Genomic DNA, 56,665 nt, shown 5'->3' with positions numbered 1-56,665 from the left:
CGTCTCGACCTCCTCGATCAGGTCGCCCTTGAGGACCGTCGAGTGCTCCCAGTCCGCCCGCTCCAGCGTTCGCGACGCGACGTACTTGGGCATCGAGTTGATCCGGTCGGCGTAGGCCCCGTCGCGTCCGGGCCACACGCCCGCATACGCCTCATAGGTCTTCCTGCCCATGAGCAGGGCGTCGGCGGCGGTCAGCTGTTCGAGCGTGAGCCGGTTCGTGTCCTCGTCGATCAGATCGAAGTGCCAGTGCTCCATGTGGTTGACGACCCCGTCGAGGCTGATGAAGGTGGAGTTGACGATCTTCCCGGTCATGGGTCGCTCTTTCCTGTCGCATTTCGAGAGGGGTGGCCGCCGCGGACCGACGGCCCGCGGCATGTCGCCGCTACCAGCGTCGATCGCCGGACGCCTCGGCGCATTGCACCGAGGGGGAACATTCGGCGGACGCGCGGGTGCGCGTCTCGCCGGGCGAAACGGACGTCGACGCCGCGACCCGCCGTTCCCGAAGCTACCGGCCGCGGTGCCCACCGCCCTCTCATCCGCCTCTCACGGCGCGGCCGGTGGGCGCGCCGTAAGGCCGCGCGGCCGTCCACCCACCGCGAGAGCGAGACGTGAGCGCTGGTCCGGGCCCCGTGGATAGCGTTGACCGACCGTCCGCGCCGAACACCCGGCGGCAGGGCGCTCAGAAGATCGGGCCGTTCGCGTGCCGCACCGTTCTCCGTGCGAGCGGCGCGAACCGAGGGAAGGGAGCGCGATGACAGCGACGATCCGAATCGGACTCCTGGGTCCCTTCCAGGTCACCGTCGACGGCATGCCGAGGGCCGTCGAGGGGCAGCGCCGACGCGCGGTCCTCGCCGCCCTCGCCCTCGCGGTCGGGAAGCCGGTCCGCAGCACCACGCTCGCCACGCACGTCTGGGGCGAGGACTTCTCGTCCGCGCGGCACCGCCTGCACACCGCCGTCAACCGCCTGCGCCAGGTGATCGGCACCGAGACGGTCCGCGCCTCGGCCGGTGAGTACACCTTGGCCCTGCCGCCCGAGGCCGTCGACGTCCACCGGTTCCGCGCCCTGGTCGCGGAGTCGAACCGCGTCGACGGGGCCGCCGAACTGGCATTGCTCGACCGGGCGCTCGACCTCTGGCGCGGCGAGCCCTTGGCCGACATCGAAGCCGAGTCGCTGGTGCTCGCGCACGTGCCGTCGCTGATGGAGGAGCGCCTGCGCGTGATCGAGCGGCGCGTCGACCTGATCCTGGAGGCGGGCGGCCACGCCGAACTCGTCGCCGAACTGCACGACCTCACGACCCGGCATCCGCTCCGCGAGTTCCTGTGGTCGCGACTGATGCTCGCGTTGCACCGATCCGGGCGCCAAGCCGAAGCCCTCGGCGCGTACCAGCGCATCCGGACGCTGCTCGCCGACCGGCTCGGCGTGGACCCCGGCGCCGAACTGCAACGGGTCCACCGAGCGGTCCTGCGTCCCGCGGAGGGGCCCGAGCCCGTCCCGGTCCGCACCGACGTCCTGGTCAGCGTCCCGGCTCCACGACAACTGCCCACCGACATCGCCCGGTTCACCGGCCGCGCCGAACGGCTGGCGGACCTCGACCGGCTCCTCGAGACCGGTGGCGAAGCAGGCCGCCCGCCCGTCCCCATCGCGGTCGTCAGCGGCCCCGCCGGCGTCGGCAAGACCTCACTGGCCGTCCACTGGGCGCACCGCGTCGCCGAGCGGTTCCCCGACGGCCAGCTCTATCTGCACCTGCGGGGCCACCGCCCGAGCGAGCCGTTGGCGACGGACGCCGCGCTCATGGCGCTGCTGCTGTCACTCGGTACGCCGCCGCAGCAGATCCCGTCCGACACCGAGGGGCGGTCGGCGGCGCTTCGCACGGCGTTGGCCGGTCGGCGCGTTCTCCTGGTGCTCGACGACGCCCGCGACGCCGACCAGGTGCGGTCGCTCCTGCCCGGCGCCGACGGCCTGGTCCTGGTCACCAGCCGCAACCGGCTCCGCAGCCTGCGGCTGCGCGAAGGCGCGTGCCTGATGGAACTCGGCCCCTTCGCGCCGACCGAATCGGCCGCGCTCCTGCGGCGGACCCTCGGCGCCGAGGCGGTCGCGGGACGCTCCGGCACGATCGCCGAACTCGCCGACCTGTGCGGCCACCTGCCGCTGGCCGTCGCACTGGCCGCCGAGCGGGTCCGCAACACCGGCATCCCCCTGCCGGCGCTGGTCGAACAGGCCCGCGACGAGACCGCGCGCCTCGACGCGCTCGGGGAGGGGGTCGGCGGCGCCGATGACGTCCGGAGCGTCTTCTCATGGTCGTACCGGGCGCTGCCCGATCAGGCGGCCGCGATGTTCCGGGCGCTCGGCACCGCGCCCGGACCCGGAGTCGACGTGGAGGCCGCGGCCGTTCTCGGCAGGACGTCACCGCCGGTCGCCCTCCGACTCTTGGAGACGCTCGTCGACCACAGCCTGCTGCGCCGTTCCCGGCCGGGCCGGTACGAGCTGCACGGCCTGCTGCGCGTGTACGCCGCCGAGCTCGCCGCGGAGACGGACGAGCGCGAGCGCTCATCGTCCATGGCTCGGCGGCCGGGCCGGCACAACGGGACCGGTCCGGACGCCCGGTCGGATGCGCAGCCGACGCTGGTCCGCGCGGCCGGTCTGTGGAGGCGGGAGGCTCAAGGCGCCGCCGATCATTGACCGCCGCGAAGTCCGATCCTCGGAGGACATGGCAAAGGCGTCCGGCGGGGGTACGCCGGACGCCCTCTGAACACGCCGCATCGCTCACGACGACGTCATCGTCTAGCGGCGGGTGAGCCCGCAGCGGACGACGTGTTCATCCCAACGACCTGGCCGGCCCTGCCGGCCCGACTCGTCAGCTCCAGTCCCTGCTGGTGACGCGGGTGCCGTCCGGGTCGGTCTGCAGGTCGCGGTCACCGGTCACGCGGGTCCCGTCGGTGTCGTCGCCCGTGACGCGGGTGCCGTCCGGGTTCTCGCCCGTCACCCGAGTCCCGTCGGGATCGGTCACGGTCACGCGGGTCCCGTCCGAGTCGTCGCCGGCCTGGGCCGGGGCCGCGAAGGCGGCCACGGCGATTCCCGCCGCCAGCGAACCGGCGGCCATGATGCGGATGAATGCTGCGGAGGTGCGCCGAATCGGCGAACTGGTCGTCTTCACTGTCATGCGGCCACCGTATTCACGGCCGCTTACACGCCGCTCGCCTTCGGCTCACCGCTCGCTTACACGGGATGTTCCACCAAGGGGTGACGCCGAACTGGCGCAGCGGGTCCAATATCGGACCATGCCCCCAACGACCGGAACCGCCCCCTCGTTCGCCATCCTCGGGCCGCTGCTCGTGCACCGCGACAAGGCCCCGGTGGCGATCGGCGCCGAACGCGAACGCCTGCTGCTGGCGACGCTCCTGCTGCGCGCCGGCCAAGTGGTCGACGCCGACGAGCTCATCGACCGGCTCTGGCGCGACCGCCTGCCCGAGCGCCCCCGAGCCGCACTGCACACCTGCGTCTGGCGGCTGCGCCGCAAACTCGGCGAGAACGACAGCGGCCTGGAGACCGTCCCCAGTGGATACCGGCTCGCGACCACCGCCCGCGACCTCGACGGGTTCCGGAGCCTCGTCGCGCGCGCCGATCGCGCCCCCACGCCGGAGTGCTCGGTCGAGCTGCTGCGGCAGGCCCTCGACCTGTGCCGCGGACCCGTCCTCCCGGAACTCGCCGGCGGACCCCTGGACGATCTCATCGAGGGGGTCGCCGAGGAGGTGCTCGCGGTGCGTCGGCGCCGCATCGAGGCCGACCTCGCGGCCGGGCTGGGCGGCGAGCTGGTCCCCGAACTGCGAGCGCTCGTCGCGGCCCACCCGCTCCGGGAGGAGCCGTGGGCGCACCTGATGCTCGCGTTGCACCGAGACGGACGCCAGGCGGAAGCGCTCGGCGCCTATCGCCGCGTGTCCCGGCTGCTCGCCGACGAGCACGGCCTCGACCCGGGCGAGCGGCTCCGCGAACTGCACGAGGCGATCCTCGTGAGCGATCCGCGGCTCGGCGGGCCGAGCCGCCGGATCGCCGATCCGCTCGCCGGCTGGCGCGTCCGCAGGCAGCTGCCGCTCGACCTTCCCGACTTCGTCGGCCGCACCGGCCTGCTGGACGAGCTGGCCGCGCTGCTGGAGTCCGGCGGCGAGGCGCGGGTGCCGATCGTCGCCGTCTCCGGCCCGCCCGGGATCGGGAAGACGGCGCTGGCCGTCAAGCTCGGCCACCGCCTGGGCGAGGTCCTCCCCGACGGCCAGTGGTTCGCCTCGCTCGGCGGGGCGACCGATCCCCGGGGCGCGCACGAGGTGGCCGCCGACCTGCTCCAGGCCTCGGGCATGCCCGGAGCCGAGATCCCCGCCGAGCCTTGCGCGCGTTCGGCGGCGCTGCGCGACCGCCTCGCCGGACGCCGGGTGCTGCTCGTCCTCGACGACGCCGCCGACGTCGACCAGGTGCGGCCGCTGCTGCCCGGCGCACCCGGATCCGCGGTGGTCGTGACCGGTCGCGGCGATCTCACCGGCCTCGCGGTCAGCCACGGCGCGCGCATGGTCACGCTGGGAGCGCTGGGCATCGACGAGGCCGAGACGCTGCTCGCGACGCTCGCCGGCTCCGACGCGGCCGACCGCTCCGATGTGGCGGCGGCGGCCCGCCGCTGCGGCGGCGTCCCCCTCGCCCTTCGCATGGCGGGCGCCGCGCTCGCGGCCGACGCGCCGCCCGACGACCCCGTCGACGGCGTGCGGGCGGCGTTCGACGAGACGTACCGGGCGCTGCCCGCCTGCGCCCGGACCGTGTTCCGGTTGACGGCGGCGGCCGGAACCGAGACGATCAGCGTCCCGGCGATCGCCGCGCTGGCGGACGTCACCGAAGAGCGGGCCCGCGAAGCGGTCGAGGCGCTGGAGCGGGCCGGGCTGTTCCAGCGGCCCCGGCCCGGGCACTACCGGCTCCACGACCTGCTGCGCGAATACGGCCGGGACCGTTCCCGCGAAGAGGACGACCCCGAGTTCCTCGCCTCGGCCGCCGCGCGGATGCTGGACTGGTACGCGGCGACGGCCCATCGGGCGGCCGGGGAGCTGCCCGCGAGCAATCTCGCCGCCCCGCCGATCGAACCGGGCGTGTCCGAGCCCCTCCGATTCGACGGCCGCGACGCCGCGCTCGCGTGGTTCGACGCCGAGGCCGACGAGCTGGTGGCGCTGTCGCGGATCGCCGAAACCCGCGGGCACCCGGCCGCCTGGTGGCTGGCCGACGCGATGCGCGCCTACTGCTACTTCGGCGGCGACTGGCGCCGCCTCGAACGGATCGCCGACTCCGGCGAGCGGGCGGCCCGCCGACGGGGCGACCTCCAGGTTCGCGCCCGCATGACGCGGCACCTCGGCACGGCCGCCGTCCTGCGCGGCGACCTGGGGGCCGCGACCCGCTTCGACGAGGCGGCGGTGGCGCTCGCCCGGGAATCGGGCGACCCCGTCGAAGAGGCACGAGCCCTCATCGGCCTGGCCGACGACTACACCGAGCACGGCCGCGCCGCCCAAGCCGTCGCGCTGCTCACCCGGGCGCTCGAGCGCAGCCGCAGCGGCGGCGACGAGGTGACCGCCGCCAACGCCCTGTTCAGCCTCGCCACCAGTCGGCGGCGGCTCGGCCACCTCGAAGCGGCGGAGGAGGACCTCACCCGGGCCCGGGACCTGGCGGCCGTCCACGGCGCCACGCACGGGGAGATGGTGTGCCTGCTCGAACTGGGAGCGCTGTGCCAGCAGCGCGGCGACCTCAAGGCGGCCCGCGTCCACCTGGAATCCGCGCGGCGGCTCGCGGCGGCCACCTTCTACCGCCTGCCCGAACTCGACGTCTACAGTGAACTGTCCCTGGTGCTGTCGATCGGCGGCGACGGCCGCGCCGCCCTGGACGCCGCGCGCCGCGGCCACGAACTGGCGCTCGACAACGGCACCGAGAGCGCCTCGATCCACGTCGCCTGGGGGACGGCACTGCTGCGCACCGGCGCGCCCGGCGAGGCCATCGACCACTACTACCAGGCGCTGCACCTGTCCACCGGCGATCTCGCCCGGCCCCACGCCCGCGCCAGGATCGGCCTCGCCGCCACCTACGTCTCGGTCGGCCGGGCCGAGGCCGCCGCGCAGCAGGCGGCACGGGCCGCCGCGCTCGCGTCGAGCGCCGTGCTCCCCCTCGAGCAGTCGCTGGCCACCACCTTCCAGGCGTGGGGCCGGTTCACCGGCGGTTCGCTCCGGCAGGCCGCCGAACTCGCCGAGACCGCCGCCGACATGTACGCGGCCTGCGGCTCCGCCGTCGGCGAGGCGCTGAACTCGCATCTGCTCGGACTCGTGGCCCGCGAATCGGGCCGGACGGAGGCCGCTCACCGGCACTGGCGCACGGCGCTCGCGCTGTACGAGCGGATGGCCATGCCCGAGGCCGCGGCCGTCCGCATCCTGCTCGGAGGCGCACCGGCCCCGCCGGGCGTCTCCGGCCGCTGACCCGACCGGCCCCGTTTTAAGGCCGCGCCTCCCGCGCCCCGCCCGGGCTACCCTGTGGTCCTACGCGTCATGATCACGGATCTGCACGCGGTGTCCCGAGGTGACCTGGAGCGGATGGTGCTGAACCTGTCGTCGCACGGCGTGGCCGCCACGAAGTTCGGCGTGCCGCCCGCCGGCGGCGCGAGCCTGCGCCGGCCCCGCCTCGTCGAACGACTCGATGCGGGCGTCCAGGGCTCGCTGATCCTGGTGTCGGCGCCCGCCGGTTCCGGCAAGACGACGATGCTGGCCGACTGGGCCCGGCGGCGGCGCGGACGGACCGCGTGGATCTCACTGGACCCCGAGGACGATCGCGAGGACCGCTTCTGGCGACTGGCGGCCGTGGCGGTGGGGCGCGCCGCGGAACCCGAGACGCCCGACTCGCTGCAGCCGCTGCTGCAGACGCCCGGTCCCCTCGCCAAAGGCGAGATCGTGGCCGCACTCGTGAACGCGCTGGAAGGCATGCCCGGGGGCCTGGTGCTGGTGCTCGACGACTTCCATCTGATCGAGTCCGAGACGGTGCACGAGACCATGGCCCTGCTGCTCACCAGGCTGCCGTCCCGGACGTGCGTGGTGCTCGCCGGACGCACCGAGCCGCCGCTGCCCCTGTCCCGGCTCCGCGTGAGCGGCCGGCTGACCGAACTCGGCGCCGCCGACCTGCGTTTCTCCGCCGAGGAGTCGGCGCCGCTGCTGCAGGAGGCGTGGGGCTTTCAGGCCTCGAAGGCGACCGCGGCCGCCCTCGCCGAGCGGACCGAGGGCTGGGCGGCCGGGTTGCAGCTGGCGGCGCTGGCCCTCCGCGACCATCCCGACCCGGACACCGCCGTCCACGATTTCACCGGGACGCACCGGCACGTGTTCGACTACTTCAGCGAGGAGGTCCTCGCGCGCCAGAGCGACCGGGTGACCGCGTTCCTGGTGCGCTGCTCGCTGCTGGAGGAGCTGACCGGACCGCTGTGCGACGCCGTCACAGGGGGGACCGGCGGGACCGAGCTGCTCAAGGAACTGGAGTGCGCGAACCTGTTCCTGCAGCCGATGGACGGCGAGCGGCGGTGGTACCGCCTGCATCAGCTGTTCCGCGACCTGCTCCGGGCGCGATTGGAGCAGGAGTCGCCGTCGATCGTGCCGGAGCTGCACCGCCGTGCCGGCGAATGGTACGAACGCCACGGGCTGGACGGCCAGGCCGTGTGGCACGCGGCGGCGATCCAGGACTGGGCATGGGTGGTGCGACTCGTCGACCCGCACTTGGAGGCGGCGATCGTCAAAGGGGGCGACTTCGCGGACGTGGACGAGTGGCTGAGCCGCCTCCCGGATGCGGTGGTGCGGGGCGACATACGCCTGTGCCTGGCGAAGGCGGCCATCGAATGGCATCGGTACCGGTTCGACGAAGTGGAACGGCTGCTCGGCTCGGCCGAAGCGGCCTCGGCCGCCGCACCGGGGCGGCGCTACCCGACGCACGGCGGCACGGTGGCCGACCCGATGGCCGCCATCGCGTTGCTGCGGGGCGAGATGGCCGGCGTCCGGCGCGATGGCGAGGCCGAGCGCCGTCACGCCTCCACGGCCCTGCGCCACCTGGGATCCGACGAGCACGGGCCGCGGTTCTGGGCGCGGTTGATGACCGTGATGGCCCACTGGCACGAGGGCCGTATGGACCTCGCCGAAAGCGGGATACTCGGCCTGCTCGCCGAGACCGAGATCAGTCCGGACGAACGACTGCTGATGCTGCGTCTGCTCGGAGTGACACAGCATTACCTGGGGCGGCTCGGCGACGCCGCCCGGACCGTTGCGGAGGCGCTGGAGTCGGCGGCGGGGAACAGGACCGCTTCTCGCGCCTTCGAGTGCATCCTCCAGTACAAGCTCGCGCGGGTGCTGTACGAGCGAGGCGAACTCGCCGAGGCGAAGGAGCGGACGGTGCGGGTGGTCGACCTGGCCCGGCAGCTCGTGGAATCGTGGTACCTGTGGATCGGCCTCGATCTGCTCGCCTGGCTCGAACTCGCCGAAGGGAAGGTCGATGCCGCCTTGCGCCACATGGACGAGGCCTGCGGGCAGGCGGCCGGGCTCGTGGACGTCTGGCCGGTCGAGGCCGGGCGCGCCCGCCTGGACCTGGCGGCGGGGCGGCCCGATCGCGCCCGGGCGTGGGCGCGGCGGCGCGGAATGTCCAGTGAGGACCCGGTTTGCTTCGCGAACGAACGAGACTACCTGGTGTACGCGCGCGTGCTGCTCGCCGAGGGCGAACCCGCACCGGCCCGGCGCCTCCTGGCACGGCTCGGCGAGGACGCCGAATTCGGGCACCGCGTCGTCACCGTGATCGAGGTCCGCGTCCTCGAGGCGATGGCGGCCAAGGCCGACGGCGACCAGGACGGCGCGCTTCGCGCGTTGTCCGCCGCGCTGGAACTCGCCGAGTGCGAAGGTCACGTCCGCGTCTTCGTCGACGAAGGCCGGCCGATGGCCGACCTGCTGCGCGGTGCGGTGCGAGTGCGGACCCGCGGCCACGCCGACGCGCTCTCCCCGCGACTGCGGGCCTACGCCGCCGAACTCCTCCGGGCCTTTCCCGAAACCCGAACCTCCGGCCGGCGAAGCGACACCTTGACCAACCGCGAACTCGAAGTCCTCACCCTGGTCGCCGAGGGCCGACGCAACCAGCAGATAGCCGAACACCTGACGGTCACCCTCGACACCGTCAAGAAGCACATGAGCCACATCTACACCAAACTCGGCGTCTCCAGCCGAACCGAAGCCCTCCGGCGCGCCCGAGACCTCAACCTGCTCCACTGACCGGCGCACCGCCGCGAACCGCGTCCCCTGAGCTGCGGAGGCGGGCCCTGCGGCGCGGGCCGTGCCCGGCGCGTACCGCGCGGCGTACCCGCCTTCGCCGTACCTGTGATTTGCGGGGCGTTGCTATCGTTATGGGACCCTTGGCATTCCCCCGAGGCGACGCATTCCCGAGGAGTCCGCATGAGTTCCCCCGCCGATCAGTCCGGCATCATCGGTGCGCTTGAGCAGGCCCTACAGGTCGCCAAGGACGGCCAACGGGCGCAAGAGGAGGCGGGGAACAGCACCGTCGAGGTGGAAGCGGCGAAGGGCATGGTGCGGGTCGAAGCGACACTGGCGGGCAAGGTGACCGTCACCATCGACAACCCCCGCGCGATGCGCCTGGGCAGCGCGGAACTCGCCGAGGAGATCACCATCGGCGTCAACGCCGCCCTCGACAAGGCTCGCGAGCAGGCCGGCCTTCCCGGTGCCGTCGACCTCGACGCGCTCAACGAGAAGGTCGAGGAGATCCAGCAGCAGTCGGTGCAGCAGCTCAGCTCGTTCATGTCCACGCTGGCGGACTCGCACGCGCGGATCGTGCGCGCCGCGGCCGAGAGCAAAGGCGTGAACTGATGGCGGGGATCCAGATCGACCCCGACGAACTCGACCGGGCGGGGCAGAGCATCGAAGGGACCGCCGAGCGGTTCTTCGCCGCCGTCGACCGGTTCGCCTCGAGCATCGAAGGCGTCGGCGAGGCGTGCGGCGGCGATGAGATCGGCGGCCTGATCGAGCAGGCGCACACCGAGGTCTTCGAGTGGGCCAAGGAATGCTTCGCGGAGGCGGCCCAGTCGATGGCCGACGCGGGGTTCGACGTCCGCGACTTCGCCGCCCAGCACCTGGCCGCCGACGACGAGATCGCGCAGATCTTCACCCGGCTCAGCAGCGACCTGGGAGGCGGCTCCTGATGGCGATCATGCTCCCCTCCGAACTCGCCGGCCTGCTGGGCGTCCTCGGTTTCGACTGGCCGCAGTCGAACGAGGACAACCTCATGGACTTCGGCCAGGTGTGGATGGACTTCGGCTCAGAGCTGTCGGAGATCGCCGGGGAGGCGGGCGGCAACGCCGCGCAGGCCTGGACCGACCAGATCGGCAAGGACATCGACGCCTTCAAGACCTGGTGGGAAAGCGAGGACGGGCCCGCGAGCATCCTCGACAGCGGGTCCATCGGCGCGATGATCGGCGGCGTCGGCCTCATCATCTGCTCGATCATCGTGCTGGTCCTGAAGATCATGGTGATCGTGCAGCTGGTCATCCTGGCCGTGCAGATCGCCATCGCCATCGCCCAGGCCGCGGTGACCTTCGGCGCCTCGCTGCTGCAGGTCCCCATCTTCCAGCAGCTCGCCCGCACCGTCGTCGGGAACCTCATCCAAGAGGCGATCTTCAAATTGATGGAAGCGTAGACAGGGCGAACGATGGCGAAGAAATCGGGTGGCAACAAGCTGATCCGCGCCGCGCTCGACTTCATCAAGAAGGCCGAGAACCCGCGGAACAAGTCACTCCCCGGCAACCCGAGCCGCATGGACGGGTGGGGGGCCCGGCACGTGCTCCAAGGGCACGAGAACCGCGGCAAGAACTTCGGATCCGGATACCATGCCAGGCCCGGCGGCAGCGACATGCCGGGACGCCGCATCAAGCCCAATTCCCGAAAGGACATCGGCAACGGCGTCTATGAGGCCGAGCCGGAGTTCTACGATTCGTCGCGAGTGCCGCCGTGGAAGGGAAAGAAAGGCGGCAGCTCCACATTCTTCCCCGATGACTGGTCGCCGGAGAAGATCGACAATTCCATCGGAAAGGCGTTCGGCGGCAGCTCACCGCACCCGACTGATCCGAACAAATGGGTCGGACGGGCCAATGGTATCGTCATCGAGGGATTCTATGACACGTCGAAGCCGGGAGGCTACTCCCACGGCTGGCCGTCCAAGAAGCAATAGGAGAATGGTGAACCCGGATGCCGCTGCTCACTTTCAGGGATGACGACTTCTTCGGTCCCGTCGCAGTGGACGCGCCTTCCAGGTACCGGCAATTGGCCGCCTGGCTCGCTTCGGGCATCGGACACGACTTCAAAGGCTGCCTCGACGCGCTCGAACTCGTCGACGACGCGCTGAAAGGCCAGGCGCAGACCGAGGAATGGGGCGGCGAAGGCTGGTCGGTGCATTTCGGCACCGACGCGCTGCACCTCGAGCACCAGTACGGCGACGACCCTGAGGCGGTATACGACCTCGGTCAGGCGCGCGAAGCCATCGAGGACTTCTGGCGCTTCCTCACGGGTCTCCCCGAACGGAAGGTCAGACGCCGGTTCCGGCCCGACCTGCCCGAATGGCAGGCCGACCTCCTCCAGTGGGAGGAGTCCTGGAACCGCCGCCACCCCTACCGGGGCCGACTCGGCATCCCCGAGCACGGACCGGCTTGAGGCCGGGCCGGAGAAGGAAGGACCTGGGCGGCGAAGGCGCGGACTGACGATCGCCGCCCTCTAAGTCGATGTCGGCTTCGTGACTCGATTCGCAATCGAACGGGACTCCGCCGACCGCCGTCGGCAGGACCGTCCTCGAATGCCGGGCCGCCGCCGCATCCTCAGCCCGGTTGAAGCGGTGCGTGAACACCGCGCCGCTGACACGATGCGTTGGCGTGACCGTCGCAAGAGCCGGCGGTCGCTGCTGTTTCCACGCGTGATCCGACAGGTCGGCGCGGCACCCCGGCGGCATCGTCATCCGGTCCGGTACGCCCGGAGGAACGCCCGCACTCCCTCGACGATGAGCGGTCGAACACGGGAGTCCTTCGCGGCGTTGGCCGAACCGAGCCTGCTGAGCGTGACACCGAAGGTCAGCGCGATGAAGTGGTCGGCCGCGAGCCGTGGGTCGGGGACCTCGAGCAGCCCGGCCTCGGCGAGCGCGGCGAACCGTTCGCCCATGGCCTCCTCGGGCGCGTTCGTCAGCGCGCGGTCGTCCGGGTGGGGCAGGTGGCCGGAGGCGGTCCGGACGAACCGTTGCAGCGCGGTGTACTCCACGGAGTCGAGCATGTCGGTCGTGATCCGCAGCGAGAACGCGACCAGGGCGGGCTCCAGTTCGGCGGGGTCGGCGAGGCTGTCGAGCGTGTCCTCGAGGGTGTGCCGGATCGTGGCCAGCAGTGACTGGCCCACGGCGTCGAAGACCGCGTGCAGCAGGGTCTGCTTGTCGCCGAAGTAGTCGTAGACCGTCCGCTTGGACACCCCGGCATGCGCGGCTATCGCGTCGACGCTCGTTCGGTCGAAGCCCTCTGTGAGGAACAACTCGCGAGCCGACGAGAGGATGGCGGACCTCTTCTGTGCGGACCCCGCACGCAGCGTCTTCTCTGTCGGCATAGGCAGATCCTAACGGATCTCGGGCATGGCCCCCGATCGGTGGACCACGGAGCAACACTACACCGTGTAGTGTGAAATCAAATGGGGACCGGCGCGAAACGGTCGTCGGATCCTCACCGGCGATGCGCAGACGGCGCCCGGAAGCGGCGGACGCAGCGCGGCGCTCCACCACGGGCGAAGTCCGCGCTCCCCGCTCGGGACCAACGACGAAAAGGACGTCTATGACAGTCACCCTGGAGGCCCCTGTCCGCACCGGGAAACCGGCGATCGGTGCCCTCGGCATCCTGGCCCTCTCCCTCGGCACCCTGCAGGCGGTGGTCGAACCTTCACTCCCGCTGCTGCAACGCGATCTCGGCATCGGCCCCGCCGAAGGCTCCCTCATCTTCATCACCCTCCTCATCACCGGCGCGGTCGTCGCGCCCATCGCCGGGAAGCTCGGCGACCGCTACGGCGGCAAGCGAGTCCTGGTCGTCTTGATGACGGTGGTCTCGGTCGGCGGCCTGTGCTCCAGCGTGGCGCCGAACCTGCCGGTGCTGCTGCTCGGCCAGGTCCTGCAGGGCGCGATGGTGGGCGCGCTGCCGCTCTCGTTCATCCTGGTGCGCAAGCACCTCCCGCCGGGCCAGACGCAGGTGGCCGTCGGGATCGTCAGCGGCCTGTTCACAGGCGGCAGCCTGGTCGGCATGCTGATCGCCGGGCCGATCGCGGAAGGGCTGTCGCGACATTGGATGTTCGCGATCCCGACGATCGCGATCATCGCGGCGACGTTGACCGTGGCCTGGATGATGCCGAACGACCCGCCGGCCGAGTCGGGCTCCAGGATCGACTGGCTCGGCGTGATCCTCCTGAGCGCCACACTGGTCGCGCTCGTGCTCGGGTTCATGGCGGTGACGAGCGGCGGCCTGCCACCGCTCGCGGTCGGCGCCGTCACCATAGGCGTGGCCGCCCTCGCGACCGGCTGGGTCGCGGTCGAACGCCGGGTCTCCTCGCCGATGGTCGATCTGCGCATGCTGGCGACCCCCGCCATGTGGAGCTCCTGTGTGGTCACGCTGCTCATGAGCCTCGGTTTCGGGATGACGGTGTACCTCGTCCCGCAGCTGTTCTCGGTCTCCGCCGAGGGCTACGGATTCGGGGCCAGCTCAAGCGACATCGGACTGTTCCTGCTCCCCGCGACCATCGCCGGGGTGGCGGCCGGAACGGTCGCCGGGATCGCTTCGCGGCGTTTCGGTCCACGTGCCGTGATCACCGCGGGCGCCGTCGTCACGGCGACCGCCCTGATCGCGCTCGCCGTGCTGCACGACGCGACCTGGCAACTGATCGTCGTGAGGGCGCTGACCGGGTTCGCCGTCAGCGTCAGCGCCACGGCGCTGCTCGCCAGCACTGCCACCGCTGTGGCGGCCAAGGACACCGGCATCGCCACGAGCCTGCTCGTCGTGACCCGGGTGGTCGGCGTCGCCTTGGGCGCTCAGGTCGCCGGGGTGATCCTCGAAACCGGAACCGACACGGCGACGGACCTGCCGACCGAATCGGCCTTCACCTCCGGCTTCGTCATCGCCGGCGCCATCGCCGCACTGTCACTGCTCGTCGTTCGCGTCATGAAGAAAGGAACCCAGGTATGAGCACTTCGAGAGGCACGGTCCTGATCTCCGGCGCCAGCATCGCCGGACCCGCGCTGGCGTACTGGCTGCACCGGCACGGATTCGCGGTCACCGTAGTGGAGAAGGCGAGCGCACCGCGCGGCGGCGGCTACCCGATCGACGTGCGGGGGACCGCGGTAGCGGTGGCGAGCCGAATGGGGATCCTGTCGCGGCTGCAGGAGGCGCACATCGACTCGCAGCGGCTCACCTTCCTCGACGCCGACGGCGGCGAAGTGGCCTCGGTCCGCCCCCACGCCCTTGCCGGAAGCGTCGAGGGACGGGACCTCGAAGTGGCTCGCGGGGACCTGACGGCGATCCTCTACGCGGTGGTCCGCGACGATGTGGAGTTCCTGTTCGACGACTCCATCGACAGTCTCGATCAATCCGAACACGGGGTCGACATCGCGTTCCGCAGCGGCGATCAGCGCACGTTCGACCTGGTCGTCGGCGCCGACGGCATGCACTCGCGCACCCGGGGGATCCTGTTCGGTCCCGAGACCCGGTTCCACCGCTACCTCGGCTACTGCTTCGCCGTGTGCACCATGCCCAACATCCTCGGGCTCTCCCGCGAGCTCATGCTGTGGAACACCCCCGGCAAGGCCGCGGCGCTCTACGCCACCGGGGAGAACGACGATGAACTGCACGCCTTCCTGAACGTTCACCGACCCGAACCGCCGCTCGACGGCCTCGGGAACCGCGACGCGCAGGCGGACTGGATCGCCGAGGCCTTCGCAGGCGCCGGATGGAAGGTCCCCGACATCATCGACGCCATGCGAGAGGCGGACGACCTGTTCTCCGACACGGTCGGCCAGATCCGCATGCCCACCTGGTCGGACGGCCGGGTCGCACTCGTCGGGGACGCCGCGTACGCCCCCTCGTTCCTGACCGGGCAAGGCTCGAGCCTCGCCCTGGTCGGCGCCTATATGCTCGCGCATTCCCTGGCCGCGAACCGGAACCACACCGAGGCCTTCGCCGCCTACGAACGCGACACCCGGGCGTTCGTGGCCGCGAACCAGGCCCTGGTCGACCACGGCAGTGCGGGACTCTTCCCCACGACCGCGCGAGCCCTTGAGGAACGCAACACCAGGCTCCGCAACCTCGTCACCATGCCGGCCCCGCCAACACGACCGGCATATGCGGCCCTGACGCTGCCCGAACCCCGGTAAGTCCCTAAAGGACCGCAGAGTCGCTGGACCCGGAAGGCACCGGGACGAGCGGCGATGGGCCCCGACCGACAGGTCGGGGCCCATCGCCATGTCCGAAAGCGGCGCCGGTCGGGAACTCGTACGCCCAGGTCAGGGGCCTTCATCCGTGTGCCCGGACGAGCCGCTGCGACCGCGCCTTCCGCCCTGCGTCCACCGCGCCTCCCCCAAAGGTCGTAAGCGGATTTCCGACTCACGCCAGTCGCCGCGGACCCCCTCGCAACGCGAGGATCGACGTGTTCGAACACCAGGGCCGCCCGCACCGATCCCGCGGAGAAACCGACTCCCGACCGACTCGACAGGAACGAACATGCTCGACACCGAAACCACACCCCGTCGCGGCCGCATAGCGGCCCGAACGAGCGCCGCACTCGCCGTCGCCGCCCTCCTCGCCGCCACCGCCGCATGCGGCTCCGAACCCGTCCTCCCCGAGCAACGGGCCGACGAGCCGACCGCACCACAACCGCTGACCTCAGAGAACGTCGACGCCTGGCTCGACGACGTCCTCGTCCCCGAGCTGGAGGAGGACGGCATCGTCGGCGCCACCGTCGCGGTCGTCGGCGGCGGTGAAGTCCTCACCACCCGCGGCTTCGGATACGCCGACATCGAACGGCAGCTCCCGGTCGACCCGGAGCAGACGCTGTTCCGGATCGGCTCGGTCTCCAAGGTGCTCACCGCCAATGCGGTGATGCAGTTGGTCGAACAGGGGCGAATCGACCTCGACACTGACGTGTCCGCATATCTGGACTTCGAGTTCGAGCGCGAGTTCGACGACGACGTCACCATGCGTCACCTGCTGTCCCACACCGCCGGGTTCGAGGAGCGCCTTCGAGGGCTCATGGGCTCCGGCGACGTCTCGGCCGACCTCCGCGAGGCGCTCGTCAACGACCCGCCCGAGCAGGTGTACCGGCCCGGCACCACGCCCTCGTACTCGAACTACGGCAACGCGCTGGCCGGATACATCGTCGAACGCGTCAGCGGCGAGTCCTTCGAGGACTACATCGACCACCACCTCTTCGAGCCCCTCGGCCTGAGCGCGTCGACGTTCCGCCAGCCGCTGCCCGACGGCCTCCGGGACCAGATGTCGAACGGCTACACGGCCGACTCCGGCCCCGCCGAGCCCTTCGAGGTCGTCAGCATGCCGCCGGCCGGTTCGGCGTCGATGTCCACGGCCGACATGGCGCGGTTCATGATCGAGCAGCTCGGCGCGCTCCCCGACGAGCAGTCGCTGCTGAGCGACGAGACCCGCGAGCAGATGTTCGCCCCCGCGCTGACCGAGGAGGCACTGGGCGGCTTCGCCGAGGCGCCGCGAATGGCCTTGGGCTACTTCCAGACCGACCGCAACGGGCACCGCATCGTCAGCCACGGCGGCGACACCGAACTGTTCCACACCGAGATGCAGCTCTACCCCGATGACGGGGCCGGCATCTACATATCGGTCAACAGCAACGGCAATGAGAACGCGGACCTCCAGGCGCTGCGCACGGACCTGGTGCACGCCTTCGCCGACCGCTACTTCCCCGCCGAGTCGACCGACCGAGCGGCGGCCGTCGACGCCGAGACCATGCGGGAGAACGCCGAGGCGGCGGCCGGAACGTATGTGGCGTCGCGAGGCTTCCACAGCACCTTCCTGTCCGTGCTCGACGCGATCCAGACCTTCGAGTTCAGCGTCCTGGACGACGGCCGCCTCTACCTCGAAGCGCACCCGTTCACCGGCGAACCGACCGTCTACGAGCAGCTCGGCGACCACCTGTGGCAGGACGTGGCGAGCCAGGGCCAGATCGCGGTGCGAGTCGAGGACGGCGACGTCACCGGCATCGTGCACGACAACGCCTTCACCATGCTGCCGCTCTCGGCCGACCGCGCGATGGCGACGCCGGTCCTCCTGGCCTCCGCCGCGGTGCTCCTCATCGGACTGATCGCCTGGCCCGCCGCCGCGATCTACCGCAAGGTGCGCGGACGGCCCGCCCCCGAGCGCGGCGGCCGCCCGTACCGGACGCTGATCCGCATCGCGGCCGCGTGCAGCCTCCTCGCGCTCGCCGGCTGGGCGGCGATCGTCTTGACGCTCATGCAGCTGCAGGAGGTGCCCGACCTCGCCATCCGCGGCACGCAGGCCCTCCAGCTGATCGGACTGCTCGGCATGATCCCCGCCGCCGTCAAGGTCGTCCGCGACCTCCGCCGCAAGGCCGGCTGGAGGCCCGTGGCCTGGGCCGTGCTCATGCTGCTGGCCCTCTCCGGCATCGCGAACTTCGCCATCGAGTACCAGATGCTCGCGCCGGACCTCTCGTACTGACCGGTGCGGCCGCCGCTGATCCGAACGACTGCGACAGGATGACGATCATGACTGGACGTCTCGAAGCGACGGCCGCACCCACGCTCGGCGAACGAGTCGACGACCTGCTGGCCCGCCTGGGAGCCAAGAAGACCTTGACCCGGGACGCCGTGCTGGCGCTGGCGGCGGCGCTGATCAACTTCGGCATGTTCTGGGGGCTCGCCTACCTGGTGATGAGCGAGCCCACCGTCGACCTCACCGTCGCCGAAGCCCGTGCCGTCACCGCGATCGGCTGCGTCCAAGCGCTGCTGCTGTGTCTGCGGCGCCTTCGGCCGGCCCTGTGCCTCGCGGCGGTCGTGGCCTGCCAGGTGCCCGTCATCGTCATCGCGCCGGACATCATGGCCCACGGCCTCGGTCCGCTGATCGCGGCCTACACCTTCGCGGTCCGGGGATCGATCCGGTCCACGGCCGCCGCGGTCGCCGCGGCGGTGCTGACCGAGTCGGTCACCGCGATCGTGACCTCGCTGGCCGCCGCGAACGTCGACACGTTCGCGGCGGTCTCCAACCATCTCACCTCGAGCCTGCTGGCCTATGCGGTCGCCGCGTTCGTGGGCCTCCAGGTCGCGGCCAGGCGCCGGCAGCGGGCCCTCGAGCGCGAGCAGTCGGCCGCGGCGATCAGGGCCCACCGGGAACGGGCCGAGGCCGCGATCCGCGCCGAGCGGACCCGGATCGCCCGCGAGCTGCACGACGTGGCCGCGCATCACCTGTCGGGCATGGTCATCCAGGCGGCGGCCGTGGAGCGGCTGATCGACCGCGACGCCGCCTCGGCCAAGTCCGGGGTCGCGTGGATCCGCTCGGAGGGCAAGGCGACGCTGGAGAACCTCCGGCAGGTCGTGGGCCTCCTGCGCGACGGCGGCGAGGACGGCACCGCCCCGGTGCCCGGCCTCTCGGCGCTCCCGGCGCTGGTGGAGGAGAGCCGTGATCTCGAGGCGACGTTCACCTGCCGGGGCGAGCCGCTGCCGCTGCCGCCGATCGCCGACATCTCGCTCTACCGCATCGCGCAGCAGTCCTTGACCAACGCGAGGCAGCACGCGCCGGGAGCGCCGGTCGGCGTCGTCCTCGACTACGGTGAGCGGGAGATCGCGTTGGAGGTGTCCAACGGCCCGGCCCGCGGCGCTGTCGCCGACGTCGGGAACGGCGGCTCGGGCCTGCTCGGGATGCGCGAACGCGCCGACCTGGTCGGCGCGGCGCTCGACGCCGGACCGACCGCCGAGGGCGGCTGGCGGGTGCTGGTGCGCCTGCCGATCCGCGACGCCGACCGCCCCACCGACGACCACGACCAGGAGACCTAATGATCAGAGTGCTGCTCGTCGACGACCAGGCGGTGGTCCGCGCCGGGTACCGGGTGCTGCTCGAGGAGGCCGCGGACATCGAGGTGGTCGGTGAGGCGTCGAACGGGCCCTCCGCCGTGACGGCCTCGGCCCGCCTCGAGCCGGACGTCATCTGCATGGATGTGCGCATGCCCGGAGGCGACGGGATCGCGGCGACCCGACAGATCGCGGCCGACCGCCGGGGCGAACGGCCGGCGATCCTCGTGGTGACCACCTTCGACCTCGACGAGTACGTGTTCGGCGCGCTCGAGGCCGGGGCGAACGGGTTCATCCTCAAAGACTGCGAACCGGAGGACCTGATCCACGCGGTCAGGAAGCTCGCCGTCGGCGAAGGGCTGGTCGACCAGTCGGTGACGCGGCGGGTGATCACCGAGTTCGCCCGCCGGAGGAAGCCGCCGCAACCCGATCCCGCCGCCGCGGAGGCGCTCACCGCCCGCGAGACCGAGATCGTGCTGCTGCTGGCGCGGGGCATGTCGAACGCGGAGATCGCCCGGGAGCTGTTCGTCGAGCCCAGCACCGTCAAGTCCCACCTGGGCCGAGCCATGGCCAAAGTGGGCGCCCGAGACCGCGTCCAAACCGTGGTGTGGGCCTACCGGAACGGCCTCGTCCCCGACTGACCGGCCAGGCCTTGAGGATGTCGAGCGCGGGCGACCGGCGGACCAGACCGCCATCCTCGCTCACCGCTCGCCTCCACGTCCCGACTCGCAAGCGGCGCTTACGATGGCGGCCATGTCAGTGAACATTCACCTCTATCTCGACGTGGACGGCCTCGAATCACCGGACGAAGCCGATCGCGTCGGGACGGCGGTGAACCTCCTGATGGAGGACCACGGGATCGAGTCGTGGACGGCGGTGGGCGTCTTCCACGAACCGCCTTGCGTCACCGCGCGCAGCGAGCCCGCGGCGATCATCGTCCGCGGCTTCGCCGAGTGGAGCGAACGGTTCGAGCGCGACGTTGAACGGTCGGTCCACGCCGTCGCTCCCCGGGCCCGCATCGGTCTCGAGTGGGGTTGCCCGGATCTGGCGTGAGACCCCGCCGAGTACACGAGCCGGATAGCGAGTGGGGCCGGGGAAGCGCCTTAGGCTCGGGTCAGCAGCGGCAGATGACGATGCCGGGCTCGAAGGCCGCATTGCGGTCCCGCGGCTCCTCCCCGTGGCCCCAGCCGTCGGTGTGCGCCTTCTCGTGCGCGCCGACCCGGTCCCAGTCCGACTGGCCGGCGCCGTACCGCTCCATCTCGCACTTGTCGTACACGATGTACCAGTCGCCCTCCGACCACCAGGTCGCGTAGGCCAGGACGTTGTCATGGCAGTCGCCGCCGTAGTACGTCGGCACGTTCCCGTCGAGGTCGGGCGGGTAGGTATGGCCCTTGTCGCCGTGGTGGAGGACGGAGAAGTCCTCGGAGGCCGCGGCCTCCACCTGTTCGGGAGTCGGATCGGTGATGACGCTCAGCGTCAGGATGTCGCCGTCATGGGAGTGGCCGTCGGCTGCTTCGGGTGCCGGGGCGTCCATGGCCGGGACCAAGAGCATGGCCAGCATGCCGACGCTGGCGAGGAGGGTTTTCAGGGGCATATGCAATCCTTCGGGGGAGCGGGAATGAAATATCCCGAGATGAGCGGATATATCTGTAAGGTTTCCATACAGATGTAAATCTGTCAATGAATCCGCCCTGCCGTCCCGGCGCCGGTCGACGGGCACGGCCTCTGCCGAGATCGCTCCCCGTATCGGGCTTCGGGTCCGCCGGCGAGACGGGCGCGAGACCAATGCGCGGTCCCGAGAACCCGCAGCCGTCCGTCCGTGACCACGGAAACGCCCCGGAGGCGACGGCTGAAATCCAAGCACCCTCCAAGGACCTCCTAGCAGGCCGAAGCTCACTCCGGGACTGCTTTCGCGGTTTCCGGCCTGCTGGAGCTGCCTTGAGGGCTTCATGCAGCACCGGGCTCGATCCGAGCTCCCCAAGGGTTGTCGATCGCGTATCGCCAGTGGCCGTCGGGGCCTCGACGGGCGACGTCGGTCGCGGTGCCGCGGACGTCGATCTGCCGTCCGCGGCACTGCGACCGGTGATCGACCAGTCGACGATGAGCAGCGCGAGATCCCCGTTGATCGACACCGAGCGAGGCTCGACTCGGATGGGCAGCCCCAGCGCGGGTCAGGCTGGTTGGAAGACGGCAGAGGTGACCAGTGCCGAACGCAGCCGAACTCGGGTCAGAAGCACGGCGAAACTATGACTGCAGCGTCGGCGAATCTATGATTACAATCGTTAATCCGTCTGCTACCGTCGCCGCAGGTCGAACCTTCTGCCTCGCCGGGCGCTCGCCCATCTGAACGAGCGCGTTGACGCGTTCCGAGCGGTCGTGGTCGGCGGTCCTCGGCAAGCGGGAAAGACCACGCTGCTGCGACAGCTGCATGCTCAACGAGGCGGAACCTTCGCGACCCTCGATGACCCGACCGTTCTCCAGACGGTCCGGGCCGACCCCTCGGGATTCGCCGGATATGGTTCGGCGCCGCGGATCTTCGACGAGGTTCAACGCGGTGGCGATGATCTTCTGCTCGCGGTCAAGCGGCTCATGGACCTCGACGACGCGCCCGGCCAGTTCGTGTTGTCGGGCTCGACGCGGTTTCTGACGGTGCCGACGTTGTCGGAGTCGCTGGCGGGGCGAGCCGTGTTCGTCGACCTCTGGCCGTTGAGCGCCGCCGAGCGGACGAGGTCAGAGGTCGATGCGCCTGCGCTCCTGTTCGATCGGGAGCGACTGTTGCACTCATCGCCGGCATCGCAGTGGGGTAGGGGCGACTACTTCAAGCTCATCTGCGAGGGAGGTTACCCGGAGGCGGTCCGAATCCGGTCCGAACCGCTTCGCGCGGACTGGTTCGACAGCTATGTGTCCACAGTGGTACTGCGGGGCGTCGCGGAGTTCGCGGACGTTCGCCATGCCAACCTGGTGCCGCAGCTCCTGCGCCTGGTCGCCGCGCGTAGCGGGTCGAACCTGGTGCTTTCCGGCCTCGCCAGGAGCCTCGAACTCAACCACGCCACCGTCCGCGACTATCTCGGCTATCTCGACATCGTCTACCTGACCGCGAAACTGCCGACGTGGTCGACCAACCTGACCTCGAAGCTCATCAAGACCCCGAAGGCCTACGTCACCGATTCGGGCCTGACGGCGTCGCTGCTCGGAGCGGACCTGGAAGCGGTGTCCGCACCCGGGCACCCGCTTGCAGGGCCGCTGGTGGAGACCTTCGTGTTCGCCGAGCTGACCCGACAGCTGACGGTGAGCGCGCTCAGGGCTGGACTGCATTTCTACCGTCACCGGGACGGCCGCGAGATCGACTTCGTGCTCGAACGCAGAGACGGAGCGGTAGTGGCCATCGAGGTCAAGGCCTCGGCGACGGTGCGGTCCGACTCGTTCAAGCACCTCCATTGGCTCCGTGATCGACTCGGTGACCGGTTCCGCGCAGGCTATGTCCTCTACCTGGGTGAGGAGCTGAGGCCGTTCGGACCTGACATGGCGGCCGTCCCACTCTCAGCGCTCTGGGGCGGCGCGCCCCTGCCGTGACCGCCGCTTCGACGTATTGAGGCCCACCGCAACTCGGCAACGATCGACGTGCGCCCGGCAACTCGAACAGGGAAAGCGAAGGGCCTCTCCGATGTGTCGGGGAGGCCCTTCAGCAATCTGCAGGAGTGACAGGACTCGAACCTGCAACCCTCGGTTTTGGAGACCGATGCGCTACCAATTGCGCCACACTCCTCCGCCAGCCCGTTGCCCGGCTGGCCGCAACCATCTTACGTGTTGCCTCCACGCCGGTGCAACCGGGTTGGCTTGGGTGTTCTCGCTGGTTAGGAGGCCGGGACGACCGAGCCGTCGGCCCAGGTGTCGAGGATGAACTGCTTGACCTCGTCCGACTGGAGCAGCTCGGCCAGCTTCAGGACGTCCTCGTTCTCCGCGTTCGCGGCCGTGGCCACCAGGTAGTTCGCGTACGGGTTGCCCTCGGGCGACTCGCTGTGCAGGGCGTCCTCCGCCGGGCTCAGGTCGGCTTCCAGCGCGTAGTTGCCGTTGATCACGGCGGCGTCCACGTCCTCCAGGGAGAGCGCGAGCTGCGCGGCCTCCAGGGGCACGAACTCGAGGTTCTTCGGGTTCTCGGCGATGTCGTCCTCGGTGGCGAGGGTCGCGTCCACGCCGTCGGCGAGGGTGATCAGGCCCGCGTCCGCGAGGAGCGCGAGCGCGCGGCCGCCGTTGGAGCCGTCGCCCGGGATCGCGATCTGCCCGCCCTCGGGGATCTCCTCGACCGAGGCCACGCCGTTCGAGTACAGCCCCAGCGGCTCGATGTGCACCGGCGCCACGGTCACCAGGTCGGTGCCGTTCGCGGCGTTGTACTCGTCCAGGTACGGCTCGGTCTGGAAGAAGTTCGCGTCCACCGAGCCGTCCGCGGTCGCCACGTTGGGCTGCACGTAGTCGGTGAACTCTTCGACCTCGATGGTGAGCCCGGCGTCCTCGGCCAGGTTCTCGGCGATGTAGTTCAGGATGTCCGCGTGCGGCACGGGGGTCGCGGCCACGACCACGGTGCCGCCCGTCTCGGTGGGCTCCGACGCGGACTCGTCGCCGCAGGCGGCGAGGGTGAAGACCGTGGCGGTCGCTGCGGAGGCGGCCAAAAGGGCACGACGATTGAACATGGTGTTCTCCTATAGGTGGGGAATTACTTAGCGGCGGTCGAGGGTGCGGGCGCACCGGTCGCCGAGGATCTGGAACAGCTGCACGAGCACGACGAGGATCACCAGCGGCCAGATCATGTACTCGGTCTGGAAGCGCTGGTAGCCGTAGCGGTAGGCCAGGTCGCCCAGGCCCCCGCCGCCCACGATCCCGGCCATGGCCGAGTACGAGACGACGGCGACGAGCGTCACGGTGAAGCCGCGGATGAGGCCCGGCGTGGCCTCGGGCAGGACCACCCGCCACACCACGGCGGGGGTCGACGCGCCCATCGAGCGGGCCGCTTCGATGAGGCCCGGCTGGACCTCCAGCAGGGCCCCTTCGACGAGCCTCGCGAAGAACGGGATGGACGCGATGGTGAGCGGGACGATCGCGGCCTCGGTGCCGATGCTCGTCCCGGTGATCAGGCGCGTGAGCGGCACGACCGCGACCATGAGCAGCACGAACGGCGCGCTCCGGCCGATGTTGACGATCAGGCCGAGCGGGGCGTTGACGACGGCGGCAGGCCGCGGGCCCGGCGTCGACGTGATGTAGAGGACGACCCCGAGGAGCAGCCCGCCCAGGAGCGTCCACGCGCCCGCGACCCCCACGATGTGCAGGGTCTCCCAGAACGCTTCGGCGAGCTGTTCGGCCAGGCGCGGGTTCACTGCGCCACCTCCTCGCCGAGCAGGCGGGACGCCAGGCGCCGAGCCTGGCCGCCGAGCCGCGAGTCCGGGTCCGCGAGGAGCTCGGGCGTCGGGCCGGTCTCGACGAACCGGCCGGCCTCCATCACCGCCGCGCGGTGGCAGATGCGGGTGATGACCTCGAGCTCGTGCGTGATGAGCAGGATGGTGAGCCCCAGTTCGCGGTTGAGCCGCGCGAGCAGATCGAGGATCTCGTCCGTGGTGTCCGTGTCGAGCGCGCTCGTGGCCTCGTCCGACAGCAGCACCGCCGGGTCCGCGGCGAGCGCCCGCGCGATCGCCAGGCGCTGGCGCTGGCCGCCGGAGAGCTGCCCCGGGTAGGCCTTCGCCTTGTCGGCCAGGCCCACGAGGTCGAGCAGTTCGAGCGCCCGCTCGCGCCGCGCGGCGCGCGGCGTCCCCCGGAACCGCAGCGGGAGAGCGACATTGGACGCCGCGTTGCGGTTCGACAGGAGGTTGAAGTGCTGGAAGATCATCGCGGTCTTGGCCCTCGCGGCCCGCAGCTCGCGTCCGCGCAGCGCCGTCAGCTCGCTGCCGTCGACCTCGACGGTGCCCTCGTCAGGGCGCGTGAGGAGGTTGACGGTGCGCAGGAGCGTCGACTTGCCGGCGCCGGAGCGCCCGAGGATGCCGAAGATCTCGCCGGAGGCGACGTCGAGGTCCACCGCGTCGAGCGCGACGAGGCCGCCGAAGCGTTTGGTCACGCCGGACAGGCGGATGCTGGAACTGGTGTCCATGAGGAAGGAAGATCGCTTTCGCTGTGGGGGATCGCCGCTTCGGGGCGCGACGGTGCAGGGACCCTCAGCTGTCGCACATTCGGCAGCACGACGCGGCGACGCGGGGCGCGTCGCTGAGGCGTTCGAGGTGCTGGCCGTTCACAGTGCGCAAGTGAAGCAGGCGATCGCCCGAACGCCAAGGCTCTGTGACGAACGCCGCGGGGAACCTCGCCGGTGTTCGCGCCCGTGGTCCGGTTTGCGAGCCGTCACTTGGTGCAGCGACGACACCTCGCTGAGATAGGGTTCGGCCATGACTGTTGCGACGATTCCCGCCCCGGCGTTCGCGATCGAGCGGTTCAAGCTCGACAACGGGCTGCGGGTGGTCCTCGCGCCGGACCCGGGGGCCCCCGTGGTCGGCGTCGCGGTGGTGTACGACGTGGGCATGCGCTCCGAGCCCGAGGGCCGCACCGGCTTCGCCCACCTCTTCGAGCACATGATGTTCCAGGGCTCCCACAACGTCGGCAAGGCCGAGCACATGCGGCACGTCCAGTCCGCGGGCGGCACCTTCAACGGTTCGACCCACATCGACTACACCGACTACTTCAACCTCCTGCCCTCCAACGGCCTCGAACTGGCGCTGTTCCTGGAGGCCGACCGGATGCGCGGCCCCGCGATCACCGAGGAGAACCTGGCCAACCAGGTCTCCGTGGTGAAGGAGGAGATCCGGGTCAACGTCCTCAACCGCCCCTACGGCGGCTTCCCGTGGATCAAGCTCCCGCCGGTCATGTTCGACACGTTCGCGAACTCGCACGACGGCTACGGCTCGTTCGTCGACCTCGACGCGGCCACGGTCGCGGACGCGAAGTCGTTCTTCGAGGCCTACTATCCGGCCTCGAACGCGGTCCTGTCGGTCGCCGGCGACTTCGACGTCGAGCAGGCGCGCGAACTGGTGCAGCGCCACTTCGGGAGCGTCGAGGACCGGCCCGCGCCGGTCCTGCCCTCGTTCGCCGAGCCCGACCTCACCGCCGAGCGCCGCGAGTCTTACGTGGACGAGCGCGCGACGCTGCCGGCCGTCGCCGCCGCCTGGCGCGTGCCCGACCCGGTGACCGACCTCGAGGCGTTCCTGCCGTACGTGGTCCTCGGCGAGCTCCTCACCGACGGCGACGCCTCCCGCCTGGTCGAGCGCCTGGTCCACACCGACCGCACTGCCTCCGCCGTGGCCGCGCACACCACCTTCATGGCCGAGCCCTTCGCCTCGCGGGGCCCGACGGTCCTGCTGGTCCAGGCGTTCCTGCCGCCGGGCACCGCCGTCGACACCGTGCTCGGCACGATCGACGTCGAGCTCGCGCGCGTCGCCGAAGGCGTCGAGGAGGCCGAACTCGACCGCGTCAAGGCCCGCGTCGCCGCCCAGCTGCTGCGCGGCGACGACTCGGTCATGGGCCGCTCGCGCCGCTTCGCGACCGCCGAGATCTTCCACGGCGACGCCGCGATGTCGACCCGGTTCCCGGTCCTGCTCGGCGAGGTCACCGCCGAGTCGGTCGCGCGGGCCGCCGCCAGCCTGACGCCGCAGCGCCGCGCCGTCCTCGAAGTCGTTCCCGGAGGAGCCAAGTGAGCAACGTCGTCCCAGGTCTCACCCCGGAAGTCCCGCTGTCCCTGCCGGTCCCGGTCGAACGCACCCTGCCGAACGGCCTCAGGGTGCTGCTCACCCGCCGCCCCGGCGTCCCGCTCGCCGAGGTGCGGCTGTCGATCCCCGCCGCGCACGCCGACCTCGCGACGGCCGACCTGCTCGCCTCCGCGCTCTTCTCCGGCACCGAGACGAACTCGATGACCGAGATCGCCCAGCGCCTCCAGGGCGTCGGCGGCGCCCTCGGCGCCGGGGCCGACCCCGACCGGATCGCCGTGTCCGGCAACAGCCTCGCGACCGGCCTGCACGAGCTCCTCGACGTGCTCGGCGACCTGCTCAAGGCCGCCGACTACCCGGCCGGGCCGCTCACGGTCGAGCAGTCCCGCATCATCGACGGCCTCTCCGTCGCCGAGCAGCAGCCGGACTTCCAGGTCAACCGCGTCCTCGACGCCCGCCTGTGGGGCGACCACCCGTACGGCCACCAGCAGCCCACCGCCGCCGAGGTCGCCGCGGTCACGCGCGAAGCGGTCCTCGCCCTGCACGCCGCCCGCATCCACCCGAACGGGGCGCGCCTGGTCATCGTGGGCGACATCGACACCGACGCGGCGGGCGCCGCGGTCGAGAAGGCCCTCGGCGACTGGAACGGCGCGGGGGAGCCGCGCCGCATGGAGCCGCTGCCCGACCTCGTCTCCGGGCCGCTCCTCCTGGTCGACCGGCCCGGCTCGGTGCAGTCCGCGATCCGCGTCGCCTACCCGGCCGTCGAGCGCACCCACCCGGACAACGCCGCCCAGCACCTCGCGAACCTCGTGTTCGGCGGCTACTTCTCCTCGCGCCTGGTCATGAACCTGCGCGAGACCAAGGGCTACGGCTACTCGCCGCGGTCGCGCGTGGACCACTCGCCGGCCGGCTCGGTCCAGCTCGCCGCCGTCGACGTGGCCACCGAGGTCACCGGCCCGGCGCTCGCCGAACTCCGCGCCGAGCTGCGCGGCATGGCCGAGCGCCCGCCCGCCGCCGACGAACTCGACCTGGCCCGCCGCTACGCGCTCGGCTCGGTCAAGCTCGCGACCGCCACGCAGGCGGGCGTCGCCAACTACATCTCGGTGCTCGCCGCCGCCGGGCTGCCGCTCGCGTGGCTCACCGAGCACTCGGAGCGGATCCGCGAGGTCACGCCCGCGGACGTCCAGCGCGTGGCGGCCGAACGGCTCGACCCCGACCGCGCGGTCACGGTCGTCCTCGGCGACGGCGGGGAGATCCGCGAGTCGCTGGCCGCGTTCGGCGAGATCGAGGTGCCATGAGGAAGCCGCCCTTGGCGATCGACGTGCTCGACCGCTTCGGCGAGCGCCGCGGCGACGACGAGTGGCTCGCGGCCGCATGGGAGCAGGCGCAGATCGTCGTCTGCGATCCGGACAACGAGCGGATCGCGGGCGACGACGACGGCCTCCACTACTACGACGCGGACACCGCCCCCGAAGGCGAGCGCGTCTACCTCGGCGGGGAGCGCCCGCCGGTGTTCGCGGTCTTCGCGGACCTGCCCGACGGCCTGCCGGGCCGCTGGATCAGGCCGGACTGGGACCGCCGCGACCTCGCGATCGCCGTGCAGGCCATCGCGATCGCCCACTGGCACGCGACCTACCGGTTCCATCCGACCACGGGCGAGCCGCTGCGGCCGCGCATGGCGGGCTGGGAGCTCGCGGCAGAGACGGGCCGCCCGGTCTTCCCGCGCACCGACCCGGCCGTGATCGTCCTCATCGACGACGGCGCGGACAAGGTGCTGCTGGCCCAGCACCGCCGCTACGGCGGCCCGCCGAAGCACGCGGCGCCCGCGTCGACCCGGAGCGGTCGATACGCGTGCATCGCCGGGTTCGTCGAACCGGGGGAGTCGGCCGAGGCCGCGGTGCACCGCGAAGTCGGCGAGGAGATCGGCATCAAGCTCGACCGGCTCGAGTACGTCTCCAGCCAGCCGTGGCCCTACCCGCGGTCGCTCATGCTCGCGTACCGGGCGACCGCCGACGCGTCCCAGGAGCTGGTCCTCCAGGACGACGAGATCGCCGACGCGCGGTGGTTCACCCGCGACGAGGTGCGGCAGATGTGGGTCGACACCGACGCGGCCACGCCGAGCGCGGTGCGGATCTCCGTGGCGCGCTTCCTCATCGACGGCTGGCTGGCCGAAGCCGGCTGAGGCCGGCCTCAGCCGACGACGACAGGGGTTTCCTCGGCCTCGTCGGGCTCCCTGGTCTTGCCCGCGACGGCCCGTTGCGCGGTGAACACGCCCGCGACGACGACGAGCCCGCCGATGATCTGCGGCACGGTGAGCGCCTCGCCCAGCAGCGCCCATGCCGCGAGCGCGGCCACGACGACCTCGGCGTACCCGATGCCGCCGGCCACCGGGGCGGAGATGAACCGCAGGCCGTTCAGGCCGAGGCCGTAGGCGGTGGCCGTGAAGGCGATGAGCGCGATGACGGCGATCGTGCCGGTGACGCCGACGCCGCCGAGCGTCACCTGGGTCGACAGTGCGCCCCAGTTCATCGCCCACGGGGTGGCGAGGGGCGCGAGGGCGATCGCGCCGGTGGTGAAGCCGATCGCGAGCAGGACCCGAACGTCCACTTTCGCCGTCAGCCGCTCCCCGGCGAGGAAGTAGGTGGCCTGGCAGGCGGCGGCGGCCGAGCCCGCCATGAGGCCGATCGCGTCGAGCTGGAGGCCCGACCAGACCTCGACGACGATGCACAGTCCGGCGATGCTGAGGAACGCGCCGATGACCGCGGCGCGCGGCAGCACCGTGCGGCGCACGAATCGCACCCACGCGACGACGACGATGGGACCCATGAATTCCAGGAGGAGCGCGATGCCGACGGGCAGGCGCTCGACCGCGATGAAGTAGAAGGCCTGCACCGCTGCGATCGCGGTGAGGCCGAACAGGGCGAGGGCGCCCCAGGGAAGTCGGTCGCCTCGGCGGAGGAGGCGGACGAGCGGCACCGCGGCGGCGGCCACGGCGAGGAGCCCCACGCCGCAGATGCGCAACCACGTGACCTGGATCGGGGTGAGCCCGGCTTGGATCACGACCTTGCCGAGGGGGCCGCAGATGCCGAAGGCCAGGGCGGCGGCCAAGACGAGGGTGACGCCGAGGGCGGCGCGAGGTGACGACATTCGGGCTCCACGGGTCGACCGTCGGTGGGGCGCGTCGGAACCGGGACCGAGCCGGGACTCGGGCCGGTCGTGGCAGTCGCATGGCCCGCAAGCGCGCTTGCGAGCCAGGTGCGGCCGGAACCGACGCGCGGATGCTGTTGGGGGAGTTGCCGAACCGCGGGGTTCGGCACCAGTGCCGCCGGCTTGCGGCACCCAAGGAAAAAGGCCCGGGACGGATCCATCCCGGGCCTGAATGCTTAGCGACCACCCCTCGAAGTCGCTAAGCAAGCTTGACGAGTCAACTATAGGGCATCGTACCGGCTTTGTGTCCTAAACGTGACCATCGTCTCGGCATGTGGCACAGGTCAAGCCGCGAGTTTCGCCTTCACCTGCGCGAGAGAGGGATTCGTGAGCGCGGTGCCGTCCTCGAACTGCACGGTCGGGACGGTCGCGTTGCCGCCGTTGACCCCCATGACGAACGCGGCGGCCTCCGGGTCCTCCTCGATGTTGACCTCTTTATAGAGGACGCCCTCGCGGTCGAACGCCGACTTCAGTCGCCTGCAGTAGCCGCACCAGGTGGTGCTGTACATGGTGATCATCGATCCTCCTTCTCCATCGACAGTAACGCCATACCGCCCAGGGGCATTCCCGCGAGGGCCCGGGGCCGCGGCGGTCCTCACCGCCATGCGAGGACGAGGCGCGTCAGACCCTTCAAGCACCTTCGGCAGCGAGGGCTCGGCGCTTCGATCCGCGTGCCTCGGCCGCCGCCCTGCAACCCGAACCGCTCGCGGCGGTCCGGGTACCGCGACCGCATCGTGCGAGCCGACCCGCGCACGGCGGCCCGGTCGTTCACCTCGGCCCGTGTCCGGCACCCGAGCCGTTCGCCGTGGCCGTGATCACTCGATGCGCGTTCGGGCGAACCACTCCCGAGTTCCTGTCGGGCGCTTCTGCGACACTGGTCGGATGACCGCACGCGATCAGGCCCTCGAACGACTCCTCTCGGGACTCGACCCTGAACAGCGCGAGGCGGTGACGGCCGATCCCGGCCCGGTCTGCATCCTCGCCGGCGCCGGCACCGGCAAGACCCGCGCCGTCACCCACCGCATCGCCTGGCGCGTCCTGCGCGGCGACATGCGCGGCCAGCACGTCACCGCCGTCACCTTCACCGCCCGCGCCGCGGGGGAGATGCGCGACCGCCTGCGCGGCCTCGGCGTCGCCGGCGTCAACGCCCGCACCTTCCACTCCGCCGCGCTGCGCCAGCTCCGCTACTTCGGCATGCGCCGCTTCAACGGCCGGCTCCCCGACCTGGTCGACTCCGCGCTCAAGTTCACGGCCATCGCCGCCGCGCGCGCCGGGCTCCAGACCTCCCGCGCCAAGAACTTCGACCTCACCACCGAGATGGAGTGGGCGGCCTCCTCCCTCATCGGCCCCGACGACTACGTGAGCGCCATCGCCGCGATCGGCCGCGACGCCCCGGCCCCGCCCGAGGACGTCGCCAAGGTCTACGCCGCCTACGTCGAGGCCAAGCGCCGCGCCGGCGTCATGGACTTCGCCGACGTCCTCGCCCACACCGCCGACATGATCACCGAAGACGAGTCGATCGCCGACCAGATCCGCAGCCAGTACCGCTTCTTCGTCGTCGACGAGTACCAGGACGTCACCCCGCTCCAGCAGCGCCTGCTCGACGCCTGGCTCGGCGACCGCGACGACATCACCGTCGTCGGCGACGCCAGCCAGACCATCTACTCCTTCACCGGCGCCACCTCGAAGTACCTGCTCGACTTCACCCGCCGCCACCGGTCCGCCGCCCTGGTGCGCCTCGTGCGCGACTACCGCTCCACCCCCCAGGTGGTCGGCCTCGCCAACCAGATCATCGGCGAGTCCAAGGGCCGCGAGGCCAAGATGCGGCTCGAGCTCATCGGCCAGCGGCCCGACGGCCCCGCCGTCACCGCCGAGGTCTTCGCCGACGAGGCCGAAGAGGCCGACATGATCGCCCGCCGCTGCTCCCAGCTCATCGCCGACGGCACCAGCGCCTCCGAGATCGCCGTCCTCTACCGCACCAACGCCCAGTCCCAGGCCTACGAGGAGGCGCTCGCCTCCTACGGGGTCCCGACCGTGGTCACCGGCGCGGCCCGCTTCTTCGACCGGCCCGAGGTGCGCCAGGCCCTGGTCGCGCTGCGCTCGGCGGTCAAGGCCGACATCGGGCGGATGCCGCTCCTCGAGGCCGTCCCGGCCGCGCTCGAAGCGATCGGCTGGCGTCCCGACGCCGCCCCTTCCGGCGGGGCGCAGCGCGAGGCGTACGAGGCGGTCACGGCGCTGGCGGGGCTCGCCGAGCAGTTCCTCGAGCATCACCGGGCGAACCCCGACGAAGACGGGCCCGAGCCGGACCTGGAGGCGTTCTGCGCCGAGCTGTCCCGCCGGGCCGCCGAGCAGCACGCCCCGGCCGTGGAGGGCGTGACCCTCGCGAGCCTGCACGCGGCCAAGGGCCTCGAGTGGGACGTGGTGTTCCTCGTCGGCCTGGCCGACGGCACCCTTCCGACGACGTTCGCCCGCACCGACATCGCGCTGGAGGAGGAGCGGCGCCTGCTGTACGTCGGCATCACCCGCGCCCGCGAGCGCCTCCAGCTCTCCTACGGCCTCGCCCGCAACGCGGGCGGGCGGGAGCGGCGGCTCTGCCGCTTCCTCGCGCCCCTGGGGCTGGGCGGGTTCCCGCGCCTGCCCGAACCGGGCGCCGCCGCGTCGAAGCCGCGCGAGCGCAAACGGGCCAAAGTCCTCGACTGCTCCGGCTGCGGCAAGCCGCTGACCGACGCAAGAGACCGCAAGCTGGGACATTGCGCCGATTGCCCCGCCACTATGGACGAAGCGCTCTTCGAGCGGCTGCGGGAATGGCGGGTGAGCGTCGCCAAGCGGGACGGCAAACCGGCCTTCACGGTATTCACCGATGTGACCTTGATCGCGATCGCGGAGCGCTGTCCGGGATCCGACACTGAACTCGCGTCCCTGCACGGCATCGGGAAGTCCAAACTCGACAAGTACGGTCCCGCGGTGTTGCACCTGGTCAACGGTGGAGAAGTGAACGAGGCCGTCGCGATGTGCGGAGAGGGGCCCTGACGTGGCAAACGACTGGCAAAAACTTTCTTTCGGGACTCGCGGAAAAAGGCGTTGCGCTCCCGAGCGGGTCGGGCGTAGCGTAGCTGCTGCCGGGTGAGGTGTGTGCCTCATGCACCGGCAAGAGGAGATGAAGACCAATGTTGACCACGGAACCCGAAGGGAGGGGACAGACGATGACGCTGCTCAACGAAACCCAGCACGTGACGACGCTTGAGTCGGCCGTCGCCGTCTATCGGCGCCTCGCGCCTGTCCCCGCCTCGCTCCGTGGCACCACTCTGCCCGTCGCCGTCCTGAACACGGTTCCGAGCACCGTCAACACGATTGACAACACCGATATGGGCGCCAAGGAACTTCTTGGTCGTGGCCGTGCATTCGCCGGCCTCGGTTGGCAGCCGGTTCTCGGCTCCGAGAAGCGTCACGGCGTCACCCGCGGGAAACCGCCTCGAGAACATCGAAAGGGCTTACAGAAGCCCGCTCGGACCCTCTCGAGGCCGCGAATCCCGCAACAGGGATCGCGGCCTTTTTGTATGGCTCATGCCAGGTCGCGGCCCACCAGTAGAAGACAGACGAGACGGATTGCGAAGCAATTGAGTCCTCAACCAGCACTGATGCGACCGAACGAAGCATTGAAGCCGAATGAGATGAGAGAGGAGACCGAGCTCATGACCGACACCCTCATCGGGCCCGAGCTGCGGGAACAGGCATGCGAGACCGGCGGGGACCTGCCCTGCCGCGAATACGACGCCGACCTGTGGTTCTCGGAGCAGCCCACCGAGCTGGAGTTCGCCAAGTCCCTGTGCACCGACTGCCCGGTGCGGCTGGACTGCCTGACCGGCGCGCTCGAGCGCCACGAGCCCTGGGGCGTCTGGGGCGGCGAGATCTTCGAGAAGGGGAACGTCGTGGCCCGCAAGCGGCCGCGCGGCCGGCCCCGCAAGGACGCCGCGCTCATCGAGCAGGCCGCGGAGGCCGAGCTCGCCGCGCGGACCAGGGAACTCGCGATCGCGGGGGTGTCGGTCTCATGACGGTCGAACACCTGAGCCGCCATCTCAAGCGGGATGTCGGCGCGAATGACCTCGAGGTCCTCCTGAGCGGGGAGATCGAGGCCGGTCGGCCCATGCTGCCGACGAGCACGCTGTTCGGACGCGTCGGACGACTGCGCATGCGCGGCATGTGGAAGGAAGCCGGCTACTCGGGCCGCCACCGCCGACGGGGCCGACTTTGAACGCGCACTGACCGCGTTGGCTGAAGGGATCCATCCCTGAACGGGGATGGGTCCCTTTTGTTGTGCCCGGAACCGGGCGGCGGGTGCAGGCCCGCGGCGCGGATCAGCGCTCGCGGCTCGGGTCGGTGCCTTCGGGGTCGGCGAAACCCGGGAGCCACTCCTCCAGGATCGTCCGCCATTTCGCGGTCGCGCCCAGTTGGCACAGCACCCCGATCGAGCCCATGGTCACCCGGTGGATGAGCAGGTACGACGGCGGGAAGCTCAGCTGCTTGTTCAGCTTCGCGGCCTCCGAGCCCTGGCCCGTCAACCGCGTGCTCTCCCCCCGCAGCCACTCGCGCGAGAACTGGAACTCGTCGCCCGCGATCGGCTCCAGCAACGGCCGGAGCAGTTCGAGCATCGCCTTCGCGTCGATCTGCAGACCCGGCGGCACGAAACCCTCGCCGCGCAGTCCCGCCACCACCTCCTCGGCCTTGCCGTCCAACGTCAGGCGCGTCAACCGCCCCACCTGCACCGGCATCCCGCCCGGCAGGCGCGCCGCCGCGCCGAAGTCGTAGACGATCAGCCGCCCGTCGTCGCCGATCGCGAAGTTGCCCGGGTGCGGGTCGGCGTGCAGGAGCCCGACGCGCTTGGGCGCCGAGAAGTGGAGGGTCGCCAACCGCAGCCCCGCCGCGTCGCGCTCCTCCTGCGTGCCCTCGGCGATGACCTGCGACAGCGGTGTGCCCGCGATCCACTCGGTCACCAGCACCTCGCTGCCGGCGTGGACCACTTCGGGCACCACGATCAGCGGGTCCCCGCGGAAGGCCTCGGCGAACTCCTGCTGCGTCGCCGCCTCCAGCTCGTAGTCGAGCTCTTCGAGGAGGCGCTCGCGCAGTTCGACGGTGATCCGCTTGACGTCGAAGTTCGGCTGGAGCACCTTGAACATCGGGGCCATGCGCGAGAGCTGACGCAGATCCGAGCGCAGGGCGTCGCCCGCGCCCGGGTACTGGATCTTGACGGCGACCTGCCGTCCGTCCTGCCACACCGCCCGGTGCACCTGGCCGATGCTCGCCGCCGCCGCCGGAGCATCGTCGAATTCGGCGAACCGCTCGCGCCAGTCCGCGCCCATCTGCCGCTCGAGCACGCCGTGGACGCTCGCCACCGGCAGCGGGGGAGCGGCGTTCTGCAGCTTCGTCAGCGCCTGCCGGTACGGCGCGGCCAGATGCTCGGGAAGGGCCGCCTCGAAGATCGACAGCGCCTGGCCGAGCTTCATCGCCCCGCCCTTGAGCTGCCCCAGCACACTGAAGACGTGCTCGGCGGTGCGCCGCTGCGCCTGCTCGCTGAGGATCTCGTCAGCCAGCCCCGTCACCCGCTTCCCCAGCCCGACCGTGGCCCGGCCCGCCAGCCCCAAGGGCAGCGAGGCGAGCTTCATGCCCCGGGAGAACGCCCGGCGCGGGAGGTCGTCACCCGAGTGCCCGGATCCATGCCTGTCGCTCACGTTCCCAATGCTCTCACGGCCGGGCCGATTCGGCGTGTCCAAGAGCGTCCCAATCCTCGGCGGGACGCCGGTGGAAGACGCCCACGCGCGTCACCCGCCTGAGTGAAGCGGCGCGCCCGGGCTTACAGGCGTGAAATCTGTGGCATTCTGAGGCCGAACGGTCGCACAGCGTGACCGTCGCTCCAGGTCTTGCAGACAAGGCCGCGCACAACAGGGGGAAGCCAGTGGCTCAAGCAACGAAGACCTACAACGGCTACTGCGTCAAATGCCGTGAGAAGCGCGACTTCGAGGGCACCGTGGTCGTCTCGGACTCGGGCCGCCGGATGGCCAAGGGGACGTGCCCGACCTGCGGCACCAAGATGAACCGGATTCTCGGCAAGGACTCGTGACCTCAGGGCCGGGCGGCCCGCCCCCTCGTCTGATCCCACACTGCGGGAAACTGGCGAGGGGATTTTCTTGGCATTCCGGCGCAGTCGCCGCAATAGCGACATCCGCGTTATGCGATTGTCACCCCCGCGGTTTAATGTGCGTTCATGGCGCGCAAAGTGCATCCCCCCGTTGAAGTGCGGCGCTCTCCCCGGCGTCGCGCAACCGTAGCGGCCTATGAAGAACGAGGCCGTGTGGTCGTCATGATCCCCGACGCCTTCTCGGAGTCCGAGGAGCGCGAGTGGATCGACCACATGCTGGCGCGACTGCGCAAACGCGAGGCTCGCGACGGCCGCGCGTCCGACACCGCCCTGCGGGAGCGGGCCGTCAGACTCGCCCGCCGCTACTACCCCGACCACCCCGAGTGCGCCATGCCGCGAAGCGTCCGCTGGGTCGACAACCAGCGCCGCCGCTGGGGCTCGTGCACGCCCTCGGACGGCTCGATCCGGATCTCGCGCCGACTCGCGATGATGCCCTCATGGGTGATCGACTACGTCCTGCTCCACGAACTCGCCCACCTGGTGCACGCCGACCACTCGCGGCCGTTCTGGGACATGGTCGGCCGCTACGCCAAGGCCGAACGCGCCCGCGGCTACCTCGAAGGGATCGCCGACGCCGAAGCGAGCGGCGAGCGCCGCTGACCGGCGCCGCCGTCACTTCCCGTCGGGTTCGTCGTCCTCGTCCTTGGGGTCGTTGACCGCCAACTGGTCGAACATCGACAGGTCGAGGTCCTCGAGCGCTTCGGAGACCGTCGCGAACGTCTCGGGGTGCTCCAGGTCGGCCGCGCTCGGCATCAGGTCCGGGTGCGCCCACACCGCGTCGCGCCCGTCGATGCCCCGGACCTCGGTGAGCGACTGCCACAGCTGCGTGGCCGCCCGCACCTTCCCCGGGTCGAGCTGCAGTCCGACCAGCGCCTCGAACGTCTGCTCCGCCGGCCCGCCGGTCGCGCGGCGGCGCCGAGCCGACTCCATGAGCCGGTCCATCGTCGGGAGCCGCTCGCCCGCGGCCTCGGCCACGACCACGCTGATCCAGCCGGCGATGAGCGCCAGCGTCGTGCCGAGCCGCGACAGCGCCGCCTTCTGCTGCTCGGTGTCCTCCGTCTTGAAGACCTCGCTCAGGTCCAGGGTCGCCGCCGCCTCGGGGTCCATCGGGTCCATGCCCGACATGGCCTCCTCGATCGCCGACTCGTCGATGCGGATCTCCCGCGCGTACGCCTCCAGCGCGCCCAGCAGGTGCGAGCGCAGCCACGGCGCGTGCGTGAACAGCCGGTGCGACGCGGCCTCGCGCAGCGCCACGTACAGGCGTACTTCCTCGACCGGCAGCTCCAGGCCTTCGGCGTAAGCGGCGACGTTCCCCGGCAGGATCGCGGCCACCCCCGTCTTGCCAAGGGGCAGACCGACTTCGGTGGACGACAGCACCTCCCCGGCGAGCTTCGCCAGCGCCTGGCCCATCTGCGCCCCGAAGAGCGCCGAACCGACGCCCTTCATGAGGTCGGCCATCGGGCCGAGCATCCCGGCCATCTCCTCGGGGACGAGCGTCTGCATCGCCTCGCCCATCTGGGCGGCGAGCGGCTCGGCGAGCTGCTTCCAGGAGTCCTCGGTGCGCGCGATCCACTGCTTGCGGGTCCACGCGTCCGTCGCGGACACACCGGAAGGCCAGTTCACGGCCGAGTCCAGCCAGAGGTCGGCGAGGCGCACGGCCTCGGCGACCTGCGCCTGCTCGGCGGGGCCGACCACGTTCTCGGCCTTCAGTTCCGATTCGGCGAGCTGCTTGGCGAGCTGCCAGTTGACCGGACCGGACGACAGCGACTGCGCCATCATCTGTTGCAGCTGCTGCATCATCTGCTGCACCCGCGGGTCGTTCGGGTCGGGCAGGTCGCCGCCCAAGTTGCCGAAGCCGAAAGGAATATCGGAGCCCATGCGCCAACCGTACGTCAGAGTCGGGGTCGCGGGCCACGGCCCGCCGAACTGATCCGCCCTGTTCGCTGCGGGCCGAAGTCCGCTGTGGGCTACGGCATGTAGGCTTCCGCCCATGCCCACTGATGGCTCGCACGCATCACCGCAGACGCTGGCCGACGGCCCGCAGGATCCGCCGCGGGCGCCGTCCGACGGCCGCCGGTCCTCGGCGCGGGTGCGCCGGCGCGGCATCACGGTCCTGCTCGGCGCGGTCCTGGTCGCGGTCCTCACCTGGCAGTCGCTCGCGATGGACGTCGCCTACGTCGTGTTCAGCCCCGGCCCCACCGAGGACGTCCTCGGCACCGAGGAGATCGACGGGGTCGACCGCCAGATCATCACGGCCGACACCGAATTCCCCTCCGAAGGCGAACTGCGCCTGACGACCGTGCGGGTCAAGCAGTCGGTCACGCTGGCCGAGGCCGTGAGCTACTGGCTGTCCGACGAGTACGCGATCATCCCGCGCGACCTGGTGTACCCGCCCGGTGAATCCGAGGAGGAGATCGCCGAGGAGCAGGAGTCCGACTGGGCCGAGTCGCAGTCCAACGCCGAGCAGGCCGCCCTCGGCTACCTCGGCGAGCCCGCGGTCATCGAGGTCGTGGCGGACTCCGGCGGCCTCGTCGCGGGCGACGTCGTCACCGCCGTCGACGGCGCCGCGGTCACCTCCCTCGCCGAGCTCGAGGATTACGCTGAGAGCGAAACCACCGTGACCGTGACCCGCGGCGGTGTCGCCACCGAAGTCCCCGGCGTCCGCCTCGGCGAGGTCGAACTCCAATCCACCCACGACGACCCGTACGGCATCGAGATCGACACCGAGGCGCTCGACATCGGCGGCCCCTCGGCGGGCCTGATCTTCGCGCTCGGCATCGTCGACCGGGTCACCGAGGGCGATCTGACCGGCGGGCGGATCATCGCCGGCACCGGCGAGATCGACCCGGAGGGCAACGTCGGCGGCATCGGCGGCATCCAGCAGAAGATCACCGGATCGGCGGCGGCGGGCGCCGAAGTCTTCCTCGCCCCGGCCGCGAACTGTTCGGACGCCGTCACCGTCGCGCCCGAAGACATGACTATTGTCAGAGTCGAGACGCTCGAAGACGCCGTCTCGGCGCTCGAGTCCCTAGCGGCCGGCGAGGAAGTCACGACCTGCTGACCTCGCCCCCACCGCGAGACGAGAAGGAGTTGCTTCAGTGGCGAACCGGACGCCCACCCCCCCACGGATGAGCAGACGAGGACGCTACGTCCTGATCCTGCTCGTGGGCGCCATAGTCCTGCTGTCGGTGCTCGGCTGGATCGTCAGCCTCCGCACCGACTACCTGTGGTACGAGTCCGTCGGGTACACCGAGGTGTTCTCGACCATGATGTGGACCCGCCTGGGACTGTTCGGCGTCTTCACACTGGCCATGGCCGCCTGGACCGGCCTCAACCTCTTCCTCGCCTACCGGTTCCGGCCCGACACCTGGCCCGCGACCCCCGAGCAGGAGGGCCTGGAGCGCTACCGCGACCTCATCTCGCCCCGCGCCGGCTGGTGGATCGGGGGCGCCGCGGTCATCGTGGGGATCTTCGCCGGCATGTCCGCCCAGAGCCGCTGGGCGACCTGGCTGCTGTTCCGCGACGGCGGCTCCTTCGGGGAGTCCGACCCGGTCCTGAACCGCGACGCCGGGTTCTACGTGTTCGAACTCCCGTTCTGGCAGTTCCTCATCGGCTTCGGCTTCGCCGCGGTCGTCGTCGGCATCCTCGCCTCCCTGAGCGCCTACTACCTCTACGGCGCGCTGCGCTTCTCCGGCCAAGGCGACCGGATGACCAACGTCGCCCGCATCCACCTCTCGGTGCTCGTCGCGCTCTTCCTCGGGCTCAAGGCCGTCGCGTACTACTTCGACCGCTTCGACTTCACCACCCAGGACAACCCCGTCACCGGCATCGTCGGCGGCGGCTACACCGAGATGACCGCCCTCATGAACGCCAAGAACGCGCTCATCTGGGTCTCGGTCATCGCGGCCCTGGTGATCCTCGTCTTCTCCTGGGGCTTCACGAGGTCGCTCGCCCTCCCGGCCGCGGCCCTCGGCCTGGTCGTGGTCACCGCCATCGCCGCCGGCGGCATCTACCCCGCGGTCGTGCGCAACTTCCAGGTCGAGCCCAACCGCCCCCAGCGCGAAGGCCCCTACGCGCAGTACACCATCGACGGCACCCGCTACGCCTTCGGCATGGAAGGGCTCGAGACCACCACCTACCCGGTCGCGTCCCAACCGGACGCCGAGGCCATGGCCCAGGACCAGTCCACGGTCCCGTTCGTGCGCCTCATCGACCCGTTCGTCGTCTCCGACGCCTTCACGCAGGCCCAGCAGCCGCGAAGCTTCTACGACTTCAACGAGAAGCTCGACATCGACCGCTACACCTACACCGACGAGAACGGCCAGGAGGTCACCCAGGACTTCGTCGTCGGCCTGCGCGAGCTCAACCCGAGCCAGCTCGCCGACGAGCAGCAGGACTGGACCGTCACGCACACCGTCTACACCCACGGCTGGGGCTTCGTGTCCGCCTCGACCACCGAGAGCGACAGCGGCGCGCCCTGCTTCACCTCCGGGGTGCTCTCCGACGACCCGGGCAACTGCCAGATCGGCAACGACATCATCGACGTCGAGAAGCCGCAGATCTACTACGGCCTCTTGAACAACGAGTACGCGATCGTCGGCGCCCCCGAGAACGAGACGCCGCGCGAGTACGACCGGCCGATCGACGTCGCCGTCAGCGACGAGGACTCCACCGAGGAGGACGCCGAGGAGATCGGCGACGACCGCTACACCACCTACGAGGGCGAGGGCGGCGTCGACATCGGCTCCCTCGGGCAGCGCCTCCTCTACGCCTGGGAGTTCCAGGAGCCCCGGTTCCTGCTGTCCGACCAGATCAACGAGGAATCGCAGCTCCTCTACAACCGCAACGTGCGCGACCGCGTCCAGAAGGTCGCCCCGTTCCTCACCATCGAGGCCGACCCGTACCCGGCGGTCGTCGACGGCGAGATCGTGTGGATCGTGGACGGCTACACCACGACCAACGACTTCCCCTACTCCGACCGGGTCAACCTGGCCGAGGCCACGAACGACACCTACTCCGGCCAGGGCGTCGCGAACCAGTCCGCCGAGGAGATCAACTACATCCGCTCCTCGGTCAAGGCCGTCGTCAACGCCTACGACGGGTCGGTGACCCTCTACGAGTTCGACGAAGAGGACCCGATCCTCAAGGCCTGGAACACGATCTACGGCGGCGACCTGGTCGTGCCGCGGGACGAGATCCCCGCGGCCCTGGAGGCGCACTTCCGCTACCCGCAGGACCTGTTCAAGGTCCAGCGGAGCCTGCTCCAGCGCTACCACGTCGACGAGGCGCGGACCTTCATCGAGGGCAGCGAGGCCTGGGCCACTCCCTCGGACCCGTCGCAGGCGCAGCCGGTCACCCAGCCCGCCTACTACGTGTACGCGACCTACCCGGACCAGGAGCAGCCGTACTTCCAGCTCACCAGCACCTTCACCCCGAGGAACCGGGAGAACGCGCTGGCGAGCCTCATGTCGGGCTACTACGACGAGAACGGCGATCCGCAGCTGCGGGTCTATGACGTCGTGGGCGGCGACGACCAGTCGGTGCGGCAGATCCACCAGATCATCACGTCCACATCGGAGGTCGTGACGACCCTGCGCGACGCCCAGCAGGCGGGGACCACCGTGGAGTGGGGCAACCTGCTCGCGCTGCCGGTGGGCGACGGCATCCTCTACCTCGAACCGATGTACCTGCGCAGGCAGGCCGGCGGCGAGGGCGAGGACCTGCCGCGGCTGACGAACGTGGCGATCAGCTACGGCGGCTACGTGGGCTTCGCGCCGACGTTCGAGGAGGCCGTGGACATGGTGGTCGACAAGTACGTCAGCGGCGCGCCGAGCGAAGCCGACCAGAACGAGGGCGAAGGCGAAGGCGAGGCGGAACCGACCGAGACGCCGACGGAGACGCCGACGACCGAGGCGCCGGCCGACCCGCCGGAAGTCGAGGCCGCGATCGAGAACGTCCTCGCCGCGCAGGCCGCGTACGAGGAGGCGCAGGCCTCGGGCTCGAACGAGGCCGAAGGCCGGGCGCTGGACGCCCTGCTCGCCGCGCTCGACCAACTCGAGGCGGCGAGGCAGGCCGCGGGTCAGTGAGGCCCTGAGCGCGCTGCGCCGCAGCTGAACCGCACATCGCCCGGAAGCCGTACGGCTTCCGGGCGATGTGCGGTTCAGCGGACTTCGACCGGCGTGCGCCCGGCTCCCGCCCCGCGGCTCGCGCCGCTACTGGCCGTCGTCCGGCCCGGCGGTCTGCTCCCCCTCGGGCTTGCAGGCCTCGGCGTCGGCCGCGCGGCGAACGGTCACCTGCACCGTGGAGCCCGACTCCACTTCGCTGCCCGCGCTCGGCGACTGGCGCACCACGCCGCAGCGGGCCTCGCCCTCGCCCTCGTATTCGACCGAGGTGCTCAGCCCCGCCTCCTCGATGCGCGAGCGGGCCTCGGCCTCGGACTGGGAGACCACGTACGGCACGGTCGACTTCGCCGGCGCCGAGGGGGAGGCGCTCGGGCTCGGGCTCGCGGAACTGCTCGGGCTCGTCGACGGACCGGCCGAACCGGTCGGCTCCTCCGTCGGCGACGCGTCGGCCTCGGGCGTGACGGTCGTGCTCGGCTCGGCCGAGTGCTCGGCCGGTCCGTCCTCGTCCTCGCCGTTCCACTCGCCGCCGTCGCCGTCCTGCCCTTGGACCTCGGCGCCGTCGGCGCCCGACTCGCTCGCGGGCAGCGTGCCCGACGCGCGGTCCTCGCTCCACGGCAGCGTGGTCGCGATCGCGCCCAGCGCCACGAATGCCGCGAGGGCGCCCGCCAGCGCCATCCACAGGCGCCGCCGCGGCCGGGCGCGCTGCGGTTCCGCCTGCGGCGTCACCCCGGTCGGACCGGTCGGCGGGTTCACCGCGTGCGCCCCGGTGTGCGCGCTGGGGAACGGCGGCAGCGTGTGCCCGCCCGTGTGCGTCCCTGTCGACGCCGACGGCACCGACGACGGCAGTTGTTGCGGCCCCGTCTGATAGCCGCTCTGCAGCCCGGCGAACTGCCCGCTGGGCGGATCGGTGCGCGGGTCGCTGTGCGGGTCGTCGGGCGGGAGCACGGGCTGACTGCCGTGCCGGCCGGAGTACTGCCCCGAGTGCGGCTCCGGGGCCGGCCGCCGGTGCGCGCCCGTCGACGGCCCCGGGGCGGGCTGCACCCTGGTCCGCGTCCCGCCCGGTGCGCGCCCGGCGAGCAGCGCCTCGCGCGTGACGCGGCAGGCTTCGGCCAGCGATGCCGCGTCGGGCCAGCGCGCCGACGGATCCTTCTGGAGCGAGCGCCGCACGATCTCGGTGACCTCGTACGGAACGTCGGTCGGCAGCGGCGGCGGCGCGTTGCGCAGGTGCGCGGAGAGCACGCCGAGCGGCGTGTCGGCCTTGAACGGCGGCGACCCGGCCAGGCACTGGTGCGCGACGACGCCGAGCGAGTAGAGGTCGGAGGCCGCGGTGAGGTTCTCCCCGGCGGCCTGCTCGGGGGACATGTAGGTGACCGTGCCGAGCACGACGCCGGTGGTCGTCAGGGTGAGGTTGTGGTTGGCGCGGGCGATCCCGAAGTCCACCAGGACGACCGAGCCGTCGCCGCGCACGAGGATGTTGCCGGGTTTGATGTCGCGGTGGACGATCCCGGCGGCGTGGGCCGCCTGGAGGGCCTCGGCGACGCCGCCGACGACCCGGAGGGTGTCGGCGGCGCCGAGCTTGCCCCACAGGCCCAGGAGCCGCGACAGCGGCTTGCCGTCGACGTACTCCATGATCAGGTACGCGAGCTGGGCGTCCTCGTCCTCGATCTCGCCGTAGTCGTAGACCTCGACGACGCCCGGGCCCTGCATGACGGCGATGGCGCGGGCCTCGCGGCGGAAGCGTTCGCGGAACCCGCGGTCGTCGACGAGGTCGGCGAGCAGGACTTTGACGGCCACCGTGCGCCACAGGACGGTGTCGGTGCCCTCCCAGACGTCGCCCATGCCCCCGCCGCCGATGCGGCGTTCGAGCCGGTACCGCCCGTCCAGGACGGCGCCCGCCTTGAGGTTGCGCGTACTCAGCATCCGGCGGCTCTTCCCCCTCGACAACGCCATTGCATGGCTCGACAACGGCCGTGGCGACGCTTGCGGGCCGGGATCCGGCATCGAGGCCGCTGAGGCGGCCGCGGCTTCGTCAAGCGTCGGAACATATCTGAGGGACTAACGACCGGAGGCGGCTGAGGCTACGCGCTGGAACGGGCGAACTTCGGCTCGATCGAAGGATTTTCGGCGCCGCGGACTGCCGCGGCGCCGACGACTACTACGGCTGGGCCGCGTTGGCGGCGAGGACGCCGACCGGGCGGGCCGGAGCGCTCGCGGACGGGAGCGCCGATGCGGCGGCGGCGGACCGGCCGACGGCCTGGCCGAGCTGGCCGTCCCAGCAGGCCCAGGAGTGGCAGGGCCAGGACTGGCCGCAGTGGCCGCACAGAGGGTGCTTCGCGGTGCGCTGGTCCAGGGCGGGCGTGTGGCGCTTCCACCAGCGCGCTTGGACACGCCAGAGGCTCGGCACCAGCACGTCGCTGGGCGGTTCGTCCGGCGGGGGGTTCTCGAGTGTGTACGGACTTCGCAACGCGGGCTGCCTTTCCGGTCTTCGATTGGTTGGAACCGCTTGTGTCCCTTGACGATCAGAGGGAGCGGTTCGGTGTGACTTGGTCGATGCCGAGTCGCGGTGTCGAATCGGTACAGTTCGGGGGAGGCGGGTAGCCCCTCCGTAGAGTAGAATTGCACATGCAGATTTTGGATGCAAGAGTTATAACCGGATCGGGTGGCGTTTCCCGTCTCGGCGACGTTCGCGGCGCTGCTGACGGGCGCGGCCCCGGCAGTTGCTCGCGGGCCGTGGCCGACGCTACCCGGTGAGCGGCTCGGAAGTCCTTCCCCTTGCCGGTGCGTCCTCACCGAATCCGGAGAGATCAGGGTGTCAAATGGGTTCATCGAACGACCACGCTGAGAGCGATCTGCCGAAGAAGTTGGGAGGCAAGGCGATGCCTTCGAGCGGCAGCCCCACCGTCCGCCGGCGCCGGGCGGGCAAGATCCTCCGGGCCCTGCGTGAGCAGTCCGGAAAGGACGCGAACGACGCCGCGGACGCCCTGGAGGTCACCAGTTCCACGATCTACCGCATGGAGCTCGGCCGCGTCGGCATCAAGCCCCGGGACGTCCAGGCCCTCGTCGAGGTCTACGGCGTCGACGACGCCGACCTCATCGAGGAGCTCGTGCGCCTCGCCCGCGACGGCCGCAAGCGCGGCTGGTGGGCCCGCTACTCCGACACCATCTCCCCGCCCTACGCCACGTACATCGGACTCGAGCAGGACGCCTCCAGCCTGTCGCTGTACGACGGCCTGATCATCAACGGCCTCTTGCAGACCCGTGAGTACGCCAAGCACACCTTCGACTACCAGCTGGGCCAGTCGCGGCGGTACATGGCCGAGCGCATCGACCTGCGGATGGAGCGCCAGCAGCGGCTGCGCAGCGACCTGAAGATCTGGAACGTCATCGACGAGGCCGCGATCCGGCGCGTGCTGGGCGGCCCGAAGGTCATGATCGACCAGCTCCGGAACCTGCTCGAACTCGGCTCGCTGCCGAACGTGCACCTCCAGGTGCTGCCCTTCGACGGCGGCGCCTACCCGGGGATGCTCTCCTCGTTCACGATCCTCGGCTTCGGCGAGCTCGACGGCGACGTCGACCCCGGATACCGCCACCCCGACGTGGTCTACATCGAGGGCCACAACGGCGACGTGTACGAGGAGGGCGAGGACGTCCAGCCGTTCCACGAGATCTTCGGGAACCTGCGCTCGGCGGCCCTCGATCCGGGCCGGAGCCTGGAGTTCATCGAGCAGCAGGCCGAGCGCCTCAAGGCGCTCTGACCGGACAGGGCGAGGGGGCCGACTCGACTGAGCCGGCCCCCTCGCTCGTTCTCTACCTGCCTGATGTCCGCAGCAGCGAATGCCAGTCGGCTCGGCCGGCGCGCAGGATCGGGCTCACCGTCAGCTTGGTGTCCCTGATCTCTACCGCGTCTTCCGCGAGCCTGGCCTCCACGCAGGCGCCGTTAGGGCCTGACCTGCTGCTCTTCCTCCATGTGTGGGTCAACATGGATCTCCTCCTTCCAAGGAGCATTCGAGTCCCCAGGACGGTCTCGAGCTTAACCAGCGCCTGCTAAGGCGAACGTCGACTATCCGTCAATATCAAGTACCGGACAGTCCTGTGTCGCCTTCACCAATGCGGCGTGCCGCAGTCCTGCCCGGGATCGCCCGGCTCGATTTGGACCGTCGCATGCGCGATGCCGAACCGTTCTGCCAGCGTCCGCTGCGCGTCGCCCAGGACCGTTCCCGGATCGGCGCCCCCGTCGAGAGCGAGATGGACGGTCGCGACCTCCATACCCGAGGTCAGCGTCCACAGATGGAGATCGTGCACTTCTTTCACCCCATCGAGTGCCCCGAGCGAGGTCTCGACCGCTTGCGGATCGACGCCGACGGGCGCGTGCTGGAGGAGGATGCGCAGGGCGTCCCGGCCCAGTCGGTAGGCGCGCGGCAGGATGAACAGGCCCACGCCCACGGCGATGAGGCTGTCGACCGCGTACCAGCCGGTGAAGGCGATGACGACCGCCGCCGCGATGACGCCGATCGAGGCGACGGCGTCGCCGAGGACCTCGAAATAGGCCCCGCGCACGTTGATCGACTCCGAGGCGGCCGAGCGCAGCAGCAGCAGCGAGGCCACGTTGGCCGCCAGGCCGAAGACGGCGACCGCGAGCATGGGGCCGGACTGCACCTCGGGCTGCTCCTGGAGGCGGCGCACGGCCTGCACCAGGACGAATCCCGCCACGCCGAACAGCAGCACCGTGTTCGCCAACGCCGCCAGGACCTCCAGGCGGTACATGCCGTAGGTCCGGCGGGGCCCGCCGTTCGCGCGGCGGACGGCGATGATGGCGGCCAGGGCCATCGCGATCCCGAGGGCGTCGCCGGCGACGTGGGCGGCGTCCGAGAGGAGCGCGAGCGAATGCGTGTACCAGGCGGCGACCGCCTCGGCGACCATGACCGCGCCGGCCAGGCCGAGGGCCAGCCAGAGCCGTCCGCGGTGGCGTGAGCCGAGCGAGACGGCGGTGGCGTGCGAGTGGTCGTGGCCCATGGCGGGCGGCCTCCTTCGATGCGCGCCGAACCGGAGCGCCGGGTCTCGGCAGGGGTCCCCGCCGACGTCGAATGCTAACATGCGTACGTTTGCATATATGTGAACGGGACGCTGCGGCGGCCGGGCGGCGCGGTGACCGCGCGGGGCGGCGCCGGGCGGATTCACCGCCCCTGACCTGGGGTACCCGAGAGATCTGTCTCGCGCGCCGGGAGCCGCCCGGTCTGCGATGTTCCTGCCGGATGCCCACGGAAACGCCCTAACCGAGGGGACTTTCACAATTGCAGGACAGGAATGGAATAATATTCGTACCAACAACATCAGCACTGGTCACGGGGGGTGACGATGAAAGACGCCATTGAAACCTCAACCATCGCGTTCGTCGCTATCGTCGCGATCGTCCTCATTTTCGCCGCGGTCCTCGGATTGCGCTCCGCCGTCGAGACCAAACGCCGCCGCAAAGCCCAGGCCAAGAACGACGCCGAGGCCTGGACCGAACTGCTCGGCAACCAACTGAAGATCGCCCCGATCTCCGTCGGCGACACCGAAGCGGCAGTGGCGCTCGACCGCGCGCGGAAACTCCACTACAAAGCCGTCGAACAACTCAAGACCGCCAAGAAGACCAAGCAGTTCGGGCGCATCAGGACGTACGCGCTCGCCGGACTGCACAACCTGAACATCATGCGCCGCCGCCTCGGCAAGGCCCCGGGACCGCAGGGCCCCATGCCCTTCAACGCCTCCGGGGCCAAGAAGGCGGCCAAGCGCGACGACAACGTCAGCGACGTCCCGACCGGGCCGTCCACCGGACTGCCCTTCTGACGACCCCGAACGACGAGGGGGCGATCACCCGATCGCCCCCTCGCCCGCGTCGCCGCTAGTCCTCGGCCGGGGTCTTCCGCGGCCACAGCAGGTCCATGACCCACATCGCCAGCCACACGATGATCGCGCCCCAGAACGCCGCCCAGAAGCCGTCCACAGAGAACCCCAGCGAGAGCTTCTCCGAGACCCACCCCGTCAGCCAGAACATCAACGCGTTCACCACCAGGCCGAACAGGCCCAGCGTGAGCACGTACAACGCGCAGCCGATCGCCATGACGAGCGGCTTCACGAACGTGTTCACCGCCGTGAAGATCAACGCCACCACCAAGAGCGACAAGAACTTCGCCGGCGTCGAGTCGCCGTACAGCTGAATGCCCCCGACGATCCACGTCGCGAGCCACAGCGCCAGTGCCGTCAGCACCAGCCGCACCAGAAATCTCATGGCGCCAGTATCGCCGCCCCGCCCCCGCCGCGTCCAGTTTCCGCCGATTCGAGGAGACCGACCCGGGACCGCGCATTCACCCCTCGTTCACCGCAGAGGGAATTCGAGGTCACCCTCCGCGCATATATTCGCGGCAGCCCGCCTGCTTCCAACCTTGCCGCCGGGCAGAAGGAGAGACCATGAGCGACCCGTCGCTGCCGGCGGTCGGCCCGACCGTCGACCCCCGCCGGATCGGCGCGAACCACCACCCCGCCCCCCAGCGAGGTCCGGTCGGCCTCGGCGCCCCCACCGTCTTTGACATCAAGGACGTCAACGTCTACTACGGCGCCTTCAAGGCCGTCAAGGACGTGAACTTCAGCGTCGCCAAGAACGAGATCACCGCGCTCATCGGCCCCTCGGGCTGCGGCAAGTCGACCCTGCTGCGCTCGCTCAACCGCATGAACGACCTCATCCCCGGCGCCCGCGTCGAGGGCACCGTCGCCTACCACGGCAAGAACGTCTACGACGCCGGCGTCGACCCCGTCGAGGTCCGCCGCCGCATCGGCATGGTCTTCCAGAAGGCCAACCCCTTCCCGAAGTCCATCTTCGACAACGTCGCCTACGGCCCCAAGATCCACGGCGTGCCCCGCGCCGAGCGCGAGGCCATCGTCGAGGACTCGCTCAAGAAGGCCGCCCTCTGGGACGAGGTCAAGGACAAGCTCAAGCAGAGCGCCCTGGCCCTCTCCGGCGGCCAGCAGCAGCGGCTGTGCATCGCGCGGACGATCGCGCTGGCGCCCGAGGTGGTCCTCATGGACGAGCCGTGCTCGGCGCTCGACCCGATCGCGACGGCCCGCATCGAAGAACTCATGGTCGACCTGGCCAAGCAGTTCACGATCGTGATCGTCACCCACAACATGCAGCAGGCCGCGCGCGTCTCCGACAAGACCGCGTTCTTCTCCACCGAGGTCAACGAGCTCAGCGACACCCGCACGGGCATCCTGGTCGAGTTCGACGACACGCAGCGCATCTTCACCACGCCTTCCGACGAGCGCACGGAGAACTACGTCACCGGCCGCTTCGGCTAGCGGGCCGGCGCCGTAGCGGCGCGGCGAAGCCCGAAGCCCGTCCCATCTGGGACGGGCTTTTCCCGTCCGAGCGAAGAGGCCCCCGCACCGGTCGGTGCGGAGGCCTCGGAGAGAGACCGCCTCGCGCTAGCGCTTGTCGATGGCGAAGCGGGACGCGATGATCCGGGACAGGATCGTGAACAGGAAGACGATCGTGATGAGCGTCAGCGCCGCTCCCCAGGCGCGCTCCTGCGAGGCCGCGAACGGCTGGCTCGCGTTCCGGAAGATCTGCGCCGCCAGCGTCGTGTTCTGGCCGTCGAACAGGTCGGGCTTGTAGATGTACGTCAAGCCGACGGTCACGATGATCGGCGCCGTCTCACCGGCCGCGCGGGCGACCGCCAGCAGCGAGCCCGAGGTGATGCCCGACGAGGCCGCCGGAAGCACCACGCCCATGACCGTGCGCCACTTGCGCGCGCCCAGACCCGAGGACGCCTGGCGCAGCTCGTCCGGGACGAGCCGCAGCATCTCCTCGGTCGAGCGGATCACGATCGGCAGCATCAGGCTGGCCAGCGCGAGCGCACCCCCGAAGCCCGTCTTATCGCCGATGACGAGCACGTAGCCGACGTAGATGAACAGGCCCATCATGATCGAGGGCACGCCGGTCATGACGTCGGCCATCGTGCGGATGAACCGCGCCAGCGGCTTGTTCTTGCCGTACTCGTTGAGGTAGACCGCGCCGAGCACGCCGACCGGGATCGCCATGAGCGCGGCCATGCCGGTGATCAAGAGCGTGCCGAGGATCGCCGGGCCCATGCCCGGGCCCTCGGTGCGGTAGTTCCGCGGGATCTCCTCGAAGAACCACGCCAGGCTCCACGCCGAGGCGCCCCGCGAGACGACCTGCCAGGCCACCAGGGCCAGCGGCAGGGCCGCGATGAGGACGCACAGGCCGATGAGGGCCGTGGCCCCCCGATCGGCGACCGCGCGTCGCAGCGAGAGGTTGCGACCGGACAGGTCCGGCGGCGTGGGACCGCCGTTCTGGAGGGTCGTCATGAGCGGGCACCCTTCATTTGGAGCTCAGCGCGCTGGACCACGATGCGGGCCAGGAAGTTGATGAGGACGGTGATCGCGAACAGCACGACGCCGATGCCGATGAGGGCGTCGGTGTGGAGGCCGCTCGACTCACCCCACTGCTGGGCGATGACCGCGGCCATCGTGTTGCCGGGAGCGAACAGGTTCGCGTTGATACCCAGCGAGCCGCCGATGACCAGCGCCACGGCGATCGTCTCGCCCATCGCCCGGCCGAGGCCGAGCATCGAGGCGCCGACCAGGCCGCCGAACGAGTGGGGGAGGATCGCGCCCGTGATCATCTCCCAGCGGGTCGCCCCAAGGGCGTACGCGCCCTGCTTGTCGATCTCGGGCACGGTAGCGAACACCTCTCGGGAGATCGAGGTGATGATCGGGATGCACATGACCGCCAGGATCAGGCCCGCGGTGAAGTAGTTCCGGCCCGTGTTGGTCTCGTCGAAGATCGCGTTCAGGCCCGGGACCGGGGCCACGACCCCCGCCCACCACTGGTACAGGGGGGTGACCCAGGGGATCAGCACGATGCTGCCGACGAGCCCGAAGACCACGGAGGGGACCGTGGCGAGGAGGTCGACGACCGTCACGATGTACTTGCGGCTCCGGCGGTGGGCCACTTCCGTGATGAACAGGGCGATGCCGATCGACACCGGCACCGCGACGATCATCGCGATCAGCGAGGTCACCAGCGTGCCGTAGAGGAACGGCAGTGTGCCGAAGAGCTCGTCATTCGGGTCCCAGGTCGACCCGGTGAGGAACTGGATCGGACCTTCGGCGATGGCGGGCCAGGCCTGGACCGAGGTCGTGACGAGGATCAGGCCCAGCACGATGAGGACGGTGAGGCCGGCCAGGGTCACCAGGCCGGTGAATCCCTTGTCAGTGCGGCGGGAGCGGGCTTCGCCTCCGAGGTCGACCTCGGGGGGCGCTTCGGGAGGTGCCGTAGCGGTCACGTTCGTCTCTCCGGTTTCGTCGTCGGAACGGCCGAAAACCCCATCGGCGCGGAGGCCGTTGGGGTCATCGGATCCGGGGTTCCTAGGCAATCGTGTCGTTCAGGGCGGTGACGGCCTGCTCGCGCAGGCTGTCGGGCAGCGGCGCGAAGTAGTTGTCGGTCGCGATGTCCTGGCCGTCCGTGATCAGGTAGTTCACGAACTCCTTGACGCCGGCGGCGACGGTCTCGTCCTCGTACTCGGTGTGGAGGAGGATGTACGTCGGCGCGACGATCGGGTAGGTCTCGGCGCCGGCCGCGTTCAGCGGGTTGTACGACAGGTCCTCGTTCACCTCGGCGCCGTCGAGGGCCGCGGTGGTGGCCTCGAGCGTCGGCTGGATGAAGGCGCCCTCGGCGTTCTCGATGGACGCGGTCATCAGGCCGGTCTCGGTCGCGTCGGCGAGGTCGACATAGCCGATCGCGCCTTCGGTCTGGGTGATGACCTGGGCGACACCGGTGTTCTTCTCGCCGCCGATGGAGCCCTCGGGCCAGGTGACCTCGTCGCCGGAGCCGAGCGTCCACACGTCGGTGGCCTCGTCGAGGAACTTGGTGAAGTTGGCGGTGGTGCCCGAGCCGTCCGACCGGTGCGCGATCGTGATGGCGGTGTCGGGCAGCGTGACGCCTTCGTTCGTCGCGGCGATCGCCGGGTCGTTCCAAGTCGTGATGGCGCCCTGGAAGATGTTCGCCAGCGTGTCCTGGTCCAGCTGCAGGCCTTCGACGCCCGGGAGGTTGTACGACACGGTGATCGGGGCGGCCACGGTCGGGATGTACTGGAACGAGCCGGCCTCGACGCCGTCGTCGTCGCCGACCAGCGAGTCGGTGCCGGCGAAGTCGTTCAGGCCCTCGCCGAACTCGGACTTGCCGGTGCCGGAGCCGACGGCGTTGTAGGTGACGATCAGGTCGGGGTTCACTTCGGCGTAGGCCTCGATCGCCGCCGCGTAGTACGCGTCGGGGAAGCTCGCGCCGGAGCCGTTGATCTCGCCGGACACCATGTCGCCGTCAGCGCCGGTGTCACTGTCGTCGCCGCCGCCGCAGGCCGCCAGGCCGAATGCGAGGGTGCCGGCGGTGATGCCGCCGAAGATGGCTCTGCGGTTCAGTTTCATGTTCACAGCTGGTCTCTACTCCGTCTCCCGGCGCACGGCCGGGCTCCTTCTTCACTGTCCGCCACCATCAAACCCAGACCCGGTGTTCACCCGCTGACTTGTAGTTGAACTCAAGGTGAACGACTGAGCGCGATTCGCGACAGCATGAGAGAGATCGGTGAGACTAACGCCGTGAACAGGCGTTTTAATCAGGTCTCGGCCGGGCCGTGATCAACCCGTTATGAACGATCGAGGTGAACGACACCTGTCACCTGATAGACGACCTGATGCGAGACGCGCACCGCGTGGTCGCCGAACCGCTCGTAGAACCGCGCCAGGAGCGCCACGTCCACCGCCGTCTGCGGCCCGTAGGCCAGCGTCGGCACCTGATCGTGAATGCGCTGCTGGATCGCGTCGAGCTCGTCGTCGTCGAGCCCCATCTGCGTGGCCTCCAGGTGGTCGCGCTCCTCCAGGATCCCGACCAGCTTCTCGGAGATCCGCACCGCCGCCGACCCCATCGCCGCGAAGTCGGCCCGCATCGAATCGGGGATCACCGGCACCGGCGCGCGCAGCAGCACCGACTTCGCCACGTGCTTCGCCAGGTCGCCCATGCGCTCCAGGTCGACTGAGATCCGCACCGCGCCCAAGATGAACCGCAGATCCGTCGCCACCGGGTCGTACTGGGTCATCAGCTCCACGATCCGGTCGTCGACCCGGAACTGGAGCGCGTTCACCTCGTCGTCGCCCGACACGACCGCCTCGGCGGCGACGGCGTCGGTCTCCAGGAGCGCCGTGCCGGCCCGCTCGACCGCGTCGCCGACCCGCCGCGCCATGTCGACCAAGAGCTCGTTGAGTTCATCGAGGTGCTGGTGGAAGACATTCGCCATAGTGGACCAATCGCGGGGTAGGAAGGGCCGGATACGCGCCAAGTGTAGACAACCGTCCGGTTCGGTAGGCCCCACCCGCGGAAACGCCCCGCGAACACCCCTGGACGCCCGGCGTTAGAGTGTGGGCGAAGCACGATCGATCCCCAGGGAGCGGACCAGATGACCTACCCCTCGCAGCCGGGCTACCCGACGCCGCACTACGGCCAGCCCCAGCCGCCGCGTCAGAACAACCTGTGGCTGATCGGCGGGGCGATCCTGGTGGTCCTGGTCGTCATCATGACCGTGGTCCTCCTGGTGGTGCAGCAGACCGCCGGCGACGACTCCGCCAAGGGCGGTGACGGGAGCACCACCGAAGGCGAACCGAGCGGCGATGCGAGCAGCGACGAGGAGACGGGCGGCGACGGCGGCGACACCGAGGGCGGTGACGTCGGCCCCGCCGAGATGACCGCCGACGCGTGCGACGCCTTCGACATGTCCAAGTTCGAAGAGGTCTTCGGTGAATTCCGGGAGGACGACACCTACCGGTCCGCCTCCAACAGCAACGGCCTCAGCTCGCTGAGCTGCTCCTTCTACGACGACGACTTCATGTACGTCAACGTGTACGTGAGCGACTACGAGGACGCCTCGGACGTCCAGTCCTGGGTCGAGTCGGACGCCGATTACTACACCGCGGAAGAGGGCTACGAGTTCTCCGAGTACACCGAGATCGGCGACGCCGGCAGCTACTGGACCAAGGACGAATCCGGCTACAAGACCCTTACCCTCCACATCGCCCTCGGCAGCCTCGAGGTCAAGCTCTACACGAGCCTGTACGACGAGGAGAACGTCGACGAGGCGGCCGCGGTGGAGACCCTGGCGGACTTCGCCAAGCAGTGCGAGACGCTCTTCGCCGACTACATGTGAGCGAAAGGCCCGGCAGCCGCACGGCCGCCGGGCCTTTCTAACTTTCCGGGAAAACCAAAAGAGGCCCTGTGTGACCAGGACCTCTGTGTGGTGCGCCGCCAGGGACTCGAACCCCGAACCCGCTGATTAAGAGTCAGCTGCTCTGCCAGTTGAGCTAGCGGCGCTTGACGATTGAGTTCGACCACGCGTTTCCGCCGGTGTCTCTCGCACGAGGAGAAACTTTAGCATGTGCCGCGGGCTCCGACTACAGGGGTCCCTTCGGTGGCTACGCTTGTCAGGTGACAAGTTTCGTAGACCGCGTAAATCTCCAGGTCGTTGCCGGTAAGGGTGGCAACGGCTGTGTGTCGGTCCACCGTGAGAAGTTCAAGCCGCTCGGCGGCCCCGACGGAGGCAACGGCGGCCACGGGGGTGATGTGGTCTTCGTCGTCGACCCGAACGTGCACACCCTGCTCGACTTCCACTTCCAGACCCGCCTGCAGGGCGGCAACGGCACGCACGGCCAGGGCTCCAACCGCGACGGCGCCAACGGCGAGTCCGTCCGGGTCGCCGTGCCCAACGGCACCGTCATCTACGCCGACGGCGAAGTGCTGGCCGACATGACCGGCATCGGCACCGAGGTGACCGTCGCCCGGGGCGGCCGCGGCGGCCGCGGCAACCGGTCCCTCGTCAGCTCCAAGCGCAAGGTGCCAGGCTTCGCCGAACTCGGCGAGCCCGGGGACGAGCTCGAGGTCGTCCTCGAACTCAAGAGCGTCGCCGACGTCGGCCTCGTCGGCTTCCCCTCCGCGGGCAAGTCCTCCCTCATCGCCGCGATGTCGGCCGCCCGGCCGAAGATCGCCGACTACCCGTTCACCACGCTGGCTCCGAACCTGGGGGTCGTCTCCGCGGGCGAGACCACCTACACCATCGCGGACGTCCCGGGCCTCATCCCGGGCGCGGCCGCCGGGAAGGGCCTCGGGCTCCAGTTCCTGCGACACATCGAACGCTGCGCGGTCCTCGCGCACGTGGTCGACTGCGCCAGCCTCGAATCCGACCGCGACCCGGTCTCCGACATCGACGCCCTGGAGCACGAACTCGCCGAGTACGGCGGCCTCGCCGACCGTCCGCGCATCATCGTCCTCAACAAGATCGACGTCCCCGACGGCCGCGAACTCGCCGAGTACGTTCGCGGCGACCTCGAGAAGTACGGCTGGCCCGTCTACGCCGTCAGCGCCGTCAGCCGCGAAGGACTGAAGGAACTGAACTTCGCCTTCGCGAAGGAAGTAGTGGAGTACCGCGACGCGCAGCCGCCGATCGAGGCGACGCGCACGATCATCCGCCCCCTCGCCGTCGACGACTCCGGCTTCGACATCAAGAAGGTCGTGCCGGCGTACGAGGGCGACGTCGAATTCGTCATCAGCGGCAGCAAGCCCGAGCGCTGGATCGGCCAGACCAACTTCGAGAACGAGGAAGCCGTCGGCTACCTCGCCGACCGCCTCGCCGCCCTCGGCGTCGAGGACGCGCTCGCGAAGCAAGGGGCGGTGCCCGGCTCGATCGTGAAGATCGGCGACCACGAGTTCGAGTGGCAGCCGACCGACCCGAACGTCATCGCCACCGTCGGACCGCGCGGCACCGACGCGCGGTTCGAGGTGAACGACCGCAAGGGCGCCGACGAACGCCTCGCCGAGCGCAGGGCCCGCCGGACCGAACTGCTCGAGCGCGTGGCCAAAGAGAAGGAATCCAAGGGCAAGAGCCGCAAGGGCTAGACCCTTCGTGCGGAATGACCTGCGAAAACACGGGGTTCGCGAGGGTGTGGCGCCGAGCACGTACCCCCCTTGCGAACCCCGGTTTCAGGTCGCGTAAATTTGTCTTTGCCCGAGGGGGAAACGGACAGGAAAGCCGAAAGGCCCTGGCCCAAACCAAAAGGGTAAAACTCCGAACGAATCGATCGGGGGCCGATACGGCCCGAAAACCGGTCTGGTAAGTTACTGGAGCCGCTCCGGTCGGAGATGGAACTTCTAAGAGTTTCTTATCTGATTGAA

At 70.4% G+C, this 56,665-nt stretch carries 49 protein-coding genes, 2 tRNA genes and 2 pseudogenes (1 of these 53 cut by a window edge); 30 read left to right on the top strand and 23 right to left on the bottom strand.

Annotation, left to right across the window (positions count from 1 at the left end):
• A protein-coding gene (locus tag K3N28_RS21290) for a dihydrofolate reductase family protein (protein ID WP_228094772.1) crosses the window boundary here: on the bottom strand, positions 1-312 show its 5' portion. It extends 231 nt beyond the left edge of the window; only the first 312 of its 543 coding nucleotides appear in the window; its start codon is at positions 310-312; its stop codon lies off the left edge, out of view.
• 439 nt (positions 313-751) lie between these two features.
• Between K3N28_RS21290 and K3N28_RS21285 the strand changes: the two genes are divergently transcribed.
• Entirely contained in the window at positions 752-2,680 is a 1,929-nt protein-coding gene (locus K3N28_RS21285) for a BTAD domain-containing putative transcriptional regulator (protein ID WP_228094771.1), read from the top strand.
• Positions 2,681-2,855: 175 nt separating this feature from the next.
• On the opposite strand, the gene K3N28_RS21280 is transcribed toward K3N28_RS21285, so the two are convergent.
• Positions 2,856-3,161: a hypothetical protein gene (locus K3N28_RS21280; RefSeq protein WP_228094770.1), complete on the bottom strand. Its 306-nt coding sequence runs from the start codon at positions 3,159-3,161 to the stop codon at positions 2,856-2,858.
• Positions 3,162-3,279: 118 nt separating this feature from the next.
• On the opposite strand from K3N28_RS21280, the gene K3N28_RS21275 reads away from it, so the two are divergent.
• The 7 genes from K3N28_RS21275 (at position 3,280) to K3N28_RS21245 (ending at position 11,739) form a co-directional block, all read left to right on the top strand.
• The gene (locus K3N28_RS21275; RefSeq protein ID WP_228094769.1) at positions 3,280-6,486 is read left to right on the top strand and encodes a BTAD domain-containing putative transcriptional regulator; all 3,207 of its coding nucleotides are present in this window, start codon (positions 3,280-3,282) and stop codon (positions 6,484-6,486) included.
• Positions 6,487-6,576: 90 nt separating this feature from the next.
• A complete protein-coding gene (locus K3N28_RS21270; RefSeq protein WP_228094768.1) occupies positions 6,577-9,294 on the top strand; it encodes a LuxR C-terminal-related transcriptional regulator in 2,718 nt (905 codons plus the stop codon).
• A 180-nt stretch (positions 9,295-9,474) separates the two neighbouring features.
• Positions 9,475-9,903, top strand: coding sequence for a YbaB/EbfC family nucleoid-associated protein (locus tag K3N28_RS21265; protein ID WP_228094767.1), 429 nt, complete (start codon positions 9,475-9,477; stop codon positions 9,901-9,903).
• On the top strand, positions 9,903-10,235 hold the full coding sequence (locus K3N28_RS21260) for a WXG100 family type VII secretion target (protein WP_228094766.1): 333 nt from the start codon (positions 9,903-9,905) through the stop codon (positions 10,233-10,235). The genes K3N28_RS21265 and K3N28_RS21260 overlap by 1 nt, the downstream gene beginning before the upstream one ends.
• Positions 10,235-10,729 carry a hypothetical protein gene (locus K3N28_RS21255; RefSeq protein ID WP_228094765.1) on the top strand — a complete coding sequence of 165 codons (495 nt, stop codon included), beginning with the start codon at positions 10,235-10,237 and terminating at the stop codon, positions 10,727-10,729. The genes K3N28_RS21260 and K3N28_RS21255 overlap by 1 nt, the downstream gene beginning before the upstream one ends.
• 12 nt (positions 10,730-10,741) lie before the next feature.
• Complete coding sequence (locus K3N28_RS21250; RefSeq protein WP_228094764.1) at positions 10,742-11,260, top strand: EndoU domain-containing protein; 519 nt, start codon at positions 10,742-10,744, stop codon at positions 11,258-11,260.
• Between the two features lie 17 nt (positions 11,261-11,277).
• Complete coding sequence (locus K3N28_RS21245; protein ID WP_228094763.1) at positions 11,278-11,739, top strand: hypothetical protein; 462 nt, start codon at positions 11,278-11,280, stop codon at positions 11,737-11,739.
• A gap of 294 nt (positions 11,740-12,033) precedes the next feature.
• On the opposite strand, the gene K3N28_RS21240 is transcribed toward K3N28_RS21245, so the two are convergent.
• Entirely contained in the window at positions 12,034-12,666 is a 633-nt protein-coding gene (locus K3N28_RS21240) for a TetR/AcrR family transcriptional regulator (protein ID WP_228094762.1), read from the bottom strand.
• Between the two features lie 221 nt (positions 12,667-12,887).
• Here K3N28_RS21240 and K3N28_RS21235 point away from each other — a divergent pair, with 221 nt between their 5' ends.
• The 6 genes from K3N28_RS21235 (at position 12,888) to K3N28_RS21210 (ending at position 20,194) form a co-directional block, all read left to right on the top strand.
• Positions 12,888-14,282, top strand: a complete 1,395-nt coding sequence (locus tag K3N28_RS21235; protein ID WP_228094761.1) for an MFS transporter — start codon at positions 12,888-12,890, stop codon at positions 14,280-14,282.
• A complete protein-coding gene (locus K3N28_RS21230; protein WP_228094760.1) occupies positions 14,279-15,466 on the top strand; it encodes an FAD-dependent monooxygenase in 1,188 nt (395 codons plus the stop codon). Before K3N28_RS21235 ends, K3N28_RS21230 begins: the two co-directional genes overlap by 4 nt.
• Positions 15,467-15,812: 346 nt before the next feature.
• Entirely contained in the window at positions 15,813-17,795 is a 1,983-nt protein-coding gene (locus K3N28_RS21225) for a serine hydrolase (protein WP_228094759.1), read from the top strand.
• A gap of 47 nt (positions 17,796-17,842) precedes the next feature.
• A complete protein-coding gene (locus K3N28_RS21220; protein ID WP_228094758.1) occupies positions 17,843-19,126 on the top strand; it encodes a sensor histidine kinase in 1,284 nt (427 codons plus the stop codon).
• Complete coding sequence (locus tag K3N28_RS21215; RefSeq protein ID WP_228094757.1) at positions 19,126-19,782, top strand: response regulator transcription factor; 657 nt, start codon at positions 19,126-19,128, stop codon at positions 19,780-19,782. Before K3N28_RS21220 ends, K3N28_RS21215 begins: the two co-directional genes overlap by 1 nt.
• Before the next feature lie 112 nt (positions 19,783-19,894).
• Entirely contained in the window at positions 19,895-20,194 is a 300-nt protein-coding gene (locus K3N28_RS21210) for a hypothetical protein (protein ID WP_228094756.1), read from the top strand.
• A gap of 61 nt (positions 20,195-20,255) precedes the next feature.
• Here K3N28_RS21210 and K3N28_RS21205 read toward each other — a convergent pair whose 3' ends face one another.
• Both K3N28_RS21205 and K3N28_RS23615 read right to left on the bottom strand, forming a co-directional pair.
• The gene (locus K3N28_RS21205; RefSeq protein WP_228094755.1) at positions 20,256-20,735 is read right to left on the bottom strand and encodes a hypothetical protein; all 480 of its coding nucleotides are present in this window, start codon (positions 20,733-20,735) and stop codon (positions 20,256-20,258) included.
• 353 nt (positions 20,736-21,088) lie between these two features.
• Positions 21,089-21,306 (bottom strand): annotated as a pseudogene (locus K3N28_RS23615) (DUF4440 domain-containing protein); the annotation flags it as partial.
• 211 nt (positions 21,307-21,517) lie between these two features.
• On the opposite strand from K3N28_RS23615, the gene K3N28_RS21200 reads away from it, so the two are divergent.
• Positions 21,518-22,714, top strand: a complete 1,197-nt coding sequence (locus K3N28_RS21200) for an ATP-binding protein (protein WP_228094754.1) — start codon at positions 21,518-21,520, stop codon at positions 22,712-22,714.
• Positions 22,715-22,834: 120 nt separating this feature from the next.
• On the opposite strand, the gene K3N28_RS21195 is transcribed toward K3N28_RS21200, so the two are convergent.
• The 4 genes and pseudogenes from K3N28_RS21195 to K3N28_RS21180 form a co-directional block, all read right to left on the bottom strand.
• Positions 22,835-22,907, bottom strand: a tRNA-Trp gene (locus tag K3N28_RS21195).
• Between the two features lie 88 nt (positions 22,908-22,995).
• Entirely contained in the window at positions 22,996-23,829 is an 834-nt protein-coding gene (locus K3N28_RS21190) for a MetQ/NlpA family ABC transporter substrate-binding protein (protein WP_228094753.1), read from the bottom strand.
• A gap of 27 nt (positions 23,830-23,856) precedes the next feature.
• The gene (locus K3N28_RS21185) at positions 23,857-24,510 is read right to left on the bottom strand and encodes a methionine ABC transporter permease (RefSeq protein WP_228094752.1); all 654 of its coding nucleotides are present in this window, start codon (positions 24,508-24,510) and stop codon (positions 23,857-23,859) included.
• A 53-nt stretch (positions 24,511-24,563) separates the two neighbouring features.
• Positions 24,564-25,274 (bottom strand): annotated as a pseudogene (locus tag K3N28_RS21180) (methionine ABC transporter ATP-binding protein); the annotation flags it as partial.
• 289 nt (positions 25,275-25,563) lie between these two features.
• Here K3N28_RS21180 and K3N28_RS21175 point away from each other — a divergent pair.
• The 3 genes from K3N28_RS21175 to nudC are packed head-to-tail and all read left to right on the top strand — an operon-like array spanning position 25,564 to position 29,056.
• The gene (locus K3N28_RS21175; RefSeq protein WP_228094751.1) at positions 25,564-26,865 is read left to right on the top strand and encodes a pitrilysin family protein; all 1,302 of its coding nucleotides are present in this window, start codon (positions 25,564-25,566) and stop codon (positions 26,863-26,865) included.
• Complete coding sequence (locus K3N28_RS21170) at positions 26,862-28,172, top strand: pitrilysin family protein (protein WP_228094750.1); 1,311 nt, start codon at positions 26,862-26,864, stop codon at positions 28,170-28,172. Before K3N28_RS21175 ends, K3N28_RS21170 begins: the two co-directional genes overlap by 4 nt.
• A complete protein-coding gene (gene nudC, locus K3N28_RS21165; protein WP_228094749.1) occupies positions 28,169-29,056 on the top strand; it encodes an NAD(+) diphosphatase in 888 nt (295 codons plus the stop codon). The genes K3N28_RS21170 and nudC overlap by 4 nt, the downstream gene beginning before the upstream one ends.
• Positions 29,057-29,064: 8 nt before the next feature.
• On the opposite strand, the gene K3N28_RS21160 is transcribed toward nudC, so the two are convergent.
• Positions 29,065-30,021, bottom strand: a complete 957-nt coding sequence (locus K3N28_RS21160; protein WP_228094748.1) for a DMT family transporter — start codon at positions 30,019-30,021, stop codon at positions 29,065-29,067.
• A 344-nt stretch (positions 30,022-30,365) separates the two neighbouring features.
• Entirely contained in the window at positions 30,366-30,599 is a 234-nt protein-coding gene (locus K3N28_RS21155; RefSeq protein ID WP_228094747.1) for a mycoredoxin, read from the bottom strand.
• Positions 30,600-30,963: 364 nt separating this feature from the next.
• Between K3N28_RS21155 and K3N28_RS21150 the strand changes: the two genes are divergently transcribed.
• The 3 genes from K3N28_RS21150 (at position 30,964) to K3N28_RS21140 (ending at position 34,333) form a co-directional block, all read left to right on the top strand.
• Positions 30,964-33,111 (top strand): ATP-dependent DNA helicase UvrD2, encoded by a 2,148-nt coding sequence (locus tag K3N28_RS21150; RefSeq protein WP_228094746.1) that lies wholly within the window; start codon positions 30,964-30,966, stop codon positions 33,109-33,111.
• Positions 33,112-33,773: 662 nt separating this feature from the next.
• Entirely contained in the window at positions 33,774-34,133 is a 360-nt protein-coding gene (locus K3N28_RS21145; protein ID WP_304608749.1) for a WhiB family transcriptional regulator, read from the top strand.
• Positions 34,130-34,333, top strand: a complete 204-nt coding sequence (locus K3N28_RS21140; protein ID WP_228094745.1) for a hypothetical protein — start codon at positions 34,130-34,132, stop codon at positions 34,331-34,333. Before K3N28_RS21145 ends, K3N28_RS21140 begins: the two co-directional genes overlap by 4 nt.
• 103 nt (positions 34,334-34,436) lie before the next feature.
• On the opposite strand, the gene K3N28_RS21135 is transcribed toward K3N28_RS21140, so the two are convergent.
• Positions 34,437-35,741: an ABC1 kinase family protein gene (locus tag K3N28_RS21135; RefSeq protein ID WP_374209849.1), complete on the bottom strand. Its 1,305-nt coding sequence runs from the start codon at positions 35,739-35,741 to the stop codon at positions 34,437-34,439.
• A 290-nt stretch (positions 35,742-36,031) separates the two neighbouring features.
• Here K3N28_RS21135 and K3N28_RS21130 point away from each other — a divergent pair, with 290 nt between their 5' ends.
• Both K3N28_RS21130 and K3N28_RS21125 read left to right on the top strand, forming a co-directional pair.
• A complete protein-coding gene (locus tag K3N28_RS21130; protein ID WP_228094743.1) occupies positions 36,032-36,196 on the top strand; it encodes a DUF5679 domain-containing protein in 165 nt (54 codons plus the stop codon).
• A gap of 144 nt (positions 36,197-36,340) precedes the next feature.
• A complete protein-coding gene (locus K3N28_RS21125; RefSeq protein WP_374209848.1) occupies positions 36,341-36,874 on the top strand; it encodes a YgjP-like metallopeptidase domain-containing protein in 534 nt (177 codons plus the stop codon).
• A gap of 12 nt (positions 36,875-36,886) precedes the next feature.
• On the opposite strand, the gene K3N28_RS21120 is transcribed toward K3N28_RS21125, so the two are convergent.
• Entirely contained in the window at positions 36,887-38,152 is a 1,266-nt protein-coding gene (locus tag K3N28_RS21120; protein WP_228094742.1) for a zinc-dependent metalloprotease, read from the bottom strand.
• Positions 38,153-38,264: 112 nt separating this feature from the next.
• Between K3N28_RS21120 and K3N28_RS21115 the strand changes: the two genes are divergently transcribed.
• The gene (locus K3N28_RS21115; RefSeq protein WP_228094741.1) at positions 38,265-39,335 is read left to right on the top strand and encodes a PDZ domain-containing protein; all 1,071 of its coding nucleotides are present in this window, start codon (positions 38,265-38,267) and stop codon (positions 39,333-39,335) included.
• A 67-nt stretch (positions 39,336-39,402) separates the two neighbouring features.
• On the top strand, positions 39,403-42,360 hold the full coding sequence (locus K3N28_RS21110; RefSeq protein ID WP_228094740.1) for a UPF0182 family protein: 2,958 nt from the start codon (positions 39,403-39,405) through the stop codon (positions 42,358-42,360).
• A gap of 126 nt (positions 42,361-42,486) precedes the next feature.
• Here the strand turns inward: K3N28_RS21110 and K3N28_RS21105 are convergent, their stop codons facing one another.
• Together K3N28_RS21105 and K3N28_RS21100 are read right to left on the bottom strand one after the other, a co-directional pair.
• Entirely contained in the window at positions 42,487-44,316 is a 1,830-nt protein-coding gene (locus tag K3N28_RS21105; RefSeq protein WP_228094739.1) for a serine/threonine protein kinase, read from the bottom strand.
• Between the two features lie 235 nt (positions 44,317-44,551).
• Entirely contained in the window at positions 44,552-44,860 is a 309-nt protein-coding gene (locus K3N28_RS21100) for a hypothetical protein (RefSeq protein WP_228094738.1), read from the bottom strand.
• Between the two features lie 352 nt (positions 44,861-45,212).
• Here K3N28_RS21100 and K3N28_RS21095 point away from each other — a divergent pair, with 352 nt between their 5' ends.
• Complete coding sequence (locus tag K3N28_RS21095) at positions 45,213-46,151, top strand: helix-turn-helix transcriptional regulator (RefSeq protein WP_228094737.1); 939 nt, start codon at positions 45,213-45,215, stop codon at positions 46,149-46,151.
• A 52-nt stretch (positions 46,152-46,203) separates the two neighbouring features.
• Here the strand turns inward: K3N28_RS21095 and K3N28_RS21090 are convergent, their stop codons facing one another.
• Together K3N28_RS21090 and K3N28_RS21085 are read right to left on the bottom strand one after the other, a co-directional pair.
• The gene (locus tag K3N28_RS21090) at positions 46,204-46,377 is read right to left on the bottom strand and encodes a DUF397 domain-containing protein (protein WP_228094736.1); all 174 of its coding nucleotides are present in this window, start codon (positions 46,375-46,377) and stop codon (positions 46,204-46,206) included.
• A gap of 120 nt (positions 46,378-46,497) precedes the next feature.
• On the bottom strand, positions 46,498-47,409 hold the full coding sequence (locus K3N28_RS21085) for a cation diffusion facilitator family transporter (protein ID WP_228094735.1): 912 nt from the start codon (positions 47,407-47,409) through the stop codon (positions 46,498-46,500).
• A 342-nt stretch (positions 47,410-47,751) separates the two neighbouring features.
• On the opposite strand from K3N28_RS21085, the gene K3N28_RS21080 reads away from it, so the two are divergent.
• A complete protein-coding gene (locus tag K3N28_RS21080; protein WP_228094734.1) occupies positions 47,752-48,225 on the top strand; it encodes a hypothetical protein in 474 nt (157 codons plus the stop codon).
• Positions 48,226-48,280: 55 nt separating this feature from the next.
• Here the strand turns inward: K3N28_RS21080 and K3N28_RS21075 are convergent, their stop codons facing one another.
• The gene (locus K3N28_RS21075) at positions 48,281-48,667 is read right to left on the bottom strand and encodes a phage holin family protein (protein ID WP_228094733.1); all 387 of its coding nucleotides are present in this window, start codon (positions 48,665-48,667) and stop codon (positions 48,281-48,283) included.
• Positions 48,668-48,846: 179 nt separating this feature from the next.
• On the opposite strand from K3N28_RS21075, the gene pstB reads away from it, so the two are divergent.
• The gene (gene pstB, locus K3N28_RS21070) at positions 48,847-49,731 is read left to right on the top strand and encodes a phosphate ABC transporter ATP-binding protein PstB (RefSeq protein ID WP_228094732.1); all 885 of its coding nucleotides are present in this window, start codon (positions 48,847-48,849) and stop codon (positions 49,729-49,731) included.
• Between the two features lie 126 nt (positions 49,732-49,857).
• Here pstB and pstA read toward each other — a convergent pair whose 3' ends face one another.
• The 4 genes from pstA to phoU form a co-directional block, all read right to left on the bottom strand.
• Positions 49,858-50,760, bottom strand: a complete 903-nt coding sequence (pstA, locus tag K3N28_RS21065; RefSeq protein WP_228094731.1) for a phosphate ABC transporter permease PstA — start codon at positions 50,758-50,760, stop codon at positions 49,858-49,860.
• Positions 50,757-51,740, bottom strand: a complete 984-nt coding sequence (gene pstC, locus K3N28_RS21060; RefSeq protein ID WP_228094730.1) for a phosphate ABC transporter permease subunit PstC — start codon at positions 51,738-51,740, stop codon at positions 50,757-50,759. Before pstC ends, pstA begins: the two co-directional genes overlap by 4 nt.
• An 82-nt stretch (positions 51,741-51,822) precedes the next feature.
• The gene (gene pstS, locus K3N28_RS21055) at positions 51,823-52,878 is read right to left on the bottom strand and encodes a phosphate ABC transporter substrate-binding protein PstS (protein ID WP_228094815.1); all 1,056 of its coding nucleotides are present in this window, start codon (positions 52,876-52,878) and stop codon (positions 51,823-51,825) included.
• Between the two features lie 218 nt (positions 52,879-53,096).
• Entirely contained in the window at positions 53,097-53,744 is a 648-nt protein-coding gene (phoU, locus tag K3N28_RS21050) for a phosphate signaling complex protein PhoU (RefSeq protein WP_228094729.1), read from the bottom strand.
• 159 nt (positions 53,745-53,903) lie between these two features.
• Here phoU and K3N28_RS21045 point away from each other — a divergent pair, with 159 nt between their 5' ends.
• A complete protein-coding gene (locus K3N28_RS21045; RefSeq protein WP_228094728.1) occupies positions 53,904-54,647 on the top strand; it encodes a hypothetical protein in 744 nt (247 codons plus the stop codon).
• Positions 54,648-54,735: 88 nt separating this feature from the next.
• Here the strand turns inward: K3N28_RS21045 and K3N28_RS21040 are convergent.
• Positions 54,736-54,811 (bottom strand) — tRNA-Lys (locus K3N28_RS21040).
• Between the two features lie 114 nt (positions 54,812-54,925).
• Here K3N28_RS21040 and obgE point away from each other — a divergent pair.
• Positions 54,926-56,389 carry a GTPase ObgE gene (gene obgE / locus K3N28_RS21035; RefSeq protein WP_228094727.1) on the top strand — a complete coding sequence of 488 codons (1,464 nt, stop codon included), beginning with the start codon at positions 54,926-54,928 and terminating at the stop codon, positions 56,387-56,389.
• Positions 56,390-56,665: the final 276 nt, after the last annotated feature.

Source organism: Glycomyces sp. TRM65418 (genome assembly GCF_019710475.1).
Classification (GTDB): domain Bacteria; phylum Actinomycetota; class Actinomycetes; order Mycobacteriales; family Micromonosporaceae; genus Glycomyces.
This window is presented reverse-complemented; position numbering and strand designations above follow the sequence as displayed.

Coding starts and splice junctions, on each gene's coding strand:
- K3N28_RS21285 (WP_228094771.1), top strand. CDS start 752: ATGACAGCGACGATCCGAATCGGACTCCTGGGTCCCTTCCAGGTCACC.
- K3N28_RS21280 (WP_228094770.1), bottom strand. CDS start 3,161: ATGACAGTGAAGACGACCAGTTCGCCGATTCGGCGCACCTCCGCAGCA.
- K3N28_RS21275 (WP_228094769.1), top strand. CDS start 3,280: ATGCCCCCAACGACCGGAACCGCCCCCTCGTTCGCCATCCTCGGGCCG.
- K3N28_RS21265 (WP_228094767.1), top strand. CDS start 9,475: ATGAGTTCCCCCGCCGATCAGTCCGGCATCATCGGTGCGCTTGAGCAG.
- K3N28_RS21260 (WP_228094766.1), top strand. CDS start 9,903: ATGGCGGGGATCCAGATCGACCCCGACGAACTCGACCGGGCGGGGCAG.
- K3N28_RS21255 (WP_228094765.1), top strand. CDS start 10,235: ATGGCGATCATGCTCCCCTCCGAACTCGCCGGCCTGCTGGGCGTCCTC.
- K3N28_RS21250 (WP_228094764.1), top strand. CDS start 10,742: ATGGCGAAGAAATCGGGTGGCAACAAGCTGATCCGCGCCGCGCTCGAC.
- K3N28_RS21245 (WP_228094763.1), top strand. CDS start 11,278: ATGCCGCTGCTCACTTTCAGGGATGACGACTTCTTCGGTCCCGTCGCA.
- K3N28_RS21240 (WP_228094762.1), bottom strand. CDS start 12,666: ATGCCGACAGAGAAGACGCTGCGTGCGGGGTCCGCACAGAAGAGGTCC.
- K3N28_RS21235 (WP_228094761.1), top strand. CDS start 12,888: ATGACAGTCACCCTGGAGGCCCCTGTCCGCACCGGGAAACCGGCGATC.
- K3N28_RS21230 (WP_228094760.1), top strand. CDS start 14,279: ATGAGCACTTCGAGAGGCACGGTCCTGATCTCCGGCGCCAGCATCGCC.
- K3N28_RS21225 (WP_228094759.1), top strand. CDS start 15,813: ATGCTCGACACCGAAACCACACCCCGTCGCGGCCGCATAGCGGCCCGA.
- K3N28_RS21220 (WP_228094758.1), top strand. CDS start 17,843: ATGACTGGACGTCTCGAAGCGACGGCCGCACCCACGCTCGGCGAACGA.
- K3N28_RS21215 (WP_228094757.1), top strand. CDS start 19,126: ATGATCAGAGTGCTGCTCGTCGACGACCAGGCGGTGGTCCGCGCCGGG.
- K3N28_RS21210 (WP_228094756.1), top strand. CDS start 19,895: ATGTCAGTGAACATTCACCTCTATCTCGACGTGGACGGCCTCGAATCA.
- K3N28_RS21205 (WP_228094755.1), bottom strand. CDS start 20,735: ATGCCCCTGAAAACCCTCCTCGCCAGCGTCGGCATGCTGGCCATGCTC.
- K3N28_RS21190 (WP_228094753.1), bottom strand. CDS start 23,829: ATGTTCAATCGTCGTGCCCTTTTGGCCGCCTCCGCAGCGACCGCCACG.
- K3N28_RS21175 (WP_228094751.1), top strand. CDS start 25,564: ATGACTGTTGCGACGATTCCCGCCCCGGCGTTCGCGATCGAGCGGTTC.
- nudC (WP_228094749.1), top strand. CDS start 28,169: ATGAGGAAGCCGCCCTTGGCGATCGACGTGCTCGACCGCTTCGGCGAG.
- K3N28_RS21160 (WP_228094748.1), bottom strand. CDS start 30,021: ATGTCGTCACCTCGCGCCGCCCTCGGCGTCACCCTCGTCTTGGCCGCC.
- K3N28_RS21155 (WP_228094747.1), bottom strand. CDS start 30,599: ATGATCACCATGTACAGCACCACCTGGTGCGGCTACTGCAGGCGACTG.
- K3N28_RS21150 (WP_228094746.1), top strand. CDS start 30,964: ATGACCGCACGCGATCAGGCCCTCGAACGACTCCTCTCGGGACTCGAC.
- K3N28_RS21145 (WP_304608749.1), top strand. CDS start 33,774: ATGACCGACACCCTCATCGGGCCCGAGCTGCGGGAACAGGCATGCGAG.
- K3N28_RS21140 (WP_228094745.1), top strand. CDS start 34,130: ATGACGGTCGAACACCTGAGCCGCCATCTCAAGCGGGATGTCGGCGCG.
- K3N28_RS21135 (WP_374209849.1), bottom strand. CDS start 35,741: ATGAAGCTCGCCTCGCTGCCCTTGGGGCTGGCGGGCCGGGCCACGGTC.
- K3N28_RS21125 (WP_374209848.1), top strand. CDS start 36,341: ATGGCGCGCAAAGTGCATCCCCCCGTTGAAGTGCGGCGCTCTCCCCGG.
- K3N28_RS21120 (WP_228094742.1), bottom strand. CDS start 38,152: ATGGGCTCCGATATTCCTTTCGGCTTCGGCAACTTGGGCGGCGACCTG.
- K3N28_RS21115 (WP_228094741.1), top strand. CDS start 38,265: ATGCCCACTGATGGCTCGCACGCATCACCGCAGACGCTGGCCGACGGC.
- K3N28_RS21110 (WP_228094740.1), top strand. CDS start 39,403: ATGAGCAGACGAGGACGCTACGTCCTGATCCTGCTCGTGGGCGCCATA.
- K3N28_RS21105 (WP_228094739.1), bottom strand. CDS start 44,316: ATGCTGAGTACGCGCAACCTCAAGGCGGGCGCCGTCCTGGACGGGCGG.
- K3N28_RS21095 (WP_228094737.1), top strand. CDS start 45,213: ATGGGTTCATCGAACGACCACGCTGAGAGCGATCTGCCGAAGAAGTTG.
- K3N28_RS21090 (WP_228094736.1), bottom strand. CDS start 46,377: ATGTTGACCCACACATGGAGGAAGAGCAGCAGGTCAGGCCCTAACGGC.
- K3N28_RS21085 (WP_228094735.1), bottom strand. CDS start 47,409: ATGGGCCACGACCACTCGCACGCCACCGCCGTCTCGCTCGGCTCACGC.
- K3N28_RS21080 (WP_228094734.1), top strand. CDS start 47,752: ATGAAAGACGCCATTGAAACCTCAACCATCGCGTTCGTCGCTATCGTC.
- K3N28_RS21075 (WP_228094733.1), bottom strand. CDS start 48,667: ATGAGATTTCTGGTGCGGCTGGTGCTGACGGCACTGGCGCTGTGGCTC.
- pstB (WP_228094732.1), top strand. CDS start 48,847: ATGAGCGACCCGTCGCTGCCGGCGGTCGGCCCGACCGTCGACCCCCGC.
- pstA (WP_228094731.1), bottom strand. CDS start 50,760: ATGACGACCCTCCAGAACGGCGGTCCCACGCCGCCGGACCTGTCCGGT.
- pstS (WP_228094815.1), bottom strand. CDS start 52,878: ATGAAACTGAACCGCAGAGCCATCTTCGGCGGCATCACCGCCGGCACC.
- phoU (WP_228094729.1), bottom strand. CDS start 53,744: ATGGCGAATGTCTTCCACCAGCACCTCGATGAACTCAACGAGCTCTTG.
- K3N28_RS21045 (WP_228094728.1), top strand. CDS start 53,904: ATGACCTACCCCTCGCAGCCGGGCTACCCGACGCCGCACTACGGCCAG.